General features: G+C 64.7%; 54 protein-coding genes, 2 tRNA genes and 1 pseudogene (1 of these 57 running past the window's edge). 25 read left to right on the forward strand and 32 right to left on the reverse strand.

The features are described 5' to 3' along the window. The 6 genes from NX778_RS09065 to NX778_RS09090 form a co-directional block, all read right to left on the reverse strand. Nucleotides 1–763: the 5' portion of a sulfate/molybdate ABC transporter ATP-binding protein gene (locus NX778_RS09065; protein WP_258811400.1), read on the reverse strand. 311 nt of this gene lie to the left of the window's left edge; only the first 763 of its 1,074 coding nucleotides appear in the window; the start codon lies at nt 761–763; its stop codon lies beyond the left edge, outside the window. Nucleotides 764–765: 2 nt separating this feature from the next. Next, nucleotides 766–1,662, reverse strand: a complete 897-nt coding sequence (cysW, locus tag NX778_RS09070; RefSeq protein WP_258811401.1) for a sulfate ABC transporter permease subunit CysW — start codon at nt 1,660–1,662, stop codon at nt 766–768. Continuing rightward, nucleotides 1,659–2,507 carry a sulfate ABC transporter permease subunit CysT gene (gene cysT / locus NX778_RS09075; RefSeq protein ID WP_258811402.1) on the reverse strand — a complete coding sequence of 283 codons (849 nt, stop codon included), beginning with the start codon at nt 2,505–2,507 and terminating at the stop codon, nt 1,659–1,661. The genes cysW and cysT overlap by 4 nt, the downstream gene beginning before the upstream one ends. 111 nt (nt 2,508–2,618) lie before the next feature. Beyond that, on the reverse strand, nt 2,619–3,392 hold the full coding sequence (locus NX778_RS09080) for a sulfite exporter TauE/SafE family protein (protein ID WP_258811403.1): 774 nt from the start codon (nt 3,390–3,392) through the stop codon (nt 2,619–2,621). 279 nt (nt 3,393–3,671) lie between these two features. Then, nucleotides 3,672–4,310 (reverse strand): peroxiredoxin, encoded by a 639-nt coding sequence (locus NX778_RS09085; RefSeq protein ID WP_258811404.1) that lies wholly within the window; start codon nt 4,308–4,310, stop codon nt 3,672–3,674. 85 nt (nt 4,311–4,395) lie between these two features. Then, nucleotides 4,396–4,782, reverse strand: a complete 387-nt coding sequence (locus tag NX778_RS09090) for a diacylglycerol kinase (protein ID WP_258811405.1) — start codon at nt 4,780–4,782, stop codon at nt 4,396–4,398. A 126-nt stretch (nt 4,783–4,908) separates the two neighbouring features. On the opposite strand from NX778_RS09090, the gene NX778_RS09095 reads away from it, so the two are divergent. After that, the gene (locus NX778_RS09095) at nt 4,909–5,694 is read left to right on the forward strand and encodes an IclR family transcriptional regulator (RefSeq protein ID WP_258811406.1); all 786 of its coding nucleotides are present in this window, start codon (nt 4,909–4,911) and stop codon (nt 5,692–5,694) included. A gap of 412 nt (nt 5,695–6,106) precedes the next feature. On the opposite strand, the pseudogene pbpG reads toward NX778_RS09095, so the two are convergent. The 3 genes and pseudogenes from pbpG to NX778_RS09110 form a co-directional block, all read right to left on the reverse strand. Then, nucleotides 6,107–7,123 (reverse strand): annotated as a pseudogene (gene pbpG / locus NX778_RS09100) (D-alanyl-D-alanine endopeptidase); the annotation flags it as partial. A gap of 142 nt (nt 7,124–7,265) precedes the next feature. After that, nucleotides 7,266–7,961, reverse strand: coding sequence for a nitroreductase (locus NX778_RS09105; RefSeq protein WP_258811408.1), 696 nt, complete (start codon nt 7,959–7,961; stop codon nt 7,266–7,268). Next, the gene (locus NX778_RS09110) at nt 7,958–8,860 is read right to left on the reverse strand and encodes a DMT family transporter (protein ID WP_258811409.1); all 903 of its coding nucleotides are present in this window, start codon (nt 8,858–8,860) and stop codon (nt 7,958–7,960) included. The genes NX778_RS09105 and NX778_RS09110 overlap by 4 nt, the downstream gene beginning before the upstream one ends. Before the next feature lie 276 nt (nt 8,861–9,136). Here NX778_RS09110 and phaP point away from each other — a divergent pair, with 276 nt between their 5' ends. Beyond that, a complete protein-coding gene (gene phaP, locus NX778_RS09115; RefSeq protein ID WP_258811410.1) occupies nt 9,137–9,700 on the forward strand; it encodes a TIGR01841 family phasin in 564 nt (187 codons plus the stop codon). Nucleotides 9,701–9,887: 187 nt separating this feature from the next. Here the strand turns inward: phaP and NX778_RS09120 are convergent, their stop codons facing one another. The 6 genes from NX778_RS09120 to NX778_RS09145 form a co-directional block, all read right to left on the reverse strand. Continuing rightward, the gene (locus NX778_RS09120; protein WP_258811411.1) at nt 9,888–10,610 is read right to left on the reverse strand and encodes an ABC transporter ATP-binding protein; all 723 of its coding nucleotides are present in this window, start codon (nt 10,608–10,610) and stop codon (nt 9,888–9,890) included. Further along, nucleotides 10,607–11,380 (reverse strand): ABC transporter ATP-binding protein, encoded by a 774-nt coding sequence (locus NX778_RS09125; protein ID WP_258811412.1) that lies wholly within the window; start codon nt 11,378–11,380, stop codon nt 10,607–10,609. Before NX778_RS09125 ends, NX778_RS09120 begins: the two co-directional genes overlap by 4 nt. 7 nt (nt 11,381–11,387) lie before the next feature. Continuing rightward, a complete protein-coding gene (locus tag NX778_RS09130) occupies nt 11,388–12,596 on the reverse strand; it encodes an ABC transporter permease subunit (protein WP_258811413.1) in 1,209 nt (402 codons plus the stop codon). 16 nt (nt 12,597–12,612) lie between these two features. Further along, entirely contained in the window at nt 12,613–13,542 is a 930-nt protein-coding gene (locus tag NX778_RS09135; RefSeq protein ID WP_258811414.1) for a branched-chain amino acid ABC transporter permease, read from the reverse strand. Between the two features lie 318 nt (nt 13,543–13,860). Next, the gene (gene ispH / locus NX778_RS09140) at nt 13,861–14,808 is read right to left on the reverse strand and encodes a 4-hydroxy-3-methylbut-2-enyl diphosphate reductase (RefSeq protein WP_258811415.1); all 948 of its coding nucleotides are present in this window, start codon (nt 14,806–14,808) and stop codon (nt 13,861–13,863) included. An 8-nt stretch (nt 14,809–14,816) separates the two neighbouring features. After that, nucleotides 14,817–15,275: an FKBP-type peptidyl-prolyl cis-trans isomerase gene (locus NX778_RS09145; RefSeq protein ID WP_258811416.1), complete on the reverse strand. Its 459-nt coding sequence runs from the start codon at nt 15,273–15,275 to the stop codon at nt 14,817–14,819. A 144-nt stretch (nt 15,276–15,419) separates the two neighbouring features. Here NX778_RS09145 and radC point away from each other — a divergent pair, with 144 nt between their 5' ends. The 6 genes from radC (at nt 15,420) to NX778_RS09175 (ending at nt 19,273) form a co-directional block, all read left to right on the forward strand. After that, complete coding sequence (gene radC, locus NX778_RS09150) at nt 15,420–16,091, forward strand: RadC family protein (protein ID WP_258811417.1); 672 nt, start codon at nt 15,420–15,422, stop codon at nt 16,089–16,091. After that, complete coding sequence (locus NX778_RS09155) at nt 16,091–16,429, forward strand: hypothetical protein (RefSeq protein ID WP_258811418.1); 339 nt, start codon at nt 16,091–16,093, stop codon at nt 16,427–16,429. Before radC ends, NX778_RS09155 begins: the two co-directional genes overlap by 1 nt. 119 nt (nt 16,430–16,548) lie before the next feature. After that, the gene (gene rpmB, locus NX778_RS09160) at nt 16,549–16,785 is read left to right on the forward strand and encodes a 50S ribosomal protein L28 (RefSeq protein WP_025511730.1); all 237 of its coding nucleotides are present in this window, start codon (nt 16,549–16,551) and stop codon (nt 16,783–16,785) included. A gap of 17 nt (nt 16,786–16,802) precedes the next feature. Then, nucleotides 16,803–16,970, forward strand: a complete 168-nt coding sequence (gene rpmG, locus NX778_RS09165) for a 50S ribosomal protein L33 (RefSeq protein ID WP_258811419.1) — start codon at nt 16,803–16,805, stop codon at nt 16,968–16,970. 132 nt (nt 16,971–17,102) lie between these two features. Beyond that, the gene (locus NX778_RS09170) at nt 17,103–18,062 is read left to right on the forward strand and encodes an MYG1 family protein (protein ID WP_258811420.1); all 960 of its coding nucleotides are present in this window, start codon (nt 17,103–17,105) and stop codon (nt 18,060–18,062) included. A 98-nt stretch (nt 18,063–18,160) separates the two neighbouring features. Continuing rightward, nucleotides 18,161–19,273, forward strand: coding sequence for a hypothetical protein (locus NX778_RS09175; RefSeq protein WP_258811421.1), 1,113 nt, complete (start codon nt 18,161–18,163; stop codon nt 19,271–19,273). A gap of 26 nt (nt 19,274–19,299) precedes the next feature. Here the strand turns inward: NX778_RS09175 and NX778_RS09180 are convergent, their stop codons facing one another. Further along, on the reverse strand, nt 19,300–20,208 hold the full coding sequence (locus NX778_RS09180) for a LysR family transcriptional regulator (protein ID WP_258811422.1): 909 nt from the start codon (nt 20,206–20,208) through the stop codon (nt 19,300–19,302). Between the two features lie 116 nt (nt 20,209–20,324). On the opposite strand from NX778_RS09180, the gene lhgD reads away from it, so the two are divergent. Both lhgD and NX778_RS09190 read left to right on the forward strand, forming a co-directional pair. Further along, complete coding sequence (gene lhgD / locus NX778_RS09185) at nt 20,325–21,533, forward strand: L-2-hydroxyglutarate dehydrogenase (RefSeq protein WP_258811423.1); 1,209 nt, start codon at nt 20,325–20,327, stop codon at nt 21,531–21,533. A 36-nt stretch (nt 21,534–21,569) separates the two neighbouring features. Beyond that, a complete protein-coding gene (locus NX778_RS09190) occupies nt 21,570–22,883 on the forward strand; it encodes an MFS transporter (protein ID WP_258811424.1) in 1,314 nt (437 codons plus the stop codon). A 217-nt stretch (nt 22,884–23,100) separates the two neighbouring features. On the opposite strand, the gene NX778_RS09195 is transcribed toward NX778_RS09190, so the two are convergent. The 5 genes from NX778_RS09195 to NX778_RS09215 all read right to left on the reverse strand — a co-directional run bounded on the left by NX778_RS09195 (nt 23,101) and on the right by NX778_RS09215 (nt 28,272). Beyond that, entirely contained in the window at nt 23,101–24,312 is a 1,212-nt protein-coding gene (locus tag NX778_RS09195) for a DesA family fatty acid desaturase (protein ID WP_258811425.1), read from the reverse strand. Nucleotides 24,313–24,419: 107 nt separating this feature from the next. Continuing rightward, complete coding sequence (locus NX778_RS09200) at nt 24,420–25,766, reverse strand: mechanosensitive ion channel family protein (RefSeq protein WP_258811426.1); 1,347 nt, start codon at nt 25,764–25,766, stop codon at nt 24,420–24,422. A gap of 1 nt (nt 25,767) precedes the next feature. After that, the gene (locus NX778_RS09205; protein WP_258811427.1) at nt 25,768–27,063 is read right to left on the reverse strand and encodes an RsmB/NOP family class I SAM-dependent RNA methyltransferase; all 1,296 of its coding nucleotides are present in this window, start codon (nt 27,061–27,063) and stop codon (nt 25,768–25,770) included. Nucleotides 27,064–27,076: 13 nt separating this feature from the next. Beyond that, nucleotides 27,077–27,694: a phosphoribosylglycinamide formyltransferase gene (gene purN / locus NX778_RS09210; RefSeq protein WP_258811428.1), complete on the reverse strand. Its 618-nt coding sequence runs from the start codon at nt 27,692–27,694 to the stop codon at nt 27,077–27,079. 179 nt (nt 27,695–27,873) lie between these two features. After that, the gene (locus tag NX778_RS09215) at nt 27,874–28,272 is read right to left on the reverse strand and encodes a barstar family protein (RefSeq protein ID WP_258811429.1); all 399 of its coding nucleotides are present in this window, start codon (nt 28,270–28,272) and stop codon (nt 27,874–27,876) included. A 343-nt stretch (nt 28,273–28,615) separates the two neighbouring features. Here NX778_RS09215 and NX778_RS09220 point away from each other — a divergent pair, with 343 nt between their 5' ends. The 4 genes from NX778_RS09220 (at nt 28,616) to NX778_RS09235 (ending at nt 32,080) form a co-directional block, all read left to right on the forward strand. After that, entirely contained in the window at nt 28,616–29,128 is a 513-nt protein-coding gene (locus NX778_RS09220; RefSeq protein ID WP_258811430.1) for a glycine zipper 2TM domain-containing protein, read from the forward strand. 98 nt (nt 29,129–29,226) lie between these two features. Further along, nucleotides 29,227–30,033: a spermine/spermidine synthase domain-containing protein gene (locus NX778_RS09225; protein WP_258811431.1), complete on the forward strand. Its 807-nt coding sequence runs from the start codon at nt 29,227–29,229 to the stop codon at nt 30,031–30,033. Nucleotides 30,034–30,035: 2 nt separating this feature from the next. Beyond that, a complete protein-coding gene (gene tfpB, locus NX778_RS09230) occupies nt 30,036–31,838 on the forward strand; it encodes a type IV pilus assembly ATPase TfpB (RefSeq protein ID WP_258811432.1) in 1,803 nt (600 codons plus the stop codon). Between the two features lie 166 nt (nt 31,839–32,004). After that, nucleotides 32,005–32,080 (forward strand) — tRNA-Lys (locus NX778_RS09235). Between the two features lie 54 nt (nt 32,081–32,134). On the opposite strand, the gene NX778_RS09240 is transcribed toward NX778_RS09235, so the two are convergent. Beyond that, a complete protein-coding gene (locus NX778_RS09240; RefSeq protein ID WP_258811433.1) occupies nt 32,135–33,469 on the reverse strand; it encodes a beta-sandwich domain-containing protein in 1,335 nt (444 codons plus the stop codon). Nucleotides 33,470–33,682: 213 nt separating this feature from the next. Between NX778_RS09240 and NX778_RS09245 the strand changes: the two genes are divergently transcribed. Together NX778_RS09245 and NX778_RS09250 are read left to right on the forward strand one after the other, a co-directional pair. After that, nucleotides 33,683–37,411: a TonB-dependent receptor gene (locus NX778_RS09245; RefSeq protein ID WP_258811434.1), complete on the forward strand. Its 3,729-nt coding sequence runs from the start codon at nt 33,683–33,685 to the stop codon at nt 37,409–37,411. Between the two features lie 12 nt (nt 37,412–37,423). Continuing rightward, a complete protein-coding gene (locus NX778_RS09250) occupies nt 37,424–39,877 on the forward strand; it encodes a glycoside hydrolase family 95 protein (protein ID WP_258811435.1) in 2,454 nt (817 codons plus the stop codon). Nucleotides 39,878–40,025: 148 nt separating this feature from the next. On the opposite strand, the gene NX778_RS09255 is transcribed toward NX778_RS09250, so the two are convergent. The 6 genes from NX778_RS09255 to NX778_RS09280 form a co-directional block, all read right to left on the reverse strand. Next, nucleotides 40,026–41,195 carry an IS4 family transposase gene (locus NX778_RS09255; RefSeq protein ID WP_258811436.1) on the reverse strand — a complete coding sequence of 390 codons (1,170 nt, stop codon included), beginning with the start codon at nt 41,193–41,195 and terminating at the stop codon, nt 40,026–40,028. Between the two features lie 142 nt (nt 41,196–41,337). Then, nucleotides 41,338–42,204, reverse strand: a complete 867-nt coding sequence (locus NX778_RS09260; RefSeq protein WP_258811437.1) for a fumarylacetoacetate hydrolase family protein — start codon at nt 42,202–42,204, stop codon at nt 41,338–41,340. Continuing rightward, nucleotides 42,201–43,043, reverse strand: coding sequence for an amidohydrolase family protein (locus NX778_RS09265; protein ID WP_258811438.1), 843 nt, complete (start codon nt 43,041–43,043; stop codon nt 42,201–42,203). Before NX778_RS09265 ends, NX778_RS09260 begins: the two co-directional genes overlap by 4 nt. Before the next feature lie 10 nt (nt 43,044–43,053). After that, complete coding sequence (locus tag NX778_RS09270; protein ID WP_258811439.1) at nt 43,054–44,280, reverse strand: UxaA family hydrolase; 1,227 nt, start codon at nt 44,278–44,280, stop codon at nt 43,054–43,056. Then, nucleotides 44,277–44,621 carry a UxaA family hydrolase gene (locus tag NX778_RS09275; protein WP_258811440.1) on the reverse strand — a complete coding sequence of 115 codons (345 nt, stop codon included), beginning with the start codon at nt 44,619–44,621 and terminating at the stop codon, nt 44,277–44,279. Before NX778_RS09275 ends, NX778_RS09270 begins: the two co-directional genes overlap by 4 nt. Nucleotides 44,622–44,684: 63 nt before the next feature. Then, nucleotides 44,685–45,611, reverse strand: coding sequence for a GntR family transcriptional regulator (locus NX778_RS09280; RefSeq protein ID WP_258811441.1), 927 nt, complete (start codon nt 45,609–45,611; stop codon nt 44,685–44,687). Between the two features lie 380 nt (nt 45,612–45,991). Between NX778_RS09280 and fucP the strand changes: the two genes are divergently transcribed. From fucP to NX778_RS09300, 4 genes are all read left to right on the forward strand, one after another. Next, nucleotides 45,992–47,296 carry an L-fucose:H+ symporter permease gene (gene fucP, locus NX778_RS09285; RefSeq protein WP_258811442.1) on the forward strand — a complete coding sequence of 435 codons (1,305 nt, stop codon included), beginning with the start codon at nt 45,992–45,994 and terminating at the stop codon, nt 47,294–47,296. Further along, nucleotides 47,280–48,044 carry an SDR family NAD(P)-dependent oxidoreductase gene (locus NX778_RS09290; RefSeq protein WP_258811443.1) on the forward strand — a complete coding sequence of 255 codons (765 nt, stop codon included), beginning with the start codon at nt 47,280–47,282 and terminating at the stop codon, nt 48,042–48,044. Before fucP ends, NX778_RS09290 begins: the two co-directional genes overlap by 17 nt. Before the next feature lie 16 nt (nt 48,045–48,060). Continuing rightward, the gene (locus tag NX778_RS09295) at nt 48,061–48,840 is read left to right on the forward strand and encodes an L-fucose dehydrogenase (RefSeq protein WP_258811444.1); all 780 of its coding nucleotides are present in this window, start codon (nt 48,061–48,063) and stop codon (nt 48,838–48,840) included. Between the two features lie 63 nt (nt 48,841–48,903). Then, nucleotides 48,904–48,979: transfer RNA gene (locus NX778_RS09300), tRNA-Lys, on the forward strand. Between the two features lie 128 nt (nt 48,980–49,107). On the opposite strand, the gene NX778_RS09305 is transcribed toward NX778_RS09300, so the two are convergent. Next, a complete protein-coding gene (locus NX778_RS09305; RefSeq protein WP_258811445.1) occupies nt 49,108–49,485 on the reverse strand; it encodes a GYD domain-containing protein in 378 nt (125 codons plus the stop codon). A gap of 321 nt (nt 49,486–49,806) precedes the next feature. Between NX778_RS09305 and rhlP the strand changes: the two genes are divergently transcribed. The 4 genes from rhlP (at nt 49,807) to NX778_RS09325 (ending at nt 52,373) form a co-directional block, all read left to right on the forward strand. Continuing rightward, complete coding sequence (gene rhlP, locus NX778_RS09310) at nt 49,807–50,637, forward strand: rhombotarget lipoprotein (protein ID WP_258811446.1); 831 nt, start codon at nt 49,807–49,809, stop codon at nt 50,635–50,637. Continuing rightward, nucleotides 50,627–51,199 (forward strand): rhombosortase, encoded by a 573-nt coding sequence (rrtA, locus tag NX778_RS09315; RefSeq protein ID WP_258811447.1) that lies wholly within the window; start codon nt 50,627–50,629, stop codon nt 51,197–51,199. The genes rhlP and rrtA overlap by 11 nt, the downstream gene beginning before the upstream one ends. Before the next feature lie 33 nt (nt 51,200–51,232). Further along, entirely contained in the window at nt 51,233–51,823 is a 591-nt protein-coding gene (locus NX778_RS09320; protein ID WP_258811448.1) for an IMPACT family protein, read from the forward strand. Between the two features lie 61 nt (nt 51,824–51,884). Next, nucleotides 51,885–52,373, forward strand: a complete 489-nt coding sequence (locus NX778_RS09325; protein WP_258811449.1) for a cupin domain-containing protein — start codon at nt 51,885–51,887, stop codon at nt 52,371–52,373. Here the strand turns inward: NX778_RS09325 and NX778_RS09330 are convergent. After that, nucleotides 52,328–52,933 (reverse strand): cysteine hydrolase family protein, encoded by a 606-nt coding sequence (locus NX778_RS09330; RefSeq protein ID WP_258811450.1) that lies wholly within the window; start codon nt 52,931–52,933, stop codon nt 52,328–52,330. The two genes, NX778_RS09325 and NX778_RS09330, sit on opposite strands and share 46 nt — an antisense overlap. A 115-nt stretch (nt 52,934–53,048) precedes the next feature. On the opposite strand from NX778_RS09330, the gene NX778_RS09335 reads away from it, so the two are divergent. Then, nucleotides 53,049–53,957, forward strand: coding sequence for a LysR family transcriptional regulator (locus NX778_RS09335; RefSeq protein WP_258811451.1), 909 nt, complete (start codon nt 53,049–53,051; stop codon nt 53,955–53,957). Nucleotides 53,958–53,972: 15 nt separating this feature from the next. On the opposite strand, the gene NX778_RS09340 is transcribed toward NX778_RS09335, so the two are convergent. Both NX778_RS09340 and NX778_RS09345 read right to left on the reverse strand, forming a co-directional pair. After that, entirely contained in the window at nt 53,973–54,746 is a 774-nt protein-coding gene (locus NX778_RS09340) for a slipin family protein (RefSeq protein WP_258811757.1), read from the reverse strand. Between the two features lie 2 nt (nt 54,747–54,748). Further along, nucleotides 54,749–56,104, reverse strand: coding sequence for an NfeD family protein (locus NX778_RS09345; RefSeq protein ID WP_258811452.1), 1,356 nt, complete (start codon nt 56,102–56,104; stop codon nt 54,749–54,751). Between the last annotated feature and the right edge of the window lie 207 nt (nt 56,105–56,311).

Below are 56,311 nucleotides of genomic sequence, written 5' to 3' on the forward strand. Positions count from 1 at the left end.
CGCTGGCCAGCACGCCTTCGTTCACGCGTCCGTGGAACAGGTTGACGTTGCCGAGGAAGCCGTACACGAAGGGCGAAGCCGGATGGTTGTACACCTGGTCCGGCGTGCCGATCTGCTCGATGTGGCCCTTGTTCATCAGGACCACCTGGTCCGCCACTTCCAGCGCCTCTTCCTGGTCGTGCGTAACGAAGATCGATGTCACGTGCAGCTCGTCGTGCAGGCGCCGCAGCCAGCGCCGCAGTTCCTTGCGCACCTTGGCGTCAAGCGCGCCGAAGGGCTCGTCCAGCAGCAGCACGCGCGGCTCCACCGCCAACGCGCGCGCCAGTGCGATACGCTGCCGCTGGCCGCCCGACAGCTGCGGCGGATAGCGGTCGGCGATCCAGTCCAGCTGCACCAGCTCCAGCAGGCGCATCACCTTCTCGCGGATCTGCTGCTCCGACGGCCGCTCGCCGCGCGGCTTCACGCGCAGGCCGAAGGCGACGTTCTCGAACACCGTCATGTGCTTGAACAGCGCGTAGTGCTGGAACACGAAGCCGACCTGGCGCTCGCGCACGTGGCGACGCGAGGCGTCATCGCCGTCCAGCAGCACGCTGCCCGAATCCGGAAACTCCAGGCCCGCGATAATGCGCAGCAGCGTGGTCTTGCCGCAGCCGGAAGGCCCGAGCAGCGCAGTCAGCTGCCCGTCCGGGAACTGCAGCGACACGTTGTCCAGCGCGGTGAACGCGCCGAACTGCTTGTGGATATTCTTGACTTCGATCGTCATGATCAGTGCTCCGTGGTTCCCGGCTGGCGTGACTGGTGCAGGCGCCATTCGATGAAGGACTTGACCGCCAGCGTCACCAGCGCGAGCAGCGCCAGCAGCGACGCGATCGCGAACGCGGCGGTGAAGTTATATTCGTTGTAGAGGATCTCGACCTGCAGCGGCATGGTGTTGGTCTCGCCGCGGATATGGCCCGACACCACCGACACCGCGCCGAACTCGCCCATCGCGCGCGCATTGCACAGGATGACGCCGTACAGCAGTCCCCATTTGATGTTCGGGAGCGTCACCTTGCGGAAGGTGGCCCAGCCGGATGCGCCCAGCACCAGCGCGGCCTCCTCCTCTTCCGAGCCCTGCGCCTGCATCAGCGGCACCAGCTCGCGCGCGACAAACGGGAAGGTGATGAACACAGTCGCCAGCACAATGCCGGGCACGGCGAACAGGATCTTGATGTCGTGGTCGGACAGCCAGGGCCCGAGCCAGCCCTGCGCGCCGAACACCAGCACGTACATCAGGCCCGCGATCACCGGCGACACCGAGAACGGCAGGTCGATCAGCGTGAGCAGCACGCTCTTGCCGCGGAATTCGAACTTGGCGATCGCCCACGACGCGGCCACGCCGAACACGAGATTCAGCGGCACCGCGATCACTGCCGCGATCAGCGTGAGCTTGATGGCCGACAGCGCGTCGGCGTCCAGGATCGCTTCGACATAAGTGTGCCAGCCGTTCTTCAGCGCCTCGGTGAACACGGCAGCCAACGGCACGAACAGGAACAGCGTCAGGAACGCGAGGGCGACCGTGATCAGCACATAACGCACCCAGGCCGGTTCGAGATGGCTGATCGATGCCTGGCGCGCCGGCGCGTGGGCGACAGCGGGTTTGTTGTCGAGGACCGCGCTCATTTCTTGCCCGCCCGTTTGCGCGTCCACGCCTGCAGCAGGTTGATCGCGAGGAGCAGCACGAAGGACGCGACCAGCATCACGACCGCGATCGCGGTGGCGCCGGTGTAGTCGTACTGTTCCAGCTTGGTGACGATGAACAGCGGCGTGATCTCCGACACCAGCGGGATATTCCCCGCGATGAAGATCACCGAGCCGTATTCACCGGTCGCGCGCGCGAAGGCCAGGGCGAAGCCGGTCAGCAGCGCCGGCAGGATCGAGGGCAGGATCACGCGCACGAAGGTCTGCAGCGGCGACGCGCCCAGGCTGGCGGCGGCTTCCTCCAGCTCGCGCTCGGATTCCTCCAGCACCGGCTGCACCGTGCGCACCACGAAAGGCAGGCCGATGAAGGTCAGCGCGACGACCACGCCCAGCGGCGTGAACGCGACCTTCAGGCCGAAGCGGGTCAGGTACTGGCCGATCCAGCCATTGGCGGAATACAGGGCGGTGAGCGTGATGCCGGCCACCGCGGTAGGCAGCGCGAACGGCAGGTCGACCAGCGCGTCGATCAGGCGTTTGCCGGGGAAGCGGTAGCGCACCAGCACCCACGCGACGATGAAGCCGAACACGACGTTGAGGACGGCGGCGATCAGCGAGGCGCCAAAGCTGAGCCGATAGGAGGCCATCACCCGCTCCGACGTGACCGTGGTCCAGAACGCGTGCCACGACATCGTGAAGGTCTTGAGGAAGATTGCCGACATCGGCACCAGCACGATGAGGGCGAGGTAGAACAGCGTGAAGCCCAGCGTCAGCCCGAATCCGGGAATGACCCTGCCCGGCGCGCCGCGTGGCTTTAGGAAAGAGGACATGGAGGCCTTATTACAATTTCTTCTAATAGGGCTCCATATTCGCACGTGCAAGTCATGAGGCAAACGAAGCAATCTTCATTTGCATAGAAGAGAAGGTCATTTAGCCAAGCTTCAATAGATCAGCTTGGCGGCGACGCCGGTCAGGGTGACGGCCAGCACGCCGCGGGCGATGCGCTCCGGCACCGCGCGCGCCAGCCAGGAGCCGAGGGTGATGCCGGGCACCGAGCCGACCAGCAAGGTGGCCAGCAGCGCCCAGTTGATCGAGCCCAGCCACCAGTGGCCGGCGGCGGCGATCGCGGTCAGGGGCACGGCGTAGGCGATGTCGGTGCCGGCGATCTCCGCGGGCGACAGGCGCGGATACAGCATCAGCAGCAAGGTCGCACCGATGGCGCCGGCGCCAATCGACGAGACCGTGACCAGGGTGCCCAGCACCGCGCCGGCCAACACCGTGCTCACCGTCAACGCCCTGCCCTGCAGTTGGCGGTTCGGGCTGGCGTGGACCCAGGCCAGCAGGCGGGACCGGAACATCAGCGAGATGACCGTGAGCAGCACGGACACCGCGATCGAATAGCGGATCACCTGGCCGATGGCGGGATCGAGCGCGCCGAAGCGATGCAGCGCATAGGTGGCAACGAGCGCGGCCGGCAAGGCGCCGGCGCACAGGCGCAACACGATTTCCCAGTGAACATTGCCTTTGGAGCGATGCGTGACGGTGCCGACTGATTTGGTGAGCGAGGCGAAGGCCAGGTCGGTGCCGACCGCGACCGACGGCGCGACGCCGAACAGCAAGGTCAACAGCGGCGTCATCAGCGAGCCGCCGCCAACGCCGGTCATCCCGACCAGCACGCCAACGGCAAAGCCGCTCAATACGTAGGTTACAGACATGATTACCCCTGAGTTTGAGGTCAAGGGTAAGGGGCGGGGGCCGTTAAGCAAACAACAGCTTACTCATTTGCTTATGCTGACTGTGAAAGAAGAGGTGTGCGCCGACGGAAGCATGGACGCAAGGGATAAATAAAAGATAACGTCGTTCCCGCGGAGGCGGGAACACCATTTTGCTTGCGCGGCCACTACGCTAAAACGTAGCGGTTTGCATAAAAAAATTGGGTCCCCGCTTTCGCGAGGACGACGTTCTCTTTATAGCAGCTGCCTCTGCTAAGCCGATTATTTGTTCGGCTGCGGCGTCACGCGCAGGTACGGGCGCGCTGCCGTAAAGCCCTTCGGATATTTCTTCTTCAGCTCTTCCGGATCCTGCACCGTCATCGGGATGATCACGTCATCGCCATCCTTCCAGTTGCCCGGCGTGGCCACGGTGTAGCCGTCGGTCAGCTGCAGGGCGTCGATCACGCGCAGCACCTCGTCGAAATTGCGGCCGGTGCTCATCGGGTAGGTGATGATCAGGCGAACCTTCTTCTTCGGATCGATGATGAACAGCGAACGCACCGTGGCCGTTGCGGACTGCTCCGGGTGGATCATGTCGTACATCTTCGACACTTTCATGTCCTGGTCCGCGATGATCGGGAAGCCGACCACGGTCTTCTGCGTGTCCTCGATGTCCGAGATCCACTTGCGGTGCTGCTCGGCCGGGTCGACCGACAGCGCGATCGCCTTGACGTTGCGCTTGTCGAATTCAGGCTTCAGCTTGGCGGTCAGGCCCAGCTCGGTCGTGCACACCGGCGTGAAGTCGGCCGGGTGCGAGAACAGCACCACCCAGGAATCGCCCGCCCAGTCATAGAAATGCAGCTTGCCAATCGACGAATCTTGTTCGAAATCGGGGGCGGTGTCGCCCAGACGTAAGGTCATGGTTCTACTCCTTCGGTTGGTTTGAATGCGCCTGCCAAAAAGCACGGACGGACATTGTGCGCCGGGTCGCCCCGGCGCGGACCTGCTAGAAATAACGATTGTAGAGAACCACGCACCAGGTCACCGCCGCCAGCCCGATGGCGAGCGCGACCGCCGCACTGCCGAGGTCCTTGGCGTTCTTCGACAGCGGATGGCGCTCCAGCGAAATGCGGTCGACCACGGCCTCCAGCGCGGAATTGATGATCTCCACGATCAGCACCAGCACCAGCACCCCGATCAGCACCAGTTTCTGGAACGCCGACACCGGCAGCGCCAGCGCCACCGCGGTGGCGATCACGAACACGACGAGCTCCTGGCGGAACGCATGCTCGTGGCGCCACGCGGCCCTGAAGCCGTCGGCCGAGTTGTAAAAAGCGGACAGGATGCGGCGCAGGCCGCTCTTGCTCTTGAATTCGCTGGTCAGGTTTTCCATGAAGTGGTCCGGTTTTGCATCATTAGCATTATGCCTGTTGCGCCACGCTGCTGGCTGAAGCGTTGCCATGACTTTTCGTCATATGGTATAAAGAAGTCGGATTTACTGCAGTGCACCAACCACATCATGAAAATGGACACCGTTGAACCGGCCAAGACTTCGATCCAGGTGATCGAGCGGATGGTAGCTTTATTGGATGCCTTGGCCGCGTATCCGGATCCGGTCAGCCTGAAAGAACTGTCGAAGGTTTCCGGCCTCCACCCTTCCACCGCCCACCGCATCTTGAACGACATGGTGGTCACGCGCTTCGTCGACCGGGTCGAGCCGGGCACCTACCGCCTCGGCATGCGCCTGCTGGAGCTAGGCAACGTGGTCAAGAGCCGCTTGTCGGTCCGCGAGGCGGCGCTCGATTTCATGCGCACGCTGCACAAGAAGACCCAGCAGACCGTCAACCTGTCGGTGCGCCAGGGCGACGAGATCGTCTACATCGACCGCGCGTTCTCGGAGCGTTCCGGAATGCAGGTGGTGCGCGCGATCGGCGGGCGCGGCCCGCTGCACCTCACCTCCACCGGCAAGCTGTTCCTGTCGGTCGACGAGCCCAAGGCGATTCGTGCCTACGCGACGCGCACCGGGCTGGCGGGGCACAACAAGAATTCGATCACCGACCTGAGCAAGCTCGAACGAGAGCTGTCGCTGGTGCGGGCGCGCGGCTACGCGCGCGACAACGAGGAGCTGGAGCTGGGCGTGCGCTGCATGGCGGCCGGCATCCACGACGACAGCGGCAAGCTGGTCGCGGGCTTGTCGATTTCGGCGCCGGCGGATCGCTTGCAGGAAGACTGGCTGGAAGATTTGGTCACGACGGCCGCGCAGATTTCGGCGACCTTGGGATTCCGGCCGGCCAGCGCGGCTTAATCACCCTCTTCTTGAATACCGTCGTTCCCGCGCAGGCGGGAACCCATGGAACGCCTGAGCAGTGGCGACGTCAGCAAGCAAGCCACCACACCGATAAGCCGTCGTTCCCGGCACTGCTGGAAACGACTCCCCGCCTGCGCCGGGACGACGTGCATCTGTTAGCTCAGTGAGGGAATCTTCAATGCCCCGGCGCAGTCACCGTCGACAGCCCCGGCGTGCCCGTAGTGGTCGTGATGGTCGTCGGCGCAGCCGACATTGACGGCAAGGCTGGCGACGCCTGCACCGTGGTGCTGATGGTGGCCGGCGCAGTCGACATCGACGGCAACGCCGGCCTGAGCGATGTCGTCGCAATCGTCATCGCCGCCGCGGTCGGCACCGGCGCCGCCGTCGCGGACGGGGTCACCGCTTCGATCAGGTGCGAGGGCTTCAGGTTCTCCAGCCAATGCCGCACCCTGCCCGCATCCGCGGTACGCGACATCTTCCCTTTCGAATCCAGCAGCACCATGATCACGTTGCGCCCCTGGATGAAGGCCTGCATCACCAGGCAGCGCCCCGCTTCGTTGATGAAGCCGGTCTTCTGCAAGCCGATGTTCCAGTCCGGCTGGGCGACGAGGTAGTTGGTGTTATGGAACTGCATCAACCGCCCGCTCGCCGCAACCGCCGAGCCCGGATCGGTCGTGTACTGGCGCAGCAGCGGCTCCTCGTGCGCCACTTTCACCAGCCTGGCGAGGTCGCGCGCGCTCGAGACGTTGGCGCTGGACAGCCCGCTCGAATCCACATAATGCGTATCGTTCATGCCAAGCGTCCGCGCCTGGGCGTTCATCGCGTCGACGAAGGCGGTGATCCCGCCGGGAAAATTGCGCCCGAGCGCGGCAGCGGCACGGTTTTCGGAACTCATCAGCGCGATGTGCAGCATGTCGCTGCGTTTCAGCCGCGCGCCCACGCGCAGCCGCGAGCTGCTGTGCTTGAGCCGGTCGACATCGGCTTCGGTGACAGTCAGCACTTCGTCCATGTCCTGCTGTGCCTTGACCACCACCAGGCCGGTCATCAGCTTGGTGATCGAGGCGATCGGCAAGGCAACGCTGGAATTTTTTTCGAACAGGACTTCGGAGGTCTGCTGGTCGAGCACCAGCGCGACATTGGACTTGAGGGCCAGCGGATCGTGCGTGGACGACAGGCCCGCCAGTTCGCCCGCGCTCAAGGCCGCGACGGCCGGCGCGGCGCGGCGCACGCGCCTCCACACGACCTTGCGCTTGCCGTGGACCATTTCGATGCGGCGCACCATCTGCTGGCGATTGTCATCCGCAATCGCCTGGGCAACTTCCTTGTGTTTGGTGGCCTTCTTGACATGATGCTTGCTGCTCGCAGCCGAGGCCGGCTCAAGCACCAACATCAAAGACAAAACGGCAGCGAACGCAAGCTTGTACATCTGGAACCTCGGGTGCAAACGGATGAGTACTGCATGAAGTGTAGCGAAAGCCGTCACGAGCGCAAGCGAATTTCCATATCGTGCGCTAGCTTTTGCCACACAACAACAGCAGCTCCTTCACACTTCAGTTTCAATAATACGCTTACTCGGCGAACCGCACGAATGCATCGAGCGATTCGCGCTCGGTCACCAGCGTGTTCTCGATCTTGTCGGGATCGGCCCAGCCCAGCGCCATGCCGCACACCACCAGCTCGCTGTCCTGCAGTTGCAAATGCTGCTTGATGATCTTGTGATAGTGGATGAAGGCGGCTTGCGGGCAGGTGTCGAGCCCGCGCGCGCGCGCCGCCACCATGATGTTCTGCAGGAACATGCCGTAGTCGAGCCAGGAGCCCTGCTCCAGCACGCGGTCGATGGTGAAGATGAAGCCGACCGGCGCGTCGAAGAAACGGAAATTGCGCGCGTGCTGGGCCGCCATGCCCGGCTTGTTGTCGCGCGTAATGCCCAGCAGGGTGTAGAGGTCCCAGCCGACCTTGCGGCGCCGTTCGATGAAGGGCGACACCCATTGGCGCGGGTAATAATAGTAGGCCTCGGTGTGCTCCTTGTTGAGTTCCGGATCGCTGTACGCCGCAAGGATGTCGTCGGTCAGCGCCTGCTTGGCATTGCCAGTCAGCACGTACACCTTCCACGGCTGGATATTCGTGCCGGACGGCGCGCGCGCTGCTACGTCGAGGATCTTCTCGATGTCCTCGCGGGCTACCGGCTTGGGCAGGAATGCCCGGATTGAACGCCGCGAACCAATCGCCGCGTCCACTGCCTCCTGTTGGGGGCTGGAAATCATGTCTTCTCCTTCTTTACAACAAATGCCACGCCCACGACGGCCACGGCCATGCCCAGCAGTCCGGCCGGGCTCAGCGCCTCGCCGAACATCAGCCAGGCCATGACCGCCGTGGTGGGCGGCGTCAGGTACAGCAAGCTCGTCACCTGGGTCGCTTCGTTCCGGCTGATCAATTTGAAGAGCAGGAAAATCGCGCCGATCGACAAGCCGAAAACCGACCACAACAGCGCGCCGATGAAGCGCGCATTCCATTGAACTTGGGACAGCGACAGGTCGAAACCTTCCAGCCAGACGGCCAGCGGCACGATCGCCACCACGGTCGCGGCAAACTGGATCAGGGTGCCGGTGCGCAAATCGAAACTGGGGCAAAAGCGCCGCTGGTACATGGTACCGGCCGTGATCGACACCAGGGCGAGCACGCACAAGGCAATCGCGGCGGGCGCCAGGCCGGCCAGGCTGATCTTCGCGTACACCACCAGCGCGACGCCGGACAAGCCCAGCGCCAGACCGAGCCACTGGCGCGGACGCACGCGCTCGCCGATCAGCGGCGCCGCGAACGCGGTCAGGATCGGCTGCAGGCCGACGATCAGTGCCGACAAGCCGGCCGGCATGCCATGCTTGATCGAGGTCCAGACGCCGCCGAGATAGCCCGCCTGCATCAGCAAGCCGGCCACGGCCATGTGCCCGATGCGGCCGCGCGGCCATGGTGCGCCGGACCATAGCACCACCGGCAACAACACCAGCACGGCCATGCCGCAGCGCAAAATCAGGAAGGTCAGCGGCGGCGCGTACGGCAGGCCGAACTTGGCCGTGACAAATCCGGTGCTCCACAAAAACACGAAGAAAATCGGGATGGGCGACAGCCAGGCGGTGCCGGCGCGGGTCGCGGCGGGAGTGTTCACGGACGAGCTTGCAGAAGCAAAAGATGCGAGTCTAGCACGCCGCTCCCCTCGCCTTAAGGCATGGCATGCATACCGACTGGCTTGCGATAAGGAAACTTCAACACTATTATTTCAGATACAACAAAACAACAATTCAGCCTGTCCATTGTGCGGCGCACCAAAAAGTGCTTGACGTGTCCGGTAAAGTCAGTAAAAATCGATTCTGTTGCGGTGCACAACGACATCGCAGGGTAACCAGCCGTCCCTTTCACCAACTGTTTCAGACCGGAGAACATTATGTTTGCAATTCCCGAGCAGTTCTCGAATGCTACCAAAGCCAATTTCGAATCGCATTTCGCCCTGATGTCCTCGCTGACCTCCAAGACCTTCGAAGGCATGGAGAAGCTGGTCGACCTGAACATCAGCGCTGCCAAGGCCACGCTGGAAGAATCGTCGGCCACGGCGCGCCAGCTGCTGCAAGCCAAGGACCCGCAAGAATTCTTCTCGCTGAGCGCCGCCCAGGCCCAGCCGACCGCCGAGAAAGCGCTGTCGTACGGCCGCCAGCTGGCCTCGATCGCCGCCGGCACCGGCGCCGAGTTCAGCAAGGCTGCGGAAGACCAGATCGTCGAAGCCAACCGCAAGGTGATCTCGCTGGTCGACGAAGTGAGCAAGAACGCGCCGGCCGGCTCGGAGAGCTTTGTCGCCGCCGTCAAGACCGCGATCAGCAACGCCAACGCAGGCTACGAGCAGTTCAGCAAGACCGCCAAGCAGGCTGTCGAGGCGATGGAGACCAACTTCAACGCCGCCGTGAACCAGTTCGGCCAGGCCAGCCGCAAGGCGACCGCCGCAGCCGCTGCTTAATCGGCTAAACGGTTTATACCAAAACGGGGCGGAACCTTCGCGGGTTCCGCCCCGTTTTTCATTTAACGAGCGTCGTCCCCGCGGAGGCGGGGACCCATGCTGAGCGTGCGGGCACGCGGCAAGTGCACACAGCTCACACGTTCTATGGGTCCCCGCCAAGGCGGCCGGCGAGGTCGGAGACGACGGCTTATTCGCCCAGGTAGGCCGCCTGCACGCGCGGATCATGCAGCATATCGTCCGCGTTGCCCGTCATGGTGATCGTCCCCGAGTCCATCACATAGCCCCGGTCCGCCGCCTGCAGCGCCAGCTTCGCGTTCTGCTCCACCAGCAAAATCGTAATCCCCTGCTTCGACACCTCGCGGATCACCTCGAAGATCTTCTCCACCATGATCGGCGACAGCCCCATCGACGGCTCGTCCAGCAGCAGCAAGGTCGGATGGCACATCAGCGCGCGCGCCATCGCGAGCATCTGCTGCTCGCCGCCCGACAAGGTGCCCGCCATCTGCGCCGACCGCTCCTTCAGCCGCGGGAACACCGTGTACCACTTCTCGATATCGGCCTCGATGCCGGCCTGGTCGCGCCGCGTGTAGGCGCCCATCAGCAGGTTCTCGCGGATCGACATGCGCGTGAACACGCCGCGCCCTTCCGGCACCATCGCCAGTTTCTGCTCCACCAGCTTGAACGACTGCTTGCTGTTCAAGGGCTGGCCCAGGTAGGAAATCGAACCCTCGACGCGGCACGCCGGCAGCGTGCCCGTGATCGCCTTCAGCGTGGTGGTCTTGCCCGCGCCGTTGGCGCCGATCAGCGTCACCAGCTCGCCCTTGCGCACTTCGAGGTCGACGCCCTTGACCGCCTTGATGCCGCCGTAGGCCACCTTCAGCCCCGACACCTTGAGAATCGATTCGCTCATTGGTGGGCACCTCCAAGATAAGCCTCGATCACGGCCTGGTTCTTCTGGATCTCGGCCGGCAGCCCTTCCGCAATGCGCTTGCCGTACTCCAGCACCGTGATGCGGTCGCACAGGCCCATCATCAGCTTCACGTCGTGCTCGATCAGCAGGATGGTCCTGCCGTCGGCCTTGATCTTCACCAGCAGCTCGCGCAGCGCCAGCTTCTCGGTCGCATTCATGCCCGCCGCCGGTTCGTCCAGCGCCAGCAGCTTGGGATCGGTCGCGAGCGCGCGCGCGATCTCCAGCCGGCGCTGGTCGCCGTAGGACAGGAAGCGCGCCGTGCGGCTGGCGAACTCGCCGATGCCGACGAAGTCCAGCAGTTCCTGCGCGCGCTTGCGGATCGCCGCCTCTTCCTCGCGCGCGGCCTTGTGGCGGAAGATCGCGCCGAACACGCCCTGGCGCGTGCGCACGTGGCGTCCCACCATCACGTTCTCTAGCGCGGTCATCTCGCCGAACAGGCGGATGTTCTGGAAGGTGCGCGCGATGCCGGCCTTGGCCACTTCATGCGGCGCCGACGGCGAATACGGCTTGCCATCGAGCTCGAAGCTGCCGCTGTCCGGCTGGTACAGGCCGGTGATCACGTTGAAGAAGGTGGTCTTGCCGGCGCCGTTCGGGCCGATCAGGCCGTAGATCTGGCCCTGCTTGATCGTGATGCCGACATCGGTCAGCGCCTGCAGGCCGCCGAAGCGCTTGTTGACGCCGGCGATATTCAAAAGAGTCTGCTCGCTCATCGTTCCCTCACGCCGCCGCTTCGGCTTCATCGGTGTCGGAAGCGGCCATCGGGCGCTCTTCCTTGTTCGGCGATGGCCACAGGCCGGCCGGACGGTTCAGCATGATCAGCACCATCGCCAGGCCGTACAGCAGCTGGCGCAGCACCTCCGCCTCGATGATCACGTGGCCGAACAGCGCCATCTGCGCCGGTTCGACCACGTGGCGCAGCACTTCCGGCAGCGCCGCGAGCAGCACGCCGCCCATCACCACCCCAGGGATGTGGCCGATGCCGCCCAGGACCACCATCGCCAGCACCGCGATCGACTCGGTAAAGGAAAACGACTCCGGCGACACGAAGCCTTGGAAGGCGCCGAACATCGCGCCGGCCACGCCGCCGAACGAGGCGCCCATCGAGAACGCCAGCAGCTTCACGTTGCGGGTGTTGATGCCCATGGCTTTCGCTGCCACCTCGTCCTCCCGGATCGCGACCCAGGCGCGGCCCAGGCGCGAATGCTGCAGGCGGCTGGTGATGAAGATCGTCACCCCGCACAGCAAGAGGAACAGGAAGTAGTACGCGTTCACGGACGGCATCGACAGTCCGAACACGTGCACGGTGGCGCCCGATCCCGGCTCGCCGGCCAGCGACACGCCGCCGATGCGCACCGGGTCGATCATATTGATGCCCTGCGGCCCGTTGGTGAAGTTGATCGGATCGTTCAGGTTGTTCATGAAGATGCGGATGATCTCGCCGAAGCCGAGCGTCACGATCGCGAGGTAGTCGCCGCGCAGCTTCAGCGTCGGCGCGCCGAGCAGCGCGCCGAACATGCCCGCCACCAGCGCCGCCAGCGGCACGATGATCCACACCGACAGGTGGATGCCGTTCTGGGCCACCTCTGGTCCGCACAGCTTGACCAGCCACTCGCCCAGCGCCGGGTAGTTGTCGACCACCGACTGCAGCAGCGCCGCGAACTGCGGCGACGACAGCACGCCGGTGAGATACGCGCCCACCGCGAAGAAGGCGATATAGCCCAGGTCCAGCAGGCCCGCGAAGCCGACCACGATGTTCAGGCCCAGCGCGAGCATGATGTACAGGAGCGCCATGTCGAGGATGCGCACCCAGGAATTGCCGTAGTGGCTGGCGAAGAACGGGAAAGCGATCATCACCGCCAGCAGCAGCGCGATGCTGGCGAAGGACTGGCGCGGCTTGTGCCGGACGTCGAAAGAAAGGAATGCCATTGCTGTCTCCTGTCGCTCAGGCGCGGTCGGCCACGCGCTCGCCCATGATGCCGGACGGGCGGATGGTCAGCACCAGGATCAGCACCACGAAGGCGAAGATGTCCTGGTAGTTCGAGCCGAGGAAGCCGCCGGTGAAGTCGCCGATGTAGCCGGCGCCGAGGCTTTCGATGATGCCGAGGACGATCCCGCCGATCATCGCGCCGTAGATGTTGCCGATGCCGCCGAGGACCGCGGCCGAGAAGGCCTTCATGCCGGGCACGGTGCCCATCGCGAACTGGATCGACGCATAGTTCGCGCCCCACATCACGCCGGCGACGGCGGCCAGCGCGGCGCCGATGGCGAAGGTGGCGACGATCACGCGGTTCGAATCGACGCCCATCAGGCCGGCCACGCGCGGGTTCTCGGCCACGGCGCGCATCGCGCGGCCCAGGCGGGTGCGCTCGACCAGCAGCACCAAGCCGACCATCGCGCACGCGGCCAGCACCAGCAGCAGCACCTGGGTCGGCGAGATCATCGCGCCGGCGATCACGATCGGCTCGGACGACAGCAGCTGCGGGAACGGCAGCGGGCTGCGGCCCCAGATCATCATCGCGATCGTCTGCAGCAGGATCGACACGCCGATCGCGGTGATCAGCGGCGCCAGGCGCGGCGCGTTGCGCAGGCGGCGATAGGCAACGCGCTCGATGATCACGTTGACCAGCGCGCACACGGGGATCGCGCCAATGATGGCGATCGCGAGCTGGGCGTAGCCGGGCAAGCCGGGCGCGTAGACGCCGAGCAGTTTCAGGATCGACAGGCCGACCATGGCGCCGATCATCAGCACGTCGCCGTGAGCGAAGTTAATCAGGTTGAGCACGCCGTACACCATCGTGTACCCGAGCGCGATCAGCGCGTACATGCTGCCTAGCACCAGACCGTTGAGGATCTGCTGGACGAAAGTCTCCATGACTTGCTTGCCTCATTCAAACTAACAAAAACGGCACCCCGGAAAATCCGGTGGTGCCGCTCTGGCATGACTATTGGTTCCGGTCCGCTGCCGGGATGGCAACAGTTTCTTAAGACAAACTACCGAGCGTTGCAATCATAACGAGGTTTTGTGAAAAGTAACATCGGAAGATTGATCGCTACCCTAAAAGCCGTCGTTCCCGGCACTGCCGGAAACGACTCCCGGCGGAGGCCGGGACCCATAGACCGTTCGCTACTTCGGACAGTCAGCATGGGTCCCGGCCTGCGCCGGGACGACGGTTTGAAGCTGGTAATGAATTCAGGCCGCGCTGGCTTTGTCGCCATCCAGCCCCTTCGGCAGCGGGAAGGTGACATTCTCGATTGCCCCATCCAGCACGCGCACGCTGGCCGCGCCCAGCTCCTTGAGCCGCTCGATGACCGCCGCGACCAGCACTTCCGGCGCCGACGCGCCCGCCGTCACGCCGATGCGGCGCTTGCCACTGACCCAGGCCGGATCGATGCCTTCGGCGTTGTCGACCATATACGCCGGCGTGCCCTTCTTCTCGGCCACTTCGCGCAGCCGGTTCGAGTTCGAGCTGTTCGGGCTGCCCACCACGATCACCACTTCCACCTGCGGCGCCATGAACTTGACCGCTTCCTGGCGGTTCGTGGTCGCGTAGCAGATGTCGCCTTTCTTCGGCTCGATGATGTTCGGGAAGCGCGCCTTGAGCGCGGCGATGACGTCCGCCGTGTCGTCGACCGACAGCGTGGTCTGCGACACGTAGGCCACCGCATCCGGATTGGCGACCTGCAGCGTGGCCACGTCAGCCACCGTCTCGACCAGGTGCATGCCTTCTTCGGCCTGCCCCATCGTGCCCTCGACCTCCGGGTGGCCATGGTGGCCGATCATGATGATCTCGCAGCCCTGCTTGCGCATCTTGGACACTTCGACGTGCACCTTGGTGACCAGCGGACAGGTCGCGTCATACACTTTCAGCCCGCGCGACTCGGCTTCCAGGCGCACCGCCTTCGACACGCCGTGCGCCGAGAACACCAGCGTATTGCCGGCCGGGACATCGTCCAGGTCCTCGATGAAGATCGCGCCCTTGTTGCGCAGGTCGTTGACGACGTAGGCGTTGTGCACGATTTCGTGGCGCACGTAGATCGGCGCGCCGAATTGCTGGAGCGCGCGCTCGACGATCTCGATGGCGCGGTCGACGCCGGCGCAGAAGCCGCGCGGCTGGGCGAGCAGAATTTCGTTGTCCATGCGTGTCCTTACAGAACCGAAATCAGTTGTACTTCGAATTGCAGGGTTTGGCCGGCCAGCGGGTGGTTGAAGTCGAAGATGGCCGAGTCGGCGCGCATCTCGCGCAGCACGCCGGCGAACTTGCCGCCGCCCGGCGCGTTGAAGGTGACCAGGTCGCCCACCGCATATTCCTCGTCCGGCACCGAATTGTCGGCCAGCGTCGCCTTCGACACGGCCTGGATCAGGTCCGGGTTGCGCGGGCCAAAGCCGCCTTCGTCCGGGCTCAGCGTGAAGGTCTGGTGCGCGCCTTCCGGCAGGCCCAGCAGCTTTTGCTCGAGAGCCGGGGCGAGCTGGCCCTGTCCCATCATCAGGGTTGCGGGCGTGCCGCCGAAGGTGGTGACGATGTCGTTGCCATCGGCTGCGGCGACGCGGTAATGCAGGGTCAGGTAGGACGATTCCGTGACGACGGCGGGGGTTGCGTTGGACATATTCTTTCTTCTGACAGGCAAACCCTTATTGTAAGCCACGAAGCGGACTCGCCGCCGCGGCCGTGGCCGTTTTTTGAGCAGTCCGGTATCGGAGTGGACGAAGCTTCAACAAAATGCGGCAGCGACGTTCACTCGGGAGGCGCTGTGGCAATCAAGGAATGGCCGGAACAGGATCGTCCGCGCGAGCGGCTGGTGCGCGAGGGCGCGCCGGCGCTGTCGAGCGCGGAGCTGCTGGCGATCTTCCTGCGCGTGGGCGTGCGCGGGCAAAGCGCGGTCGAGCTGGGGCAGGCGATGCTGGAACACTTCGGCTCGCTGCACCGCCTGCTGCACGCGACGCTGGCGGAATTTTGCGAGGTCAACGGAGTTGGGCTGGCCAAGTACGCCCAGCTGCAGGCCGTGCTGGAGCTGGCGCGCCGCGCCGCCCGCGAAGAACTGCTGCGCGAGCCGATCTGTTCGCCGGACGTGGCAAAAAATTACCTGCGCATCAAGTTCGGCTGCCAGCCGCATGAATCCTTCGTCGTGCTGTTCCTCGACGTGAAGAACCGGCTGATCGATTATCAGGAAATGTTCACGGGGACGCTCACGCAGACCAGCGTCTACCCGCGCGAAGTGGTCAAGGCCGCGCTGCGGCGCAATGCTTCAGGGGTGGTACTGGCCCACAACCATCCGTCCGGCGTGTGCGAACCCAGCGATGCCGATGTCCACCTGACCAATGCGCTCGTGCAAGCGCTGGCCCTGGTCGACGTGCGCGTGCTCGACCATTTCGTGGTGGCGGGACAACACATCCATTCGTTTGCGGAACACGGACAGCTCTAGTGCGGCGCTTTGAACGGCAAGCGCGTTGCCACGGCACGCTTGCCTGGACGCGAACCAACTACGTCAACAATGACCCGCCCCAGTTCCTGGGCGGCGCACCGGGCTCGCTGCAGCTCAAGCCCTACGGCGCCATCACGCCGGGCAAGACCGGCAATGTGCTGGCCTATGACCCTGCCCAGTTCCGGCCCCTGATTCCGGGCGTGGACCGCGTGCACACGGCGCTGCGCGGCAAGCTGAAGATCAACGACAACACCGCAGCCTGCGCGGACCTGCTGTACAGCTATTCGAAGGCCGACGAAACGTTGCGTTTCCACATGGGCGATACCCCTTCGTCATAAATGTTAAATTTCCGCGATTTAATGAGAAACAATTTTTTTCCGCAAGTGATTGAATTCCCTTCGCTTTTTCAGCTATACTCTTGTTTTTCCGATTTTGGAACATTACTAAGGAGTGCGCTATGGCACGTGTCTGCCAAGTTACTGGGAAGGGACCGATGGTTGGTAACAACGTCTCCCACGCCAACAACAAAACCAAACGCCGTTTCCTGCCCAACCTGCAGAACCGTCGCATTTTCGTCGAATCCGAGAACCGCTGGGTCTCCCTGCGCATTTCGAACGCCGGCCTGCGCGTGATCGACAAGCTGGGCATCGACGCTGTCCTCGCCGACATGCGTGCCCGCGGCGAGAAAATCTAATTTAGGGAGCAGCAAACATGGCAAAAACTGGCCGCGACAAGATCAAGCTGGAATCGACCGCAGGTACCGGTCACTTCTACACCACCACCAAGAACAAGCGCACCATGCCGGGCAAGATGGAAATCATCAAGTTCGACCCGAAGGCACGCAAGCACGTTCAGTACAAAGAAACCAAGATCAAGTAATCTGATCCCGTTTCCACCGAAAGAGCCGCCCACCCAAGTGCGCGGCTCTTTTGTTTTGTCCGCCGGACACGTCGCGCGGTCTTGCAGGCGCCGCTGCTACACTGCGGGCAAAGCAGCAATTTTGGAGTATCAATGGTCATCGTGACTCACGGCGGCAAGTTCCACGCGGACGATGCATGGGCGGTCGCCGTCCTCAACATTCTCTTTCCCGGCGCCGGCATCGTCCGCACCCGCGATCCCGCCATCATCGACGCGGCCGACTTTGCCATCGACGTCGGCGGCGTCTGGGACCCGGCGCGCGGCCGCTTCGACCATCACCAGAAAGGTTTCGATGTCGTGCGCCCGAGCGGCGTGCCCTACGCCAGCGCCGGCCTCGTGTGGCGCGAATACGGCGCGCGCTGCGTCGCGGCCCTCGCCACGACGCACACCGGCCAGCGGCTGACCGACGCCAACGCACAGGAAATTGCCTACGCCATCGATACCGACATCGTGCAGTACCTCGACCTGTCCGACGTCGGCGCCGCGAGGAATGCGCCTGGCGGCTATGGGCTGTCGGCCGTGATTTCCGGCTACAACCCCAACTGGATGGACGAGCAGCGCCTCGGCTACGGCGAACCGGCCGACGCCTATCGCCTGCAACAGTTCCGCCGCGCGATGGAAGTGTTGGCCGACATCATGGTCAATGCCGTCAAATACCGGGTCGGCGCCATGCTCGCGCTCAACGAGGTGCGCCAATCCGAGCTGCTGGAAGACGGCAAGGTGCTGTTCCTGAAAAACGGCGCCCTGCCCTGGTCTTCCGTGGTGCGCAAGGAAATGCCCAAGGTACTGTTCGTCATCAGCCACAATATCGCCGAGCAGCGCCACATGATCCATACGGTCCCGGTCAGCGCCGATAGCTTCGATGCGCGCGCCGACCTGCCGGCCGCGTGGGCCGGGCTGCGCGATGCCGAACTTGCCGCCGTCACCGGCGTGCCCGACGCCGGCTTCTGCCACAACGGCCGCTTCATCGCGTCCGCCAAATCCTACGACGGTATCCGCGCCATGGCCAGGCTGGCGCTGCGCGATGTGGAGCAGGCGCCGGCGCACGGTTGATCTTCCGCAGAGCTCTTCCATTTCGCGATTCCGGCACAGCGGGAATGCGTAGACTGGGGAAATGGCCGTGAGTCACGGCGCTGTCCAGGAGAAGCAAGATGAGGCGATCTGCCCTGTTCTCGGCTGCCGGGTTCGCGCTGCTGGCTGCCTGCTCCACACCCTACAACGCACCGGTCGTCGTGCACGACAGCGCGCCCTTCCCCGGCATCGCCGGCGCCATCGCCCAGGACAGCACGCGCCAGGTCGACGTGGTGCTGGTCCACGGCATGTGCTCGCACGACACGAGCTGGGCGAAAGATGCGATGGACAATATCACCAAGACCATCCGCACCAATACGGAGCCGCAGGAACAGTCCCTGGCTGCAGGCCCGAGCCCGATCCAGGTGGTCGAGCGTTCCGACAAGGCCGCGGGCGGGATGGTGCACTTTCACTCGCTGGTGTGGTCGCCGCTGTCGGCCGCGCTCAAGCAGCAGCTCGACTACGACAACACCGGTAGCTCCACCGATTGCAGCAAGACCGGCGAGTGCAAGCCCAAGCGCGCACGCTACAACGGCAAGCTGAAGGACAGCCTGCTCAACGATTGCCTGTCGGATGCGATGATCTACCAGGGCCAGAGCAATGCGGTGATGAAGCAGGCCATGATAGCCGCCGTGTCCGGGGTGCTGGAGCGCGCCGAAAAACGGCCCGATACGGCGCCGCTGATCGTGGTGGCCGAAAGCCTGGGCAGCAAGCTGCTGTTCGACGCGCTCAGCGACATGCTGCAGCCGGATGCGCCGGGGCGCATGCACGAGCTTGGCCAGGCAGCGGCGCGGCGCATGGCGCTCGTGTTCATGGTGGGCAACCAGCTGCCGATTCTCGGGCTGGCCGAGCAGCAGGTCACGCCCTCGGTGGCGCCGGCCGGGCCGCCGGACTCGCTGCAGCGCTTCCTCACGCTGCGCAGGATGGCGGCGCAGACGCCGAAGCGCAGCGAGAGCCTGTCCAAGCTGGCGGTGGTGGCCTTCACGGATCCGAACGATTTGCTGTCGTATCGGCTGATGCCGTCACGTTATGCGGGGCCGGACGTGGTGGTCGCGGATGTGCTGGTGTCGAATTCGTCGACCTGGTTCGGGCTGCTGGAGGATCCGTTTGCCGCGCACCTGAACTATATGCAGAACAAGGATGTCGGCGCGATGATCGCGTGTGGCTGGCCGCGGTCGAAGGTGTGCAACTAACTCGCTCTCGACGAAGGTCGTTTTTTTCAAACCAGCAGCGGCAATCGCGCATCCGCCGAGAAATCCGCGACACTCGCGGCCTGCCCCAGCATCTGGCTCACCAGCGGCCGCGAATCGCCGCGCCGCCATTGGAAGGAATAGGTGAGCGGCGTCAGGGCCTGCTCGTCCGCCAGGATGCACAGGAGCTTCTCCTGCACCAGCTTCCTCGCCCAGCCCTCGGGCAATATACCGACGCCAACGGAAGCGATCAGCATGCCCGCGATGGCGCCCCAGTTGTTGCAGCTGATGCGCTCGACCGAAGCAATCCCGTGCGCCAGCAGCCAGTCGTCGATCAGGCGCGTGGTCCCGGCGCCCGGCGGCAGCGCGATGATCGGCTGCCGGTCGCGCAGCATCCCGCCCAGGTCCCGGTAGCGCTCCACCAGCGCCGGCGTCGCCATCCACACGAACTGCGCCTGCGTGATCGGCTGCGACAAGACCGTCTGCCGCGACGAGCGCCCGGCGACGATCGCAAAATCCAGCTCGCCGTTGTCGACCCGCGATTCCAGCACCGCGCCGACATTCACATAAGGTTCCAGCACCAGTTTCGGATACTGGGCGCGCACCTGCGCGATGAAGCGCGGCAGCCAGGTCATCGCGCTCAGTTCCCCGACGCCGAACACGCAGCGCCCGACCAGGCCCGCGCCCGGCGCGAAGGCGTGGCGGATCGCGGCCGCGCCATCGAGCAGTTCCAGCGCCCGTGGCAGCAGGCCCTGCCCGGCCTCGGTCAGCACGGCGCGATGGCCGCCGCGGTCGAACAGCGGCTGCCCCAGCGATTCCTCCAGTTCCGCAATCCGCTTCGACAGCGACGACACCGACAGATGCAGGCGCTCCGCCGCAATCGCGAAATTGGCGCAGGTCGCGGCCCAATAAAAAGCTTCCAGTTGTTTAAGCGTCATCTTGAGCGACTTGTTTCGTTTACCGAAACAAGTTTATCGTAAATTTTTCGCTTTTATTTGAGATGCCAATCATTAAGATGCTTCTGTTACCCCGGCTGGGTATGTGAAAGGTATGCATGAGCAGGAAGCGCTATGCCGTCATTGGCGGCGGCATCAACGGATTGTCCGTTGCCCGGCAACTATTGCTGGACAACCCGGACGCGTCGGTCACGGTATTTGAAAAGGAAGAAGCTGTCGCGCAGCACCAGTCGAGCCACAACTCGGGTGTCGTGCATGCCGGCCTGTATTACGAGCCGGGCGGGCTGAAGGCGCGCCTGTGCCGCCGTGGCGTGGAATTGGTCAGGAACTATTGTGCGGACAACGCCATTCCCTACGACGAGTGCGGCAAGGTGGTGGTGGCGCTGGAGCAGGACGAATTGCCGCGCCTGGACGCCATCTACAAGAAATCGCTGGCCAACGGCGTGCCCGGCGTGCGCCTGGTCGACCACGGCGAATTGCGCGAGATCGAGCCGAACTGCATCGGCATTCGCGCCCTGCACTCCCCGCATACCGCGATCGTGAGCTACGGCCAGATCGCGCAGCGCATCGCCCGGGAGATCGAGGAAAAAGGAGGCACGATCCGCCTGAACGCGCCGGTGTCGCGGCTGATCGAGCGTGGTGCCCAGATCCATGTGGAACTCGACAGCGGCGAAGTCCATCCCGAACATTTCGACTACGCCATCGCCTGCTCCGGCTTGCAGTCCGACCGTCTCGCACAGCGTTCCGGCGACGAGGCCACGCCGCGGATCGTGCCTTTCTTCGGGCAGTACTACGTCATCGACGAAGCCTTCAAAGCGCACGTCAAGGGCCTGATTTATCCGGTGCCCGATCCGCGCTTCCCTTTCCTGGGCGTGCACTTCACCAAGCGCATCGATGGCCAGATGACCATCGGACCGAACGCCTTCATTTCCATGGGCCGCGAAAACTACGACGGCAGCCGCTTCAGCCTGCGCGACGTGGCCGATTTCCTGTCCTATCCCGGCTTCTGGAAATTCGCGTCGCGCAATATTTCGGCCACGCTGCGCGAACTGAAAACGGTATTGAGCGAATCGGTCTTCGTACGCGAGGCAGCCCGTTACGTGCCCACGCTGGCCGACGTCGGCGTCACGCCGGCGGTACGCGGCATCCGCGCCCAGGCCATGCAGAACGACGGCGCGCTGGTCGACGATTTCGTCATTCGCCGCCAGGGCAACATCACGCACATCCGCAATGCGCCGTCACCGGGTGCGACGTCCTCGATGGCGATCGCCGAATACATCGTGCGCGAGGTTCTTCCGCGCCAATAAACACGAACAAACCAAAACACAAGATCAGGAGACTTCATGGATATCCGCAAGCCCGAATGGGAAACGCCGGAACAGATGCACAAGCGCTTGAAGAAAGTCGCCGCCGCGACCATCGTCGGCTCAATGTTGGAATGGTATGACTTTTACCTGTACGCGACGATGGCATCGATCGTGTTCAGCAAGGTGTTCTTCGACTCCTCGGATCCGTCGAGCGCGTCGATGAAAGCGTTTTCGACCTTCGCCATCGGCTTCGTGGCGCGTCCAGTCGGCGGCATGTTGTTCGGCTATTTCGGCGACCGTTTCGGCCGCAAGAAGATGCTGTACGTGACCTTCCTGCTGATGGGCCTGTGCACGACCGCCATCGGCCTGATTCCGTCCTATGCCGTGATCGGCTTCTGGGCGCCGTTCCTGCTGGTCGCGATCCGCATCGTGCAAGGCCTGGGCGCCGGCGCGGAGCTGGCCGGGGCCGCCGTCACGTCCTATGAACACGCGACCGAGCAGAAGCGCGGCCGCCAGGGCGCCTGGCCGGCGCTGGGCCTGAACCTCGGGCTGCTGCTGTCGTCGATGACGGTCTACCTGCTCACACTGGGCGGCGACAAGTTCCTGCTGGCCGGCGGTTGGCGCATTCCTTTCCTGTTCAGCGCGGTGCTGGTGATGGTCGGCCTGTGGGTGCGCAAGCAGCTGCCCGAGACGCCGGAATTCGATCACGCGAAGGAAGGCCATGCGCGCAGCACGCCGTTCAAGGAATTGTTCAGCACCAACCTCAAGGGTCTGGGCGTGGTGTTCTTCGTGGCGATCGGCTACAACGCCCTCAGCTATATTTTCAAGACCTTCTCGCTGGCCTACCTCACCCAGTTCAAGGGCGTGTCGGCGAATGTGACCTCGCTGTCGGTCACGCTGGCGAGCCTGGTGGCGATCGTCGCCGTGCCGACTTTCGGTTGGCTGTGCGACAAGTACAGCAGCAAGAAGGTGCTGGTCGTGGGCGGCATCCTGTCGACCCTGTTCGCCTATCCCTTCATGGCGCTGCTGGACAGCGGGCAGAACTCGCTGATCTACCTGGCCCTGATTCTTGGCACCGGCGTGCTGGCGCCGATGATGTTCGCACCGCAGGGCTCTTACCTCAGCCGGCAGTTCTCCGTACAGAGCCGTTCTACCGGGGTCGGTACCGCGCGCGAGATCGGCACAGCGATTGCCGGCGGGCTGGCGCCGCTGTGGGCACTGGCACTGGTGGCGCAGTCGGCGACGCATTCCACGGACGGTGTCGTGCTGATTCTTGGTGGTTCCGGGCTGATTCTCGCGCTGGCTTCGCTGTGCGACCAGGGGTATCGCTTCAGCCGGCACAAGAACTGAGCGAGCTGCCGCCACACCCGTCACCGTCATTCCCGCGAAAGCGGGAATCCCATTTATACGCACACCACTTCAGCGAGCGTGAGCGGAATGCAGGGAGGGGGTTCCCGCGTGCGCGGGAAGTCGTTTCCGGCAGTGCCGGGAACGACGTTCACTCTTTAGCGCACTACGCTAATAAAAACGGCTCCCGCGGGAGCCGTGTTCCTTGACCTTTGATGTCTTAAGCGTAGCTTCGCAAACGCGCCGAAAAATCCTGCAGCGACTTGATTCCCGACGCCTCCGCGCGCGCGCACCAGTCTTGCAGCTGATGCAGCAGCTGGTCGCGGGTCGAATGCGAACGCTCCCAGATCGCGCCCAGTTCCACGCGCATCTGGTGCATGGTTTCCAGCGCCTTGCTGTGCTCGAACAGCTCGACGAGCTGTTGTTTCTGCGGCGCTTCCAGCTTGGCCGGTTCACGCTGCAGCAGCTTGCGCGAAGTCTTCAGGAAACGCGATTCCAGCTGCGCCTTGTCCTTCAGGTGCTCGACCTCTTCGCGGAACGCGCGCTTGACCGACTTGGCGTACTTGGCCGTCACGTCGTAGCGGTTGGCGATCACCGCCTGCAGCGTGTCGAAATCCGCGACCGCCTTGTTCTTCACGCGCTTCGGCTTCGGCGCCACTTTCTTCACCTTGGCCAGGCCGACGATCTCCATCATGCGGATGTAGGTCCAGCCGATGTCGAACTCGTACCATTTACTGGACAACTTGGCCGAGGTCGCGAAGGTGTGGTGGTTGTTGTGCAGCTCCTCGCCACCGATCAGGATGCCCCACGGGAAAACGTTGGTGGCCGCATCATTGCAGTCGTAGTTGCGATAGCCCCAGAAGTGGCCGATGCCGTTGATGACGCCGGCGGCCCAGATCGGGATCCATAGCATCTGCACGGCCCAGATCGTAATGCCGATCACGCCGAACAGGGCAACGTTGAGCGGCAGCAGCAGCGACACGCCCAGCCAGCTGTACTTGCTGTACAGATTGCGCTCGATCCAGTCGCTCGGCGTGCCGTGGCCGTACTTGTCCAGCGTTTCCTGGTTCTTGCTCTCGGCGCGGTACAGCTCGGCGCCTTCCAGCAGCACCTTGCGGATACCCTTCTTGACCGGGCTGTGCGGATCTTCCTCGGTCTCGCACTTGGCGTGGTGCTTGCGGTGGATGGCGGCCCACTCCTTGGTCACCTGGCCGGTGGTCAGCCACAGCCAGAAACGGAAGAAGTGGCTGGGGATGGCGTGCAGCTCCAGCGCCCGGTGCGCCTGGTGGCGGTGCAGGTAGATGGTGACGCAAGCGATGGTGATGTGCGTGACGACCAGCGTGTACAGCACAAGTTCCCAACCCGACAGGTCCACCAGGCCCGTGTCGAGGAAACTCAGCACCGCGTGCAGGGTGTTGCTAAACAAATTCATTCATGCTCCAGAGGGGATTGCCAGATTGCTAAACAACGCGCGAATGCGCGCGCAAGCAAACCACCATTTTACGCGTAACTACTGCCCTTCGGCACGAGTTGGAGCAATCAGGCGGGCTTTGTTTGCGCATCAGGCGACACATTCGTTGGCGGCGTGACATCAGTCACGCGAACGTCGAGTCCCGTCGTGGCAAGTTTGATTTGCCCGGATTGCACCAGGCCATAAATTCGCTTGTTGAGGTCGGCCGCGACACCGCCCAGTCCGTTCTCCGGATCGCCGACCCAGAAGCCGACGTCGAGCTCGTAGCCTTCCGGCGCGATACGGCTCAGGCCGACCCCGGGCGCCGGGTCGGCCAGCACCCGCGGCGTTTCCTTCGCCAATGCAAGCAGCATGGGCATGACCGCGTTCAGGTCGGAACCATGGGCGACGATCAGCTTGGTCGAGCCGCGCACGCGGCGGCTGGACAGCGACTGGTTCTGCACCGGCACCGAAATCAGCATCTCGTTTGGCAGCACGGTTTCCACGCCATCCAGGCCTTGCAGCACCGTGTAGCGGGTGTTGATGTTGGTGACCTTGCCGGTGTACTTGTCGAGCGAAATCATGTCGCCGATCGACAGGCTGCGCTCCAGCAGGATGACGAAGCCCGACACGTAATTGCTGGCGATCCTTTGCATACCGAGTCCGAGGCCGACGCCGAAAGCGCCGCCGAACACCGACAGGACGGTCAAGTCCAGCCCCATCGACTGCAGGCACATCAGCACCACGACGATGATGAGCAAGGCCTTGCTCAGGCGCGCCAGCATCACCCGCAGCGAGGTGTTGACGCTGGCCATGCCCATGATGCGTTCCTGCAGCGCCGCGCCGATCCACATCGCCAGCATGACCAGCACCACCACCGACACGCCGCCGCGCAGGAAGGCGATGACACTCGGCCAATCGCGTTGATTCTTGCCGATCGGGATGTACAGGACGTTGAGGTAGTCGTAGAGGTCGTCCCACATCCCGCTGATGTACAGCGCAGCGCCGAGCCAGGCGACCAGCGCGAACACCTTCTCGAACAGGACGAAGTGCGCGCCGAGCTCTCCCGTGCGCGCGAACACGCGCCGCAGCAGGTAAAACACGCAGCGAATCACCGCCAGCGACAGGAAGATCGGAATCGCCACCCGCACCAGGTTGATGTGCAAGTGCTGCCAGACCAGGATGCGCTTGGCGCCGTACAGCAGCGCCACCACCATCAGCGGGTCCAGCACGGCGAGGAAGCTCTGGGCGCCGAGGCGCACGAAGCCGCGCTCGCCATCGCCGCGGGCCGACATCATCTTGCGGATGATGCGCGCCAGCAGCCAGCCCAGCGCCGCGCAGGTGAACACCGCCACCGCCTGCCACTTGATGCCGGGCCGGGACAGGTCCTCGAGCAGGTCGGGCAGCAGGCTGGACAGCGGCGAACTGACCACCATCTTATTGCTCGTCCTCTTCCGCGGCCTTGGCCGGTTTCGCGGCCATTGGCTTACGCTCCAGCACGGCGGCGAAGAAGCCGTCGGTGTTGTGCTTGTGCGGCAGCAGCTTGAGGTACTTGTCCATTTCGAGCGGAATCTTCTGCTCGGCCAGCACGGTGCTCATCGGCACCAGCTGGAAATCGTCGTGGGTCGCCAGGAACTGCTCGACCACGGCATCGTTTTCCTCGTTCAGCAGGCTGCAGGTCGCATACACCAGGCGGCCGCCGCTCTTGACCAGGCGCGAGGCGCCGTCCAGGATCGACATCTGCTTTTCCTGCATCTCGGCGATTGCGTCCAGCTGCTGGCGCCACTTCACGTCCGGATTGCGGCGCAGGGTACCCAGGCCGCTGCACGGCGCGTCGACCAGCACGCGGTCGATCTTGCCGGCCAGGCGCTTCACCTTGGCGTCGCGCTCGTGCGCGATGACAACCGGGTGCACGTTGGACAGGCCCGAGCGCGCCAGGCGCGGCTTCAGCTTCGACAGGCGTTTTTCCGACACGTCGAAGGCATACAGGCGGCCGGTGTTGCGCATGATCGCGCCCAGCGCCAGCGTCTTGCCGCCGGCGCCGGCGCAGAAATCGACCACCATCTCGCCGCGGCGCGCGCCGAGCAGCTGGGCCAGCACCTGGCTGCCCTCGTCCTGCACTTCTATCGCGCCGGACTTGAACAGCGGCAGGTTCTGCAGCGCGGGCTTCTTCAGCACGCGCAGGCCCAGCGGCGCATACGGCATCGGCTCCGCGATGATGGGCGCGGTGGCCAGCTCGGCCACCACGTCGTCGCGGTTGGCCTTGATCGAGTTGACGCGCAGGTCGAGCGGCGCCGGCGTGTTCAGCATGGCGGCCAGCTCCATGGTTTCCTGCTCGCCGAACTGGGCCACCAGCTTGTCGAACAGCCACTGCGGCATGTTCGAGCGCATCAGCGGCGACAGCAGGCTGCGGTCGATCTGGGCGATGCGGGCGAGGAACTGGTTCTCTTCTTCCGTGAGGCCGCCGAGCGATTCGGCGCCGACGGCTTCGGCCATGCCCAGCAGGGTCAGGCGGCGCATCGGCGCATTGCCGGAACCGGCGAAGTCGGTGAAGAAGGACTTGTTGCGCAGGACCGCGTAGACCGCTTCGGCGACGGCGCCGCGCTCGCGGCCGCCGAGGCGCGGATGGTCCTTGAAGTAGCGCGACAAGGTGACGTCGGCCGGCGCGGTAAAACGCAAGATCTCGCGCAGCACCTCTTCGGTGTTGGCGAGAATTGCTGGAGGCAATCTCATGGAATTCCTTGAATCAGATTTTGTTTGCTTCGGCGATCACGACGCCATCGTCGACGATGCTGAGCCGGTCCTCGACGAACAGGCGAACCGCGTACGGGTACAGCTTGTGCTCTTCCGACAGCAGGCGCGCGGCCAGCGTGTCCGGCGTGTCGCCCGGCCGCACGTCGATGCGCGCCTGGGCCACCACCGGGCCGTGGTCCAGCTGCGCCGTGACGAAGTGCACGGTCGCGCCATGTTCGAGCACGCCGGCGTCGAGCGCCTGGCGGTGCGTGTCCAGGCCCGGGAACAGCGGCAGCAGCGACGGGTGGATGTTCAGCAAGCGGCCCGCATAATGCTCGACGAAGGTCGCGGTCAGGATGCGCATGAAGCCGGCCAGCACCACCAGGTCCGGCGCGAAGCCGTCGATCACCTGTTGCAGCGCGGCGTCGAAGGCGTCGCGGGTCGGGTAGTCCTTGTTGGAGACGACCGCGGTCGGGATGCCGTGTGCCTTGGCGAATTCGAGACCTTTGGCGTCAGCCTTGTTGCTGATGACGGCGGCCACGCGGGCCGGCCACTGCTCGGCGGCGCAGGCGCGCACCACGGCTTCCATATTGCTGCCGCGGCCGGAAATAAGGATCACGATGTTCTTCATAGCCCGCCATTGTAACCCGAGCGGGGCAGTTTACCGTCACGATCGAGCTAGTTACCACCACCTTTACCGTCATCCCCGCGGAAGCGGGGATCCCATTTTGCGTCCAAATAGGGAAAGGTTGCGCTATCGGCTATGGTGCGAAATGGGGTTCCCGCGTCCGCGGGAACGACGGTCGGGATTTATTCAAACGAATAGAAAACCCGGAACGGCACCTTCTTCTCGGCCCAGTAATCCGCGGCGTCGCGAAACACATCGAGCAGGTTCTCGCGCGCTTCCTTGTCGAACTTTTGAGTATTTGGCAACTGCTCCAGCACGACGATGAAACCCGGCTGGACGCCCGCCTTGTGGATGGTGTCGGTGAGGCACAAGCGCAGCGCCTCGAAATTCTTGCTGCATTGCTTGGGAAAATGAAAGCTCTGCCCGATACCCGCACACACCTGCTGCTTGGTCAAGGCAGCCGCACAACGCGCGTACAGGAAGTGGTGCCCCAACCTGCCAGCCTCTTCCTGCAGATCCGCAACCCGGAACGCACGAATGGACTGCACCAGATTTGGCGCCACTGTCATCAACAAACTCATTTTTCCCTCAAGTTGACCAGGTAGGAATTGGATTCTCATCGCTCAGGCATGCCTCCTGTGCTTCTCTCCCGCTTTTCGTTTCGATGAATTAACCCTAATTTTTTCAAGGGTAACGTTTTGTGGTAGTCGAATCAACCCAAATGTTGACTAATTGCACCAATTTTTGGAAAAATCCTCTGATAACTCAAGGATTTGCGTGCTTCGCCACCTTGCGCATCGGGTGATTCCACCTGTTACAATTTGTTGCCACGAAGACTGTTGTGTGACCTCGACTGGACGTACTATAAGATCGTGGCACTAAACAATTAAACCGAATTAGCACCACCCCAGAACGAGGTACTCAATGAAACTCCAGACCAAACTCCTGATTTCCGCACTCGGCCTTGCCGCCCTTCCGCTGGCGCAGGCTGCTGATTTTGATGACTTCGGCCGCGTCGTCCGCGTCCAGCCGCGCGTAGAGCAAGTGCGTGTGCCGCGCCAGGAATGCCGCACCCAGTACGTACAGACCCCGGTCCAGCAGCAGCGCGGCTCCGGTGGCACCGTGATCGGCGGCATCGCCGGCGCCCTGCTGGGTAGCCAGGTGGGCGGCGGCAACGGCAAGGTCGCAGCGGCCGCAGCCGGCGCCATCGCCGGCGCGATGGTCGGCGACCACGTCGAAAACGACGGCCGCCCGGTCGACGGCGGCGTGCAGGAACAGGCCGTGCGCCAGTGCCGCAACGTCGATGAAATCCAGACCCGCAATGCCGGCTACGATGTGACCTACGAATACCGTGGCCACACCTACACCCAGACCATGAGCCGCGATCCGGGCGACCGCATCCGCCTGCACGTTTCGGTTGTCGCCGACGCCTACTGATCCCCGGCGGGCCCAGCCCGCTTCCCTTCGGGTTCCCGATTTGCTTGCGCTACGGGAACCCGTCGCCTGATAATAGGGCGGTTTTCCCAGGCCGCCCTATGCTCATCAAACGCAAATCCATCGAACAAGCCGAGTCCTCCCGCCGCCCTGCGCGCAAGCCAACGCGCAAGCCCAAATATGCGCCGGTGACCCTGTCGGAAGCGGATGGCGTGCGCTACCTGCACTTCGGCACCGAATGGGTCCAGGGCGCGATGCGCATCCGCAAACCGGACTGGCCCGAGCTCGAATATGCGCAGCAGATGATGGCGTGGATGCTGTTCATCGACACGCCGCGCGCCATCTGCCAGCTCGGCCTGGGCGCCGCCACCCTCACCAAATTCTGCTACCGCCAGTTTCCTGAAGCGCGCGTCACCGCGGTCGAGCTGAATCCGGCCGTGATCGCGATCTGCGAATCGATGTTCAAGCTGCCGCCGAACGATGAGCGCCTGCAGGTGCTCGAGATGGACGCGCTCGATTTCGTGGAAGACCCGGCCAACCACGGCGCCTTCGACGTGCTGCAGTGCGACCTGTACGACGCCACCGCGCGCGGCCCGGTGCTGGACACGCCCGAGTTCTACCTGGCCTGCAACGCCTGCCTGGCCGATGGCGGCATGATGACCGTGAACCTGTTCGGCGACCATCCCAGCTTCGGCAAGAACATCAAGGCCATGCGCCACGCATTCGGCCAGGTGATCTGCCTGCCCGAGGTCCACGAAGGGAACGTGGTCGCGCTGTGCTTCAAGGAGCGCCGCGCGATCGACCTCAAGGCCCTGGCCGACGTCGCGGCCCGGATCAAGACCGATACCAAGCTGCCCGCCAAATCCTGGGTCAAGGGCATCGAAGCCGCACTTTCAACCAGCAGGTGACCATGGACGGCGATTCCCGCGAACCGAAAAGCACACGCCTCAAGAAGCTCGACCTGCAGGCCATCTTTTCGTGGCTGCTGGCCGACGGGATCGTCACCAAGGAACACGTCAAGGCCAACTACGCGCAGGCGCAGGGCATCCTGAAGAACGCGGCCGGCTCGATGCATCCGCTGACCGCGGTCGCGCAGTGCAAGCTGGTGTCGGCGCTGGCCCCGCACCGCCTGCTCACACTCGACGTGCTGACCGAATGGTGCGCGGCCAAGGTCGGCCTGCCCTTCTACCGCATCGACCCGCTCAAGATCGACTTCGCCAAGGTCGCGGATGTGATGTCGGCCAGTTACGCGGCGCGCTTCAACATCCTGCCGGTGGACCTGACGCCGACCGCGCTGGTGGTCGCCACCGCCGACCCGTTCAACAAGGAGTGGGAACACGAGATCGCGCGCATCTCGCGCCGCAAGGTGGAGCTGGTGATCGCCAACCCGCTCGACATCGCGCAGTACATCTCGCAGTTCTTCAGCCTCGCCAAGTCGATCAAGGACGCCAACAAGGCCGGCGGCCAGGACCTCGCGCTGAGGAACAACCTCGAACAGCTGGTCGAGATGGGCAAGGCGGACCGCCAGTTCGACGCCAACGACCAGCACATCGTCAACATCGTCGACTGGCTGTGGAGCTATGCCTTCGATCAGCGCGCATCGGACATCCACCTGGAGCCGAAGCGCGAATTCGCCGTGGTGCGCTTCCGCATCGACGGCATGCTGCACCAGGTCTACCAGGTCCCGGCCACCGTGATGATCGCGATGACCGCGCGGATCAAGCTGCTGGGGCGGATGGATGTGATCGAAAAACGGCGCCCGCAGGACGGCCGCATCAAGACCCGCACCAACGGCGGCCAGGAAGTCGAGCTGCGCCTGTCGACCATGCCGACCGCGTTCGGCGAGAAGCTGGTGATGCGTATCTTCGATCCGGAAGTCGTGGTGAAGACGCTGCCGGAGCTGGGCTTCCCGCCGGAAGACGCATCGCGCTGGGACGCGCTGACGCAACGGCCGCACGGCATCATCCTCGTCACCGGGCCGACCGGCTCGGGCAAGACCACCACGCTGTACACCACGCTCAAGGCGCTGGCGACCAGCGAAGTGAACGTGTGCTCGGTCGAGGACCCGATCGAAATGGTGGAGCCCTCGTTCAACCAGATGCAGGTCCAGCCGGGCATCGACCTGTCGTTCGCGGACGGCGTGCGCGCGCTGATGCGGCAGGACCCGGACATCATCATGGTCGGCGAGATCCGCGACCTGGCGACCGCCGAGATGGCGATCCAGGCCGCGCTGACCGGGCACCTGGTGCTGTCGACCCTGCACACCAACGATGCGCCATCGGCCGTGATGCGCCTGCTGGAGCTGGGCGTGCCCTACTATCTGCTCGAGGCGACGCTGATCGGCATCATGGCGCAGCGCCTGGTGCGCACGCTGTGCACCCACTGCAAGGCGCCGGATGGCGAGCTGGCGGACGAGATCTGGCAAAGCATCGGCGGCGCGTGGAATGTGCCGAAGCCGCAGACCGTGTACCGCGCAGTTGGCTGCCCGGAATGCCGCCAGACCGGCTATCGCGGCAGGACCGGCCTGTACGAGCTGGCGACGGTGACCGAAAAGTTCTCGCAGCTGATCGGCGAAGTGACCGACCTGGGCGCGCTACGCCAGCAAGCCGCCGCCGACGGCATGAAGCCCCTGCGCCTTGCCGGCGCGCTGAAGATCGTCGAAGGCGTGACCACTGCCGAAGAAGTCCTGAAAGTCACCTCCGCCATGGCCTGATTGGAAGCACGTCGTCCCCGCGAAGGCGGGGACCCATGCTGAACATCCGAAGCCAGCAGCAGAGATTACCCGACACTGCCATCGAGGCCGACCGACTATTGCACAAACAATTGCACAAACACCACTAGCGCAATCCCCAAGCTCCCGCTATAATATCGACCTCTTCGGGTCGTTAGCTCAGTTGGTAGAGCAGCGGACTTTTAATCCGTTGGTCGCAGGTTCGAGCCCCGCACGGCCTACCAAAGATAAAACAGGAAGCCCACGAATTTCGGTTCGTGGGCTTTTTGCTTTCCTGATCAGGGCACCACGGTCATCGCCAGCACTTCCACGTTGGCGTTATTCGGCAGCACCACGCTCTGCACCGTCTTCGCATTGTTCAAGGCGAAGGTGTAGTTGTACAGATGGAAGGTGCGGCTGTCCCGTCCGCCGGTGTTGGTGTCGCGATAGCTCATCGGCACCGCATCCAGCTCATTGGCATAGCTTTGCGGCGTAAACCAGTCGCTCACGCTCTGCGTAAAAGTCGTCGACGTTCCGTCCGTGTAAGTGACTTTGAACAATTGGGACGTCTGGTTACCTTGGACCGCGGTAGCCATCATGCGCAGCGACGAGTACTGACCGGCCGGAAGCTGGATCGTCTGCCCCGCTGCGCTCACATCGTTCTTGGCATTGGCCGCCCCATAGTTATAGGTGACGCCATTGAAGGTCGTCGACGACCCCAGCAGGTTGGCGGAATAGGCAAAACCCTTGTTGTCCAGGCCGCTCGTGCTGGCGAACGTCGTGCCGTCGGTAAAGACGCCCCAACGGGTGAAAGCGGTCGACAGGCTGACCGGCGTGCCGGGCGGCGGCGCCGTCGTCGTGCCCAGCACGCCGGCCAGGACCACCACGTTCCGGTTGCTCGGCAAGGTCAGGCTGGTCACCGTCTTCGCGCTATTGATCGGGAACGAGTAGCCGTACAAATAGAAGGTGCGGTTGTCCTTGGTGCCATCGGGATTATTACGGTATGCCATCGTGACCGCTTTCGATTCGCCCGGATAGTTCTGAGGACTGAACCAATCGCTCATGCTTTGTGTGAGCGTCGTACTGGTGCCGTCGGAATAATTCACGATGAAGGTTTGCGACGCCTGGCTTCCCTGGACGCCAGTGGCGAGCAGGTTCAGCGTGTTGTACTGGCCGGACGGCAGCGCGATGGTCGTGTTGTACCAGGCGTCCAGCGTATCCGCCGAGCCCAGCGTGAACGTGGTGTTGTTCCACGTGACCGTCGAACCGAGCAGCGTCGCCGAGTAGGCGTAACCGCCGCCATCGATGCCGCCATTGGTGATCGCCGTGCCGTCGGTGGACCGGGCCTCGGCGTTGTAGGCGCCGGTCGGATAGGGGTTGATGCCAAGGCCGTTGTTGATGGCGCTGGCATAGGCCTGGGTCTTGTTCTGGCCGTTGTAGGTCTGGCCGACGATGTCGTCATACAGCCACAAGAAGCCGCCGGTGATGCCGCACTGGTTCCTCCAGTTCTGCATCTGGGTCTGCATGCCCGGCGGCGTGTAGTTGGAATCCCACAGACCGGGGAAAACCGGCAGGCTGCCGAAATTCCAGCCCGAGCACGGCGAATTGCCTGCGCCGCCCGAATAAGCCTGCAAGTGCACGCCATTGGAAGCAGGTCGATGCGCAGCGCGACGCATGCACAGCCCACGGGTCCCATGAGCGGCCGCATTGTGTTTTTCGGTTGCCCTCGTTTGTTTTTTCGTAGCTTGATTTGGCGTCGATTGTCGGTGATATATTAAAAAACCGATTGTATTGAATATATAGAATACATAGAGCTGTTGTCGCATACCTATAACGGAGACAAAATCGTGAGAGAGAGTACCCCGCACCCGCTTCGGCCGAAGCGCCTGAGCTTTGCCGTGTCGATGGCCCTGGCGTCGCTGGTGGCGAGCAATGTCGCGCTGGCCCAGGAAAATCCGGCACCGCCCGCCGATGCCGCCGGCGCGGAAAAAGTGGCCGTGGTGGTGGTGAGCGCGACCCGCGCATCGCAGCAGTCGAGCATCGACCGCAAGAAGAACGCGGCCACAGCGATCGATTCGATCGTGGCCGAAGACGTCGGCTCGCTGCCGGACCGGAACATCGGCGAAGCGATCTCGCGCATGTCGGGCATCGCGCTGGACCGCGGCGATTACGGCGAAGGCGTCAGCGTCGCCGTGCGCGGCAACTCGGCCGACCTGACCCGCGTCGAGATCGACGGCCAGGGCGTGCAATCGGCCGGCGGCGCCGACATGGGCGGCAACAGCGGCGCCAGCGGCCGCGCGGTCGAGTTCCGCCAGCTGTCGTCGGACCTGATCAAGAGCGTGGACGTGGTCAAGGGCTCGACCGCCGACATGACCGAGGGTTCGCTCGGCGGCGGGATCATCATCAAGACCCGTACCGGCCTCGATTTCAAGAAGCCCTTCGTGTCGCTGCGCGTGGCCGGCACCCAGACCTCGCTGAACAAGAAGTGGGAGCCGGACGCCAACCTGATCCTGGCCGACAAATTCCTCGACGGCCGCCTCGGCCTGCTGCTGAACGCGTCGACGACCACGCTGGCCAACGAAATGCACTCGCAGCAGAACGCGTTCAGCGCGCTGCAGGGCTACTATCGCGTGGCCGACTTCGACAATTCGCCGCAGAAGACCTTCAGCTTCCTTCCGAATACCCTGAACAAGGCCGACGCCAGCGTCAACCAGCCGCTCCTGCAGTCGCCGCTGACCGCCGGCGGCTTCTTCAACTCCGCGACCCCGATGTCGGTGCTGACCCAGTCGGCCGCCGCCCAGACCAAGGCCGACTGCTACGCGGCCTTCCCGGCGATCAGCGCCACCCAGCTGAACGCGATCGCATCGGCCAGCCGCAACGCGGCCCAGGCCCAGCGCGGCAACGAGCTGGCCACCTGCCTGAACCAGTGGAACGACTACACGCCGTCGAACGTGCGCTACTTCGTCAAGCGCGAGATCGACCGCCGCCAGAACCTGGACCTGCGCGCCGACTTCAAGGTCAACAACCAGCTGACCGTGTATGCCAAGGGCAGCTACAACCGCCGCCGCGACGACCTGTCGCAGCTCACCTACACCCTGGGCAACGTGCTGACCAACACCGGCACCACGATCAGCCCGGCCTACACCGGCGCGACCTTCGTCGACAACAACACGACCGGCGTGCGCAGCGCGGTGCCGGGCTCCGGCTACTACGTCTACGACTACCCGACCACGCGCAGCAGCGGCTACCCGCTGGCGGGCACCGTGGTCAACATCGTGCCAAGCTCCATCGTCACCGACGCCAACCACCACCTGACCTCGTACACGATCACCGACGGCCAGGCCACCACCGACCAGCTGCACGACGTCGCCTACGTGACGGCGAAGTACATGCAGCTGGGCGGCGCCTACAAGAACGGCCCACTGACCACGGAGTTCTTCATCGGCGACGCGCGCTCGGACTTCCGGCGCGCCCAGAAGCGGATCAGCTTCACCAACTTCTACGGCCCGACCACGATGTCGGTGCTGCCGAACGGGCTGTGGACCTACAGCTTCCCGGGCAGCGGCTTCAACCAGGCCGACCCGGCCCAGTATGTGCGCGTGTTCCCGGCCACCTCGAACGCCTCGGCGCAGCCGCTTGGCCCGCTCAACACGCGCGCCACGCCGGCCTACACCATCGCCCAGCAACCCCTGCTGAGTTCTTCGTCGCCGCGCACCGAAGCATTCTGGAACCCGCAGATCCGCGCCACCGAGGAACGCACCGCCAAGTTCGACATGGCTTACGCGACGCCCGACTCGATCCCCTACATCAAGCGCATCAAGGCCGGCTTCAACCTGCGCGACAACCTGGTCGACAACTGGAACCCCGGCGACGGCAACAGCGGCGGCATCGTGATGCAGGCGGCGGTCGGCACCTACGGCCAGCCCGGCTACCAGGCGCCGATCGTGCTGCCGACGCCGATCGCGCGCACCGTGGTCCAGGCCTGCCAGGATACCGCCGGCTCGCTGGCGCCGGGCGGCAAGGCCTGCCAGTACGGCTACCTGTCCAGCCCCGACCCGCGCCTGGCCAATAACGGCACGCTGCAACTGACGCCACAGCAGTTCCAGGACCTGGTGGGGAATGTGCTGACCGGGCCAGCCACGTCGACCCAGCTGTTCAGCGGCGCCAAGGGACGTCCGGCCGGCATGCTCGACAACTGGACCCAGATCGACGTCGAGAAGGCCTTCGCCATCATCGGCGCGCCCAACACCAATTACGACTGCGTAAAGAGCTGCACCGCCAACGACGGCAAGGTGTATGACCAGCCGGTGCAGAAGCTGAAGGAGCGCACCCAGGCCTTCTACGTGATGGGCGACTTCGACATCGACCACCTGCCGTTCACCGACATCGCCCTGCCCTTCGGCTGGCAGATCGACGGCAACCTCGGCTACCGCTTCGTGCGCACCAAGGTCAGTGGCGTGGGCATGATGACGCTGACCTCGATCACGCCGACCGCGTCCTACGACCCGCTGAACCCGACCGCGCCGGGCGGCACCATCACCAACACCTACATCCGCAACACCGCGGTCAGCGCCAAGACCACGGACTTCCTGCCGATCTATAACCTGGCGATGTGGGCGGTCCCGGACAAGCTGGTGGTGCGCTACAACCGCGCGCGCACCGTGGCGCGTCCGCCGATCACCCAGCTGCTGCCGGCCGGCACCTGCACCTATGACGAAACGCTGGCGGTGGGCGGCGACATCGCCCAGCGCTGCAGCGGCACGCTCGGCAACCCGTCCTTGCAGGCGCAGAAGAACCTGAACCAGAACCTCAGCCTCGAGTTCTACCCGAACAAGGACACGATGTTCTCGGCCGCCGCGTTCAACCAGAAGGGCATCATCGGTCCGGCGCTGAGCCAGGGCGTGAACAAGCTGCCGCTGTTCTCCGGCTCGCCGCTGGTCGATCCGGCCACCGGCACCGACCTGTCGAGCATCCCCTTCAACTACTCGATGTGGATGAACGGCGCCGCAACCACCCGCAAGGGCGTGGAACTGGGCACCAAGACCGCCTTCACCTTCCTGCCGTGGGCGCTGCGCTACACCGGCTTCGACGCCAACGTGACGCGCCTGCGTTCGGTCACCACCACGGAAAATGCGGTCGACTTGCTGACCGGCGAGCCGCTGCCGCCGCAGCGCGAGTCGAAGTACACGTACAACTGGGCGGTGTGGTATGACGACGGCCGCCTGTCGGCGCGCGTCGCGGTGCAGGCCGTGGCGTACTCGTTCTCCTGCATCGCGGGCTGCACCCAGCAGGCCGCGATCCAGAACTATCCGGCGGTCGGGGTCCAGCTGACCAAGTTCCCGTACAACCCGGGCTCGCCGGACTACAAGGACACCACGCGCTTCATCGACGCCAAGATCTCGTACAAGCTGCAACCGAACGTCGAGGTTTTCATCGAAGGCCGCAACCTCGGCAACGCCACCACCACCAACAGCCAGCGCATGTCCACCCCGTTCGCCGACGGCACGCCGAACCTGCTCGACTATTCGTACGCCGGCCGCCGTATCATGGTTGGCCTGAACTTCCGCAACCTGTAACCGGAGACGCAAGTGAATCGACAAAATCCCCATCGGCCGGCGCGGCGCAGCTTCCTCGTCACGAGCGGCCTGGCGCTGGCCATGCCGGGCCTCGCCAGCGCCACCGTGGTGGCCAAGACCACGGATGGGCGCGACAGCCTGAGCCTGTGGTACGACAAGCCTGCCGGCCCGTGGGTCGAAGCGCTCCCGATCGGTAACGGGCGACTGGGCGCCATGGTGTTCGGCCGCGCCGCTCAGGAGCGGCTACAGCTGAACGAGGACACGCTGTTTGCCGGCGGTCCCTACGATCCGGCCAACCCGGACGCGCTGGCGGCGCTGCCCAAGGTGCGCGCTCTGATCGACCAGGAGAAATTCAAGGAGGCGGCGGAGCTGGCCAGCGCCTCGATGATGGGCAAGCCGGTGCGCCAGATGCCGTACGGCGCGGCGGGCGATCTCCTGATCGACTTCCTCAACGTGAAAGGCGCCACAAGCTACCAGCGCTCGCTCGACCTGGACAGCGCGATCGCTACTACCCGCTTTACCGATGGCGCCACCCGGCACTTGCGCGAAGCCTTCGCCAGCGCGCCGGATGGCGTTGTCGTGCTGCGCCTGGCCATGCGGGGCGGCGGCCTGCTGGACCTGGACCTCGGCTACCGCGCACCGGCGAACGTCAAGTCCCCCGGCACGCAGACACCGCCAGCGCCCTTCACTGGCGCGGCCTGGGACGAACGCGAATCGACGGACGCCGGCATACGCCCGGCTGCGCTGTCGATCCGCCCCGACGGCGATGGTGCGCTGCTGATCGAGGGCCGCAACCAGGCGGCCCAGGGCATCGAAGGCGCGCTGCGCTACGCGGTGCGGGTGCGCGCCGCCAGCGACGGCAAGGTCGGCGCCGTCGGCGATCGCCTGCAGGTGCGCGGCGCCAGCACCGTCACGCTGCTGGTGTCCTGCGCCACCAGCTACGTCAACTACGCCGACGTCAGCGGCGACCCGGTCGCGCTGGTGCGCGAGCGGACCGAGGCCGCCGCGCGCAAGCCCTATGACCGCCTGAAGGCCGACCACGTGGCGGCGCACCAGGCGCTGTTCAAGCGCTTCTCGATCCGCATCGGCAGCGGTGCGGTGGACAAACGGCCGACATACCAGCGCATCGCCGTGTCCGAGACCGAAGCGGATCCTGGCCTCGCGGCGCTGTACGTGCAGTACGCGCGCTACCTGCTGCTGTCGTCCTCGCGCCCCGGCTCGCAGCCGGCCAACCTGCAGGGCCGGTGGAACGAAGGGAACAACCCGCCATGGGGCGGCAAGTACACGATCAACATCAACACCGAGATGAACTACTGGCCGGCGCACCCTGCCAATCTGCGCGAATGCGTCGAGCCGGTGTTGCGCATGCTCGAGGACCTGGCCGTGACCGGCGCCGTGGTCGCGCGCAAGCACTACGGCGCGCGCGGCTGGGTCACCCACCACAACACCGACCTGTGGCGCGCCACCGCGCCGATCGACGGCCCGAACTTCGGCATGTGGCCGCTCGGCGGAGCGTGGATGTGCAAGACGCTGTGGGACCACTACGAATACCATCCGGACGAGGCCTGGCTGCGCCGCATCTATCCGCTGCTGAAAGGCGCGTCCCTGTTTTTCGTGGACGTCATGGTCGAGGATCCCAAGGGCCGCGGCCTGGTGACCTCGCCCTCGATGTCGCCCGAACACAACCACCATCCCGGCGCCGCGCTGTGCGCCGGGCCGGCGATGGACCGCCAGATCATCCGCGACTTGTTTGCATGGACCTTGCAGGCGCACGCTGTGCTCAAGGATCCGGACGCCGGCTTCGCGAAGACGCTCGAAGCGACGCGCGCGCGCCTGCCCGCCGACCGCATCGGTGCGCTGGGCCAGCTGCAGGAATGGCTGGAAGACTGGGACCTGCCGCACGACACCCACCGCCACGTGTCGCACCTGTATGGCGTCTACCCGAGTGAACAGATCAACGTGCGCGACACGCCCGACCTGATCAAGGCGGCCAAGGTGTCGCTCGACATCCGTGGCGACAAGTCGACCGGCTGGGCAACGGCGTGGCGGCTGGTGCTGTGGGCGCGCATGGGCGATGGCGACCGTGCGCATTCGATCCTCAGCGGCCTGCTCGGGCCGACGCGCACTTATCCGAACATGTTCGACGCGCACCCGCCGTTCCAGATCGACGGCAATTTCGGCGGCACCGCGGGCATTCTCGAAATGATCGTGCAGTCCTGGGGCGGCGAGATCCTGCTGCTGCCCGCGCTGCCGGCGGCGTGGCCGGACGGATCGCTGCGCGGCGTGCGTGCGCGTGGCGGCGTGGAGCTCGACATCGACTGGGCCGGGCATCGCGTCCAGCGCCTGGCCTTGCGCGGGCGCGCGGGCGACAAGCTGAAGCTGCGCTACGGTGCGCGTGTGCTGGACATCACGCTCGATGGCACAGGCCGCGCGAGCATTGACGGCCGCCAGTTGCAGGCGGCGTAACAGGGCGTCTCACGTTGCGCGAGCGAGCGCGCAACGTTTTTTGCGTGGAGCGGCGACGGTCGCTCCACTTTTTTTGCTGTCTACGCAAAAAAGAGAACGTCGTTCCCGCGCAGGCGCACTGCTGTCCGGAATAATTTTGTTGACATGGTCATGCGAATAGGCGTGACTGAATGTGCGCGAGGTTTCTCTCCCGTCGCCGTCGTTCTCGGTAATGGGAGGCCTCAGTTTTTACACGCTGGAATAGCGTTGCCCGGATCAGCGTGAGGCATTCCCAGAGGCTAGTCTTGAGTGCGTGGCGCTGCTTGTACAGTGCTACCAGCAAGTAGCTGATCAGTGCCGTGAGCACTTGGATACGGACTGCGTTTTCGGTCCGTCCCAGGAACTTTTTGATCTTCAGATGCTGCTTGATCCATTTAAAGAAGAGCTCAATGCTCCAGCGTTCCTTGTAGCGTTGGGCAATCTCGGGCGCTGTGCTCTCCAGGTCGTTCGTGGCCAGTACCAGCGGCGTTGCTTTCCCCGGGCGTGCGATGGTGACGCAGCGCAGTGGCTTGATGTACGGATTGGCACGGCCGCCGGGATTGCGGTGCTTTAGCCGGACGATCTGATCTTGGAGCACAACACCGTTTGCCTCGGCCGGAATTGGCCGTTCGCTTTCGATACGCAAACCGGCGTTGCGTTTGAAGCGTGTGACGAAGTGCGATCCGGCCTGGTCGATGCTGTGCCACCAGCGGAAGTCGGTGTAGCCCTTGTCGAAGACGTACAGGGCGTTCTTCTTCAATGGCACCAAGCGCGCCAGTTCGACGTCATTGACGTTGGCAGCGCTAAAGCTGTACCAGTTGGGGATCTCGGTCGCGGTATCCAGCAGTACATGCAGCTTGATGCCTTGGGTATTGCGGGTCCGGTTCTCCCGCGTCCAACGGTCGAATTCACGTCCTTTGAGAGTGAGCGAGGTCGAATCCAGCAGATACATCAGTTCCTGGGTATCGCGGCGTAGTTGACGCGACACCTGTCCCATAAGCCACATGGCGGCATCGCTGAACACCACGTCGGAGCGCAGCCTGTTCGCATCAGCCACGGTGGATCGCTTGATGCAATCAGTGCCGAGATGGTAGTGATGGTTGCGGTGGCTGTTAAAGCCCGTCTCCAGCGACCGCAACCCCGGCGCCTCGCTTAGCTGCGCGTAGATCATCGCCACCACATGGTCCCAATGACGAAATCCCTTGCAGTATTTGTCCGCGTTGCGACGCTCGACCAGGCGGTCGAACGTCGATCGTGGCAAGCCCTTCATTAATTCTTGAAAGCTGGTTATGCTAAACATGGTTGCAGGTTGGTTTTTGAGTTTGGCGACTAGGGGTATACGCCCCTTAACCAATACCTGCAACCCCTCCTGCAATAGTCAAGCAAATTATCCCGGACAGCAGTGCGCGCAGGCGCGAACGACGTTCTCTCTTGGGTCTCTTTTAACCGTCGATCAGTTCCGGATTCCAGGCATGCACCGTCTGCCGCTGCTCGCCCAGACCATCGATCCCCAGGCGCATCTGGTCGCCCGGCTTGAGGTAGACCGGTTCCGGCTTCTGCCCCAAGCCGACGCCCGGCGGCGTGCCCGTGCTGATCACGTCGCCCGGATTCAAGGTCATGAAACGGCTGATGTAGCTGACCAGGTGCGCAACGCCGAACACCATCGTGCGCGTGTTGCCGGCCTGGAAGCGCTTGCCGTTCACCTCCAGCCACATGTCGAGGTTCTGCGGATCGGGCACTTCGTCGGCGGTGACCAGATAAGGTCCGACCGGGCCGAAGGTATCGCAGCCCTTGCCCTTGTCCCACTGGCCGCCGCGCTCGAGCTGGTATTCGCGTTCGGACAGGTCGTTGACCACGCAGTAGCCGGCCACGTAATCGAGCGCGTCCTCGATCTCGACGTAGCGCGCGCGGGCGCCGATCACGACCCCGAGCTCCACTTCCCAGTCGCTCTTGACCGAACCGCGCGGCAGCACCACCGGGTCATTGCAGCCGATGATGGAACTGGTGGCCTTGGTGAACAGCACCGGCTCGGCCGGAACTGCCATGCCCGATTCCGCCGCGTGGTCCGAATAATTCAGGCCGACGCAAATCAGCTTGCCGATATCGGCGACGATCGGCGCCATGCGCACCGGCTCGGCCACCGCCGGCAGCTGTTTCGGGTCGAGCTCCGCGAGGCGCGCCAGCGTGGCCTTGCCCAAGGTGGCCGAAGTCAGGTCGGGCAGAAAGCCGGACAGATCGCGCAGCACGCCGTCCTGGTCGCGCAAGCCTGGTTTCTCATTGCCCTTGGGGCCGAATCGCAGCAGTTTCATGGTTTCCTTTTCAATTCGATTTGGTAAAAGCGGCAGGCGTTAAGCCCAAACACGGCCGCGCGCGCGTCATGGTCAAGATGGTCAAGCATGGCCTCGCAGGCGGCCAGCCAGCGGCCGTAATCGGCGGCCAGGTTCAGCACTGGCCAATCGCTGCCCCACATCAGCCGTTCGGGTCCGAACCAGTCCAGCAGGCCGGCGACGCAAGGCTGGAGGTCGTCCAATTGCCAGTGCGGCGCCGCCTCGGTTACAAGACCCGACAACTTGCAGGCCACGTTGGGAAGCTGCGCCAGCGCCTGCATGTCGCGGCCCCACTGTTCGATCTGGCCGGAGGCAAGGTCCGGCTTGGCGGCATGGTCGATCACGATCGCCAGCTCGGTGAAGCGTCGTGCGAAGTGCAGCAGCGCGGGCAGCTGGCCCGGGCGCACCAGCGCGTCAAAACTCAGGCCATAGGCGATCATCGCCCGCACCGCCGGTTCCAGCGCGGGGTCGAGCAGCCAGGTGCCATCCGGCAGATCCTGCAGCATCGGACGCAGGCCGCGCATCTTGGGCCTGGCCGCCAGCGCGGCGATCCGCTGCGGCGCGGCGGGCGCCTTGAGGTCAGTCCAGCCGACCACCGCGCCGATGAACTCGTGTTGGTCGGCCAGGTCGAGCAAGGCCAGCGTGTCGGCATCGTCGGGCAGCGACTGCACCAGCACACAGCTTTCGATGCCATGGGCCTGCAGCAGCGGCGCCAGGTCGGCCGGGCCGAAATCACGGTACAGCGCGGCCAGCGCGGGCGGCGGCCAGTCGCGCCCCGGATCGTCGAGGCGCCAGAAATGCTGGTGAGCGTCGACCTTCATGCCCTGCTCCTCAGGCGGCCTTCAAGGGAAAGCAGCCCGGTCCCGCCGGCTCGAACTGCTTGTAGGTGAGGATGAATTCCTGGTGGCCGAGGTCTTCCGAACGGCTCGCTTCACCGTTCGCGACTTTCACCACCAGGTCGACGATCTCCTGCCCGACTTGCTCCAGCGTAGCCTCGCCCGTCAGCACGCGGCCGGCGTTGACGTCCATGTCCTCGGCCAGGCGCTCGTAGGTATCGGGATTGGCGCACACCTTGATCACCGGCGAAATCGCCGAACCGACCACCGATCCGCGCCCGGTGGTGAACAGCGTCAGGTGGGCGCCGCAGGCGATGAGTTCGACGATCTCGGCGTTGTCCGAGATGTTCGGGAAGCCGAAGCGCGGCTCGCCGTCCGGCACCACATCCAGCAGGTACAGGCCGGGGCCCCAGGTCCGGTCGCCGGGCTTGATGATGCCGCTGATCGGCGAGGCCCCGCTCTTGGCATAAGCGCCCAGCGACTTCTCCTCCTGTGTGGTGAGGCCGCCATCCGCGTTCCCGGGCGCGAAGCTGCCGTGACCCATGATTGTGTAGTAGCGCGCCGCCTTTTCCACGCACTTGACGATCTCGTCGCCCAGTTCGGGCGTCAGCGCGCGCCGCTTCATGTGGAACTCGCAGCCCACCAGTTCACCAGTCTCTTCGAAGATGCAGGCGCTGCCCGACTCGATCAAACTGTCGAAGGCCAGCCCGACGGCCGGGTTGGCGGTGATGCCGCTGGTGCTGTCCGAGCCGCCGCAGATGGTGGCGACCACCAGTTCGTCGAGGCCCATCGGCACCTTCTCCTGGGCCGCGAGCATGTCCAGCGCCCAGCTCACCCACTCCACGCCGCTGGAGACGCTGGTGCGCGTGCCGCGATTTTGCTGGATGGTGATGGTGTGCACCGGACGCCCGCTGGCCGCGACGGTATCGTGCAGGCTGTTGCGGTTGAAGCCTTCGCAGCCCAGCGAGACGACCAGCACCGCGCCCACGTTCGGATGGGTCGCCAGCTGCTTCATCATCGTGTCGGCGTAGGCGTTCGGATAACAGCCGGGGAAGCCGATCAGGTGCACCGGCTGGCCGGCGAAGGCATTCACCACCAGCCGCGCCACGTGGTGCGCGCATTCGACCGTGTAGGCGACGGCGACGACATTGCGAATGCCCTTGCGGCCGTCCGCGCGCGGATAACCGGAAAGGACCGGGACTTGGCTTGTCGATGGACTCATGATGAAGGGCCGTCTCCAATGAAATGCTGGCCATCGCCGGCCAGGGTGTAGGTGGGCATATAGTCGCTAGCCAGGTTATGCGTGTGGATGTGCGCCCCCGCGGCCACCGGCGCCGTGATGGTGCCGATCGGCGCGCCGTAACGCAGCACCCGGTCGCCAGGGACGAGCGCGTGGCGCGCCACCTTGTGGCCGAGCTGGACCGCCTCGGGCAGGACGACGGGCACGCCATCGATCTCGACGAGCAGGCCCGCCGGCAGCTGCGTGCGGGCGATCATGCAGTTATCTTCGGGCGACATGAGCAGGAGGCGGCCGGCCGCAGCCGCCGCGCTTTCATTAGACATGGGTGAGTCCTTGCTGGGTTGAACGTGGACCAGGCCCGCTCACCCCTGCCGCAACGACGGGGGCTAGTGCGCGCTCTGGTGCTGCGCTGCGTCCGGACTGCGGTTGAGCACTGCGTCGAGCATCGTGCTGCGGGCCGAATCCAGGTGTTTGTTCATCGCGGCCTGGGCGGCCGCGCGGTCGCGCTTGGCCAGGGCGCGCAACAGGGCCAGGTGCTCCAGCACCGCCTGTTCGATGCGTGGCTTCTCCAATTCCTTGTCCCACTGGTAGTGGTAGTGGAACACCAGCGACACCACGTCGTTCAGGCTGAACGCGAAGCGATTGTTCAACAGCCCGATCAGGAAGGTGTGCAGCTCGCGGTCGAGCGCTGGGAATTGTTCGTAGTTGTCCGGCAGGCCCGCCTTGAGCTGCTCGTGGCGCGCGACCAATTCGGTCACCTGGTCGAAGGCCGGATGCCCCGGCGGCAGGCTGAGCAGCTGCTCCACCGCGGCCATTTCGAACATGCGCCGCACCTGCTCCAGCTCCATCGCAAAGGTGCGGTCGAAGGCGCACAGGCGCCATCCGCCCTGCGGCTTCTTCTCGATCAGCCCGAAGCGCGAAAAGCCGATCAGGAATTCGCGCACGCTGATCGTGCTGGCGCCCGCGGCCCGCGCCAGTTCGGCTTCGGAGAAGGCGGCGCCCGGCGGCAGGTCGTTGCGGTAGATGCGCTCCATCAGCACTTCCTGGATGCGCACGGCGCCCGACTGCAGCTCGGTCTCCTCGAAATAATCGTCGTCCTGCGGCTTGCGCAGCAGGCGCCGGTCGTCCAGGCCGGCGATCAGGCCGCGGTTGTGCAGGTAGGCCAGCGCACTGCGCACCGCCGTGCGGCTGCCCTGGGTCAGCTCGGCCATCCGGCTCTCCGACGGCAGCAAGTCGCCCACCGCGACGCTGGCATCGAGGTAGTTCAACAGGGCGTTGGTGCTGCGCTTGAAGATGAGGGGCGGTTTCGCCATGGCTTGAGTGCGCCGTCCGTTGTACGGCACTTGATACGAATGCAAACATTATACCGGCGGTCGTGCGCGAAAAACCTCGTCCGCCCTTGCCCATCCAGCCCGCAACCGCGCCCGCCCATCGCGCGGCAGCACGCCGCCGTCCGCGTGACGGGGCCGCGCGATACCGCATTGCTGCTGGATGGTGGGAGCTAAACATCAGATTCCTAAAGAGAAGTGGATTGATCGTATCTGATATATAAAAGACCGTCAATGCCGTGAATGGCTCCAAACCCACACTGATCGACAACGTGATCAAAAAATGAATGAAAGTACAGAATATATAGAGTACCATTCCTGCGTTGAAGAGAAATTTATAAGCTGTACAACCAGGAGACCCTTCAATGAGCAAGTCCCGCCACCGGTTCGCCTTTGCGATGATCGCCACACTGTTCTTCATGTGGGGATTCGTGCATAACCTGGATCCGATCCTGATCCCGCACCTGAAGCGTTCGTTCAGCCTGTCGGTCCTGCAGTCCTCGCTGGTCGATTCGGCCGTGTTCATCGCCTACTTCGTGATGGCGCTGCCGGCCGGCTTCCTGATCCGCAGGATCGGCTACAAGCACACGATCGTCGCCGGCCTGCTGATGTTCGCCACCGGCGCCCTGCTGTTCATCCCGGCCGCCAATACCCAGCAATATATCTTCTTCCTGGGCGCGCTCTTCATCATCGCCTGCGGGCTGGCGACGCTGGAAACCGCCGCGAATCCCTACGCCGTTTTGCTGGGCGCGCCCGAGCGCGCGGCACGCCGCTTGAACCTGGCGCAGGCCTTCAATGGCATGGCGGCCACCCTGGCGCCCATCATCGGCGCGCGCCTGATCCTGGTGCACGGCGCCAGCGACGCCGAACTGCAGGCGATGCCCGCCGCGGCGCGCCAGGTCGCGCTGGCCGCGGAAGCGTCCAGCGTCAAGACGCCCTATCTCGTGCTGGGCCTCACCATCCTGGTCATCGCCGCGATCTTCCGAAAACTGGAACTGCCCACGCCCGCCGCACAAGAACCGGACGGCGGCGCCGCGCGCCCGACCATCGCCAGCGCATGGCGGCGCGGCCCGATCCGGCGCGCGGTGATCGCCCAGTTCTTCTACGTCGGCGCCCAGGTCTGCGTCTTCAGCTTCTTCATCCTGTACGCCTCGCGCGCGGCAGGCATCTCGCACGTCGCCGCCGCCGACTATCTCGGCTGGGGCTGCGGCGCCGCCTTCATGGCCGGGCGCTTCGCCGGCACCTGGTTCATGCGCTTCATCGAACCGGCCCGCCTGCTGCTGCTCTACGCGCTCGCCACCAGCACCCTGTCGCTGGTAGCGATGCTCGGCCACGGCATGCCGACCGTGTTCGCGGTGATCGGCATCGCGTTCTTCATGTCGATCATGTTCCCGACTATTTTCTCGCTCGGGATCCAGGATGCGGGAGCGGATACCGAGATGGGCAGCAGCCTGCTGGTCATGTCCATCGTCGGCGGCGCGCTCCTGCCGCCGCTGTTCGGCGCGCTCAGCGACTGGAGCGGTAACATCCAGATCGGCTACGCCGTGCCGCTGCTCTGCTTCCTGGTCATCGGCTGGTTCGCCCGCGGCGCACTGCGCCACGCGGCCCTGCCCGTGCCCTCCACCATCCACCCACAAGGGAGTACCGCTCAACATGTTTGCGCTGAATGAAAAAACAGCCCTGATCACCGGCGCCGGCAGCGGCATCGGCCGCGCGATGGCAATCCTGTTCGCCCAACAGGGCGCGTTCGTGCACGTCCTCGACGTCAGCGAATCGGCAGCGGCAGGCGTCGTGGAAGATATCCGGGCCGGCGGCGGACACGCCCGCGCCCATGCCTGCAATGTCGCCGACTACGACGAAGTGATGGCTACATTCGACCGCATCGGCGCCATCGACATCCTGGTCAACAACGCCGGCATCGCCCACATCGGCAAGGCGGACACCACCAGCGAAGCCGACTTCGACCGCGTCATGAGCGTAAACGTGAAGGGCGTGTACCACTGCCTGCACGCCGCCATCCCGCAGCTGCGCAAGAACGGCGGCGGCGTGATCATCAACATGGCCTCGGTCGCGGCCTGGGTCGGCATTGCGGACCGCTTCGCCTACTCCACCGCCAAGGGTGCGGTGATGGCGATGACCCTGTCGGTCGCCAAGGACTACATCAAGGATGGCATTCGCTGCAATTCGATCTCGCCGGGCCGCGTGCACACGCCCTTCGTCGACGGCTTCCTGGCGAAGAACTATCCGGGACAGGAAAGCGAGATGTTCGAGAAGCTGGCCAAGACCCAGCCGATCGGCCGCATGGCCAAGCCCGAGGAAGTCGCCGCGCTGGCGCTCTACCTGTGCAGCGAGCAGGCGTCCTTCATCACCGGCACCGATTTCCCGATCGACGGTGGCTTCATCACCCTGAACAGCTGACGCGCGAGGCTTCTGCATGGATCTTCAACTGAAGGACAAGGTCGTGGTCGTGACCGGCGGCGCGAAAGGCATCGGCGAAGGCATCAGCCGGGCGTTGGCTGCGGAAGGCGCGATCCCCGTGATCGTCGGCCGCAACCAGGCCGACAACGAAGCGGCGGTGGCCGCGATCGAAGCTGCCGGCGGACGTGCGGCCGGCGTGGTGGCGGAACTCAGCCGGCCGGAAGACTGCGAAACGGCGGTGGCCGAAGTGCTGCGGCGCTACGGCCGCGTGGATGGCCTGGTCAACAACGCCGGCGTCAACGATGGCGTCAGCCTGGCGCGCGGGACCTACCGGCAGTTCGTCGACAGCCTGCACAAGAACCTGATCCACTACTACCTGATGGCCCAGCACTGCCTGCCCGCCCTCAAGCAAAGCGGCGGCAGCATCGTGAACATCGGCAGCAAGACGGCCGATACCGGCCAGGGCGGCACCTCGGCCTATGCCGCAGCGAACGGCGGACGTAATGCGCTGACGCGCGAATGGGCGGTGGAGCTGCTCGAATTCGGCATCCGCGTCAACGCCGTGATCGTGGCCGAATGCTATACGCCGCTGTACCAGCAGTGGATCCAGGGTTTCGACAAGCCGGAAGAGGCATTGCAGCACATCTGCGAGCGCATCCCGCTGGGGCGCCGCATGACCAAGGCGGAGGAAATCGCCGACACCGTCGCTTTCCTGCTCAGCCCACGTTCCAGCCATACGACCGGGCAGCTGATCCATGTGGATGGAGGGTACGTGCACCTCGACCGGGCGCTGTGAGACGGCATGCGACAAATGGCACTGGCGCAACCATAAAACTGTCGCTATAATAGCGGGCTCATCGGGTCGTTAGCTCAGTTGGTAGAGCAGCGGACTTTTAATCCGTTGGTCGCAGGTTCGAGCCCCGCACGGCCTACCAGATACAAGCAGGAAGCCCACGAATTTCGGTTCGTGGGCTTTTTGCTTTCTGGTCCCTCTCTGGTCGCTTTGAAAGGCGGCCGGCCGTTTCCGCCCCTCGGCCTTTCCATATTGCCGCGTTCGCATCGGTCAATCCTCAGCCAAGTGCCCGCCCTCTCCTTCCCAATTCTCGACTTCGTAAGGCTCGTCGAAGCCCGGCGGCCGGTACGTGCCGCTCTTCATCACCGCATTGTCGATTTCCTGCGGCGTAAGCAAGACCGTCGTCTTGCATGTGGTAACGCCCGAGGCATTCACTTTGAGGGCAAGCGCAGCCGCGCTGGTATTGTCGGGAAGTTCGCCGATGACGATGACGTCCCTGTCGCCCAACACGAAATAGAACGCCTCGACCCGCCCGCCGAGCGACGCGAACAGCTCGTCAACCGCCTCGCGCCGGCGCGTACCGCCTTCCTTCATCAGGCCGTTGATACCCTTGCTGAGATAGCTTGCTTCCACCAGATATTTAGCCATGACAATTCCTCGTCTGGATACCTGCTATTGAAGCGTTTCCGGGCACACGGCGGGTTCGACTTTCGCGGCGCCATATACGCACGCTTACCAAATCATGATAGTTCTTCCGAGGGCGGATTACTATCCTGCGCAGGTAAAAGGGCAGGCAAGGAGCCGGACCGGCGCCCTGGCGGTGCGCCGAGGAGGCCCAACAAATAGCATCGCCAAACGCTCCGCAAGGTATCGATTCCCGATACCTCACACCCAGCGCTTTGCGTTGCCACAAATGCATGACACCATCCTCGCCTTCTCGGCCCGCTGCCGTTTTCCGACGAGGTTCCCATGCGATTGCTCCGCCCCCTGCTACTCTGCGCGCTCCTGGCCGTGCTGGCCGGCTGCGCGTCCATGTTCAGCCACCACGGCGCGCGCCAGACCGGCAGCATCGTCGACTACCTCTACCCGAACGCCAGCGACGCCCCGGCGATGCAACCGATGGTGACGCAGTTGCGGCCGCCCGTCCGCGTCGGCATCGCATTCGTCCCCGACGCCGGCCATACCGACCTGCCGGAAGCCGAGAAGACGCGCCTGCTGGAGCGCGTGCGCGACGCGTTCTCGCAGTACCAGTACATCGGCCATATCGAAATCATCCCGAGCGGCTACCTGCGCCCGCGCGGCGGTTTCGACAACCTGGACATGGTCGCGCGCATGTTCAACGTCGAGGTGATGGCGCTGGTCTCCTACGACCAGATCCGCTTCGACGATCCGAACCGCCTCGCGGTGCTGTACTGGACCATCGTCGGCGCCTACCTGGTCAACGGCGACCAGTACGACGTGCAGACGCTGCTGGACGCCGCTGTGTTCGACGTGAAGAGCCGCAAGCTGCTGTTCCGCGCGCCCGGCACCAGCCAGGTGAAAGGAAGCGCGACGATGGCGAATTTCGGCGAACGCTCGCGCGCCGCGCAGCTCGATGGCTATCGCCTCGCGGTGGACCAGCTGATCCCGCGCCTGCAAAACGAGCTGGTCACCTTCAAGGAGCGGATCAAGTCCGATCCCGGCTACCAAGTCGTCAACAAGGATGGCTATCGCGGCGGCGGCGCATTCGGCTGGGCCGACGCGGCCATCGCCATCTGGTTGCTGATCATGGCCCGCTGGACCTTGCGCCGTGCAGGATAAGCGCGCCCCGGTAAGCCTGCTGCTGGCATTCGCCTGCATCGCGCTGGCGTTCGCCCCCGAGACCGCGCAGCGCCTGCTGGCGTACGACCGTAGCGCGATTCTCGCGGGCGAAGCGTGGCGCCTGTGGACCGGCCACCTGGTCCACTTCTCGCACATGCACGCGCTGGTCGACGGCATCGTGCTGTACGCGATGGCGAGCCTGGCGGAGCGGGAGTTCGGCAGCCGCTCGCTGGCGTGCGCACTGGCGCTGGCGGCACTCGTCATCTCGCTGGTGCTGCTGGCGTTCGTGCCCTCGCTGTTCGAGTACCGGGGCGCTTCCGCCCTCGCGGTGCTGGTAGCCGTGATGGCGGTGACCTCGGTGTGGAACGATGAACGCAGCCACGCTTTCGTCATGCTGATCGCGGCCGCCTACGTGCTCAAGACCCTGGTCGATGCGCTGTCGGCGGCGCCGTCCAGCAGCATCCTGCCCGACGGCGTCGACGTCGCGTGGCAGGCCCACGTGTGCGGGGCGATCGCGGGCGCGCTGGCGGTGCTCTTCCTCGGCAGGAAACGCGCGCTGTGAGAAAATGCATGCTTGCCTTCGCCGTCCCAAGCCATGCCGCAAACAATCGCTGCTCCCGTCGACCACGAACTGATCATCAAGAAGAGCCGCTTCATCGCGTGTGTGCAGCCGATGGCGGACCGCGCGCAGGCGCAGGCGGTGGTGGCCGGGCTGCGCGCCGGGCATCCCGGCGCCGCCCACGTGTGCTGGGCGCTGCTGGCCGGCGGCCAGTCGGCGGCGGTCGACGATGGCGAGCCAAGCGGCACCGCCGGCCGGCCGATGCTCGATGTGCTGCGCCACCAGGACCTGGAAGGCGTGCTGGCGACGGTGGTGCGCTACTTCGGCGGCGTGAAGCTGGGCGCCGGCGGCCTGGTGCGCGCTTACACGGACAGCGTCGCACAAGCTTTGCTCAAAGCCGAGAAGGTCGAGATTATCCGCCTGCGCACCCTGCGCTGCGCGGTGCCGTATGCGATGGAGGGCATGGTGCGCCGCGAGCTCGAAGCCGCCGGCGCCACGCTGCTCGGCGTGGCGCACGGCGATGACGTGGCGTTCGAATTCGCGCTGGCGGAAAGCGCAGCCAGTGCCTTCGCCGCACGCCTGGGCGAGGCCGGCCACGGCCGGCTGCGGTGGTTGGATCAGGATTGATGAGAAGGCACGAGGTGATGCTACACTCGACGGTATCCACAACAGACCACGGAGCCGCGCCATGCCCGAAGCCCCAAGCTACCCACACCTGGTTCGCGCCGACCAGGTAAAGGCCGCCGAAGGCCAGTTCTCGCATCCGTGGAATCCGAAATCGCTGCTGGTCGGCAGTCACCTGAGCAAGCTGGGCGGCTTGGCGCGCACCGGCGTGAGCCTCGCTCGCATTCCGGCCGGGCACGAATCGTTCACCTACCATTCGCACCAATGCGAAGAGGAGTGGGTGTACATCCTGTCGGGCCGCGCCGTGGCGGAGATCGACGACAAGGAATACGAAGTGGGCGCTGGCGATTTCATCGCCTTCCCCACCCCGTCTGTCGCACACCACCTGCGCAATCCGTTCAGCGAAGACCTGGTGTACCTGATGGGCGGCGAGAATCGCGATACCGACATCGCCGACTTCCCACGCCACGGCAAGCGCATGGTCAAAACGCCGGCCGGCGTGACGATCTACGACCTCGCCAACGGCAAGCCGTTCGGGCCGCTGGAGGACTGACCAAGAGCGGCGATGATGGCAGCTGCTGTCATGACGGTCGCGAATTCACCGTGCAGGCTCGCCAGCGCGGTATCGTGCATCTGCTGCGCCGTGTAATGCCGTCCGTCCGGACCGACGCGCTCGAAGGTGGCGGTGGCATCGGACACGATATAGGTGTCGAACCCGAAATTACCGGCCATGCGCGCGGTCGTCGACACGCAGTGATCGGTCGTGATACCGCAGGTGACCAGGGCCGTGATCCCTGCCGCGTGCAGGCGCTGTTCGAGATCGGTGCCGATGAAGGAACTGTTCACGTTCTTGTAGATGACCGGCTCGCCCGGCAGCGGCTCCGCCTGCGGTTTCACCCGAAACCCCGGCACATCCGGATGGAACAGGCTGCCGGCGCGCTGCGAACGGTGCTGCACGTGGTACAGCGGCTGCCTGGCGCGCCGCCATGCGGACAGCAGCATGGCGATGTTGTCCTCGGCCTGCTGGTTGTTGCGCGCGCCCCAGCTGGGGTCCTCGAAGGCCTGCTGCACATCGATCACGATCAGCGCGGCGCCTGCGGGTAACTGCTTCATCTGCTTCTCCAGTGGGTAGTGAATCGATGCCGCCATCTTCCGATCCCGGGGCCTGCAGCCCCAACCGAAATGGGGAATAATTGGCGGCTCATACATGAAGGATTTCGATGGCCGAATGAAGCTCAGCCAACTCAAGATGCTGCTCGCGGTCGCGGACGCCGGCAGCTTCAGTGCGGCCGCCCAGCAGCTCGACTGCACGCAATCGCGCATCAGCCACGGCATCGGTGAATTGGAACGCACGCTCGGCACGCGCCTGCTGGCGCGGACGCGCGACGGCTCGACGCCGACCGATGCCGGCCGCCGCGTCCTGGAGAAAGCGCGCCAGATGGTACGCCTTGAGGCGAGCCTGCTCGACGCCGTGCGCGAAGGGCATGAGCTCGCCGGGCGGGTTCGCATCGCTTGCTTTCGCAGCGTGGGCACGCACCTGCTGCCACACACGCTGGAAGCGCTCGCGCACGAATATCCCGGCATCCGCGTCGACATCGACGACGGCTGCGACGAGCGCGGCGATGTCACCCAGGCGGTCCTGCAAGGGCGCGCGCACATCGGCATCGCCCAACTGCCGGTGGAACCGGAGCTGGTGCGGCGCAGCTACCTGCACGACAGCTATGTGATGGTGCTGCCGGCCTCGCTGAAGCTGGCCGGATCGGCCGGCTGGCCGGACACGCGCAAGCTCCCCTTCCTGCAGCTGGCCTGCTCGGGCGCGCAGGCGGTGCTCGAACGCTGCCGCGCCGCCGGCTTCGCTGCGCAACCCGACCGGCTGCTTGCCAACGAGACCAGCATCGCCGCCCTGGTCGGGCGTGGCATGGGTTACTCGATCCTGCCCGAGCTGTCGGTGTTCCCCAAGGCTGACGACGTTCAGGTGCTGGCGCTGCCGATTCCCGCGAGGCGCGAGTTCGCCATCACCGGCCTGGCCGAAACGATGCGCGCCCCCGCCGTCAAGGCCGTGGTGCGCTTTTTGCGCGACAAGCGTATCGTCGCGAGAACCCGGGCTTTTCAGCGCGGGATCGTCGACTGGGGATAGCCTCGGAACGACGCGCTAGGCTTTGCTGTCGCCACCCTCGCTGCGCACGAACGACTGCAGCATCTCCAGCGGCAGCGGGAACACGATGGTTGCGGTCTTGTCGCTCGCGATGGCGGATAGCGTCTGCAGGTAGCGCAGCTGCATCGCCCCGCCCTGCCGCGCCAGCACCTGCGCCGCCTGCATCAGCTTTTCCGACGCCTGCAGTTCGCCTTCAGCATGGATCACCTTGGCGCGCCGCTCGCGCTCGGCCTCGGCCTGGCGCGCGATGGCGCGCACCATCGATTCGTCCAGGTCGACATGCTTGATCTCGACATTGGCGACCTTGATGCCCCAGGCGTCGGTCTGCGCGTCCAGCACGTGCTGGATATCGATGTTCAGCCGTTCGCGCTCGGCCAGCATTTCGTCCAGTTCGTGCTTGCCCAGCACCGAGCGCAGCGTGGTCTGCGCCAGCTGGCTGGTGGCTTCGAAGAAGTTCGCGACCTGGATGATGGCCTTGGCCGGATCGATCACGCGGAAGTACAGCACCGCGCTCACGCGCACGGACACGTTGTCGCGCGAGATGACGTCCTGCTTGGGCACGTCGTGCACGATGGTGCGCAGGTCGACCCGCACCATCTGCTGCAGCACCGGGATCAGGATGAACAGCCCGGGCCCCTTCACGGCCCAGAAGCGGCCGAGCTGGAACACGACGCCGCGCTCATACTCGCGCAGGATGCGCACCGACGACGCCAGCAGCACCGCCAGGATGATCACCAAAAAGCCGAATGAAAAGCCGAACTGGAACAGCATGGTCATGCTCCTTGTGCAGGGTTGTCTTCCGGTGCGACCTCCAGCACCGCTCCGCGCCGGGCCAGCACGCGAATGCGCTGTGAACGCAGGAGCGGCGTGGCCGTGGTCACGCGCCAGGTCTCGCCGCCAATGTTGGCCCAGCCATCGCGGGCGGCGTCGTCGAGCATCTCGCCGGTGCTGCCGACCAGCGCTTCGGCCCCGGTGACAGGCTTCCTGCGGCGCGAACGCAGGGCGACGCTGACGGTGCCGAACACCAGCAGCGCGGCCAGCACGCCGACTGTCGCCACCACCGCCAGCGGGATACCGAAGCCGGGCGCGCCGGTATCGAACAGCAGCAGCGCGCCGATGACGAAGGCGATCACGCCGCCCACGCCGATGGCGCCGAAGGTGGGCAGGAAGGCTTCCGCGACCATGAACGCGATCCCGAGCATGATCAGCGCCAGCCCCGAGTAGTTCACCGGCAGCAGCTGCAGGCCGTAGAGCCCGAGCAGCAGGCAGATGGTGCCGGTGACGCCGGGCGCGATCGCGCCGGGGCTCATGAATTCGAAGATCAGGCCATAGACCCCGACCGTCACCAGGATCAGCGCGAGGCTGGGGGTGGTGATCGCGGCCAGCAGCCGGGTGCGCCAGTTGGGCGGCTCGTTCTCGACCGGAGCGCCGGCGGTGTGCAGCACCCGCGCCTGGCCGGACACGGCGACGCTGCGGCCGTCGAGCAGCGCCAGCAGCCGTGGCAGGTCGGGCGCCACGTAATCGACCACGTGTTCCTTCAGCGCCTCGTCCGCCGACAGGCTCACCGCCTCGCGCACGGCGCGTTCAGCCCAGTCGGCATTGCGGCCGCGTAGCTGGGCCAGGCCGCGGATGTAGGCGGCGGCGTCGTTCATCTGCTTGTGCTCCATCGCGGACGGCGTGGCCTGCTTGTCGGCGACGCCGCCCGGGCCGACCGCCACCGGCGTCGCCGCACCCAGGTTGGTGCCGGGGGCCATGGCCGCGATGTGGCAGGCGTAGAGGATGTAGGTGCCGGCGCTGGCCGCGCGCGCGCCGCTCGGCGCGACGTAGCAGGCGACCGGCATCGGCGCGGTGAGAATGGCGCGGATGATGGCGCGCATGGAGGTGTCCAGGCCGCCGGGGGTGTCGATTTCGATCACGACCAGTTGGGCGCCGGCGCGCGCGGCATTGGAGATGCCAGTCGCAAGATAGCTGGCGTTGGCGGGACCGATGGCGCCGTCCACGGTGAGCGTGACGACCGGCGCGGGATGTATGGCCGGCGCTGGCGCGGCGGGCGCGAGCACACACAGGCATGCCGCAGCGAGCGCGGCAAGCAGTGTCAACGCCAGTCTGGACGAAGCCGATCGGATCATTCGCCCTCTCCACAATGGGATGGACGCCCCAACGCGGAGGCGTCACCATGCAGATTAGGACAAGGCTGTCGAATTGGCAAAGGATATGTTTGAAGACCGTCGTTTCCAGCACTGCTGGAAACGACTTCCCGGCACTGCCGGAAACGACTCCCGGCGCAGGCCGGGCCCCATAGGGCGCGTGCCAGGAGGCTCAGCATGGGGGATCAA

The organism is Massilia terrae, from assembly GCF_024753145.1.
In the GTDB taxonomy this organism is placed as follows: Bacteria; Pseudomonadota; Gammaproteobacteria; order Burkholderiales; family Burkholderiaceae_D; genus Telluria; species Telluria terrae.

Bases quoted from the DNA above. Each gene is read 5' to 3' on its own strand.
- NX778_RS09095 (WP_258811406.1), top strand. From the start codon at position 4,909: ATGAAAATGGACACCGTTGAACCGGCCAAGACTTCGATCCAGGTGATC.
- NX778_RS09275 (WP_258811440.1), bottom strand. From the start codon at position 44,621: ATGTCTAATGAAAGCGCGGCGGCTGCGGCCGGCCGCCTCCTGCTCATG.
- NX778_RS09215 (WP_258811429.1), bottom strand. From the start codon at position 28,272: ATGAGTTTGTTGATGACAGTGGCGCCAAATCTGGTGCAGTCCATTCGT.
- fucP (WP_258811442.1), top strand. From the start codon at position 45,992: ATGAGCAAGTCCCGCCACCGGTTCGCCTTTGCGATGATCGCCACACTG.
- NX778_RS09320 (WP_258811448.1), top strand. From the start codon at position 51,233: ATGCCGCAAACAATCGCTGCTCCCGTCGACCACGAACTGATCATCAAG.
- NX778_RS09130 (WP_258811413.1), bottom strand. From the start codon at position 12,596: ATGGCATTCCTTTCTTTCGACGTCCGGCACAAGCCGCGCCAGTCCTTC.
- NX778_RS09305 (WP_258811445.1), bottom strand. From the start codon at position 49,485: ATGGCTAAATATCTGGTGGAAGCAAGCTATCTCAGCAAGGGTATCAAC.
- purN (WP_258811428.1), bottom strand. From the start codon at position 27,694: ATGAAGAACATCGTGATCCTTATTTCCGGCCGCGGCAGCAATATGGAA.
- NX778_RS09290 (WP_258811443.1), top strand. From the start codon at position 47,280: ATGTTTGCGCTGAATGAAAAAACAGCCCTGATCACCGGCGCCGGCAGC.
- NX778_RS09280 (WP_258811441.1), bottom strand. From the start codon at position 45,611: ATGGCGAAACCGCCCCTCATCTTCAAGCGCAGCACCAACGCCCTGTTG.
- NX778_RS09330 (WP_258811450.1), bottom strand. From the start codon at position 52,933: ATGAAGCAGTTACCCGCAGGCGCCGCGCTGATCGTGATCGATGTGCAG.
- ispH (WP_258811415.1), bottom strand. From the start codon at position 14,808: ATGGACAACGAAATTCTGCTCGCCCAGCCGCGCGGCTTCTGCGCCGGC.
- NX778_RS09345 (WP_258811452.1), bottom strand. From the start codon at position 56,104: ATGATCCGATCGGCTTCGTCCAGACTGGCGTTGACACTGCTTGCCGCG.
- NX778_RS09225 (WP_258811431.1), top strand. From the start codon at position 29,227: ATGCTCATCAAACGCAAATCCATCGAACAAGCCGAGTCCTCCCGCCGC.
- cysT (WP_258811402.1), bottom strand. From the start codon at position 2,507: ATGTCCTCTTTCCTAAAGCCACGCGGCGCGCCGGGCAGGGTCATTCCC.
- NX778_RS09180 (WP_258811422.1), bottom strand. From the start codon at position 20,208: ATGACGCTTAAACAACTGGAAGCTTTTTATTGGGCCGCGACCTGCGCC.
- rhlP (WP_258811446.1), top strand. From the start codon at position 49,807: ATGCGATTGCTCCGCCCCCTGCTACTCTGCGCGCTCCTGGCCGTGCTG.
- NX778_RS09255 (WP_258811436.1), bottom strand. From the start codon at position 41,195: ATGTTTAGCATAACCAGCTTTCAAGAATTAATGAAGGGCTTGCCACGA.
- phaP (WP_258811410.1), top strand. From the start codon at position 9,137: ATGTTTGCAATTCCCGAGCAGTTCTCGAATGCTACCAAAGCCAATTTC.
- NX778_RS09205 (WP_258811427.1), bottom strand. From the start codon at position 27,063: ATGAGATTGCCTCCAGCAATTCTCGCCAACACCGAAGAGGTGCTGCGC.
- NX778_RS09260 (WP_258811437.1), bottom strand. From the start codon at position 42,204: ATGAAACTGCTGCGATTCGGCCCCAAGGGCAATGAGAAACCAGGCTTG.
- NX778_RS09295 (WP_258811444.1), top strand. From the start codon at position 48,061: ATGGATCTTCAACTGAAGGACAAGGTCGTGGTCGTGACCGGCGGCGCG.
- NX778_RS09200 (WP_258811426.1), bottom strand. From the start codon at position 25,766: ATGGTGGTCAGTTCGCCGCTGTCCAGCCTGCTGCCCGACCTGCTCGAG.
- rpmB (WP_025511730.1), top strand. From the start codon at position 16,549: ATGGCACGTGTCTGCCAAGTTACTGGGAAGGGACCGATGGTTGGTAAC.
- NX778_RS09135 (WP_258811414.1), bottom strand. From the start codon at position 13,542: ATGGAGACTTTCGTCCAGCAGATCCTCAACGGTCTGGTGCTAGGCAGC.
- NX778_RS09190 (WP_258811424.1), top strand. From the start codon at position 21,570: ATGGATATCCGCAAGCCCGAATGGGAAACGCCGGAACAGATGCACAAG.
- NX778_RS09080 (WP_258811403.1), bottom strand. From the start codon at position 3,392: ATGTCTGTAACCTACGTATTGAGCGGCTTTGCCGTTGGCGTGCTGGTC.
- NX778_RS09335 (WP_258811451.1), top strand. From the start codon at position 53,049: ATGAAGCTCAGCCAACTCAAGATGCTGCTCGCGGTCGCGGACGCCGGC.
- cysW (WP_258811401.1), bottom strand. From the start codon at position 1,662: ATGAGCGCGGTCCTCGACAACAAACCCGCTGTCGCCCACGCGCCGGCG.
- NX778_RS09175 (WP_258811421.1), top strand. From the start codon at position 18,161: ATGAGGCGATCTGCCCTGTTCTCGGCTGCCGGGTTCGCGCTGCTGGCT.
- NX778_RS09105 (WP_258811408.1), bottom strand. From the start codon at position 7,961: ATGATTTCCAGCCCCCAACAGGAGGCAGTGGACGCGGCGATTGGTTCG.
- NX778_RS09085 (WP_258811404.1), bottom strand. From the start codon at position 4,310: ATGACCTTACGTCTGGGCGACACCGCCCCCGATTTCGAACAAGATTCG.
- NX778_RS09265 (WP_258811438.1), bottom strand. From the start codon at position 43,043: ATGAAGGTCGACGCTCACCAGCATTTCTGGCGCCTCGACGATCCGGGG.
- NX778_RS09125 (WP_258811412.1), bottom strand. From the start codon at position 11,380: ATGAGCGAGCAGACTCTTTTGAATATCGCCGGCGTCAACAAGCGCTTC.
- tfpB (WP_258811432.1), top strand. From the start codon at position 30,036: ATGGACGGCGATTCCCGCGAACCGAAAAGCACACGCCTCAAGAAGCTC.
- NX778_RS09145 (WP_258811416.1), bottom strand. From the start codon at position 15,275: ATGTCCAACGCAACCCCCGCCGTCGTCACGGAATCGTCCTACCTGACC.
- rpmG (WP_258811419.1), top strand. From the start codon at position 16,803: ATGGCAAAAACTGGCCGCGACAAGATCAAGCTGGAATCGACCGCAGGT.
- NX778_RS09120 (WP_258811411.1), bottom strand. From the start codon at position 10,610: ATGAGCGAATCGATTCTCAAGGTGTCGGGGCTGAAGGTGGCCTACGGC.
- NX778_RS09195 (WP_258811425.1), bottom strand. From the start codon at position 24,312: ATGAATTTGTTTAGCAACACCCTGCACGCGGTGCTGAGTTTCCTCGAC.
- NX778_RS09090 (WP_258811405.1), bottom strand. From the start codon at position 4,782: ATGGAAAACCTGACCAGCGAATTCAAGAGCAAGAGCGGCCTGCGCCGC.
- NX778_RS09170 (WP_258811420.1), top strand. From the start codon at position 17,103: ATGGTCATCGTGACTCACGGCGGCAAGTTCCACGCGGACGATGCATGG.
- lhgD (WP_258811423.1), top strand. From the start codon at position 20,325: ATGAGCAGGAAGCGCTATGCCGTCATTGGCGGCGGCATCAACGGATTG.
- NX778_RS09325 (WP_258811449.1), top strand. From the start codon at position 51,885: ATGCCCGAAGCCCCAAGCTACCCACACCTGGTTCGCGCCGACCAGGTA.
- NX778_RS09270 (WP_258811439.1), bottom strand. From the start codon at position 44,280: ATGAGTCCATCGACAAGCCAAGTCCCGGTCCTTTCCGGTTATCCGCGC.
- NX778_RS09220 (WP_258811430.1), top strand. From the start codon at position 28,616: ATGAAACTCCAGACCAAACTCCTGATTTCCGCACTCGGCCTTGCCGCC.
- NX778_RS09340 (WP_258811757.1), bottom strand. From the start codon at position 54,746: ATGCTGTTCCAGTTCGGCTTTTCATTCGGCTTTTTGGTGATCATCCTG.